The organism is Paraburkholderia sp. DHOC27 (genome assembly GCF_003429005.1).
Classification (GTDB): Bacteria; Pseudomonadota; Gammaproteobacteria; order Burkholderiales; family Burkholderiaceae; genus Paraburkholderia.
The window spans coordinates 572,548-624,255 of record NZ_QVQV01000002.1; the positions used below are offsets into that span (position 1 = coordinate 572,548).

Below are 51,708 nucleotides of genomic sequence, written 5' to 3' on the forward strand. Positions count from 1 at the left end.
CCGCTGCCGGCTTCTTCGCTGCCGGACGTGCCGCTGCTGCGCCTTCCGGACGTGCCGGCTTGTGCAGCGTGCCCTTGGCTTCGGCTGCCTTCGCCGGTTCAGCCGGCTTGGCCGGTGCCGGTTCCGGCGCCTTGACCTGGGCCTTGCGCGGCGTGTTCATCATCTCGCGAATCGCGCGTGCTTCAGCCTCGGCGGCTGCACGGCGCTTGCTGACTTCTTCCTGCTCGGCACGCGTTTTCTCAGCGGCCTGACGCGCTGCGTCTTCCGCCTTCTTCGCTGCTTCGCGTTGCGCGGCCCGTTCGGCTGCCGCGCGTTCGTCGTCCTGCTCGGTCGTCGCTGCTGCCGGCGCTTCAGCCTGCACCGCTGCTTCGGCCTTCTTCTGCGCCGCCGCTTCAGCCGCAACCGCAGCGCGCTTCTTCGCCGCTTCTTCTTCAGCGCGACGACGCTCGGCTTCGGCCGCCTGTTCGCGTGCCTGACGCTCGGCTTCTTCGCGCTCCAGCTGCTCCTGACGCGCCTTCAGTTCCTGCGCCTGCTTTTCGAGCAACTCGGCTTCGTGACGCGCTTCTTCCTCGCGACGCTGAAGTTCGAGATCGTCCGTCTCGTTCTCGGCCTCGGCCACATGATTCGATGCATCGCCGCCTTCGCCACCGGTCTCATCACGGCGGACGAACGTGCGCTTCTTGCGCACCTCGACCTGAATGGTACGAGCCTTACCCGTCGCGTCGGACTGCTTGATTTCCGACGTATGCCGTTTCGTCAGCGTGATCTTGCGCTTGTCCGCATCAGTCGAGCCGTGAGACTTGCGCAAGTGGTCGAGCAGACGCGCCTTGTCCGTTTCGGACAAGGTGTCGTCTTCGCTCGCTTTGGTGACGCCTGCCGCCTGCAGCTGCTCAAGCAGCACGCCTGCAGGCATTTTCAGTTCCGCGGCAAATTGGGCTACGTTGTTACTCGCCATTCATTCCTCTTAATGCAAGGACCGATTCCTTGCGGTTAGCATCGGGTCATGCGGCCTGACGGCCGCTTCAATTTAGTGCGCCATGGTCATTTCTCACTGGAACCAATGTTCACGTGCTTTCATGATCAACGCCTTAGCGGCATCCTCTTCCATTCCGGTCATCTCGACCAATTCGTCTACCGCCAGCTCGGCCAGTTCGTCACGCGTGTGAATCTGGTGTTCTGCCAGCTTTGCGAGCAGGTCGGCGTCGATGCCGTCCAGGCTCTTCAGGTCGAGCGCTACGTTCTCGACCTTTTCTTCATTCGCGATGGCCATCGTCAACAACGCATCGCGTGAGCGATTGCGCAGTTCGTGAACGGTGTCTTCGTCGAACGCTTCGATTTCAAGCATCTCGTTGAGCGGCACATAAGCGATCTCTTCGAGGCTGGTGAAGCCTTCGTCGATCAGGATGTCGGCGACTTCTTCGTCGACATCGAGACGCGCCATGAACAGGTCACGCAGTACACCGCGTTCCTGATTCTGCTTTTGCGCAGATTCGTCCGGCGTCATGATATTGATCTGCCAGCCGGTGAGTTCGCTGGCAAGACGCACGTTCTGGCCGCTACGGCCGATTGCGACCGCCAGTTCGTTCTCGTCGACGACAACGTCCATCGAATGCTTTTCTTCATCGACGACGATTGACTGCACGGCTGCCGGCGCGAGCGCGCCGATCACAAACTGGGCGGGGTCTTCCGACCATAGCACGATGTCGACGTTTTCGCCACCGAGCTCATTACGCACCGCCTGCACGCGCGAACCGCGAATGCCGACGCAGGTACCGATCGGATCGATGCGCTTGTCGTAAGCCACCACGCCGATCTTGGCGCGCACGCCCGGATCACGCGCCGCAGCCTTGATTTCGAGCAGACCCTGCTCGATTTCCGGCACTTCCATCTCGAACAGCTTCATCAGGAACTCGGGCGCCGTACGCGACAGTTCGATCTGCGGACCGCGAGCGGTGCGATCGACCTTGGCGATGTAGGCACGCACGCGGTCGCCCACGCGCAGGTTTTCCTTCGGAATCAACTGGTCACGGCGCAGCAGCGCTTCGACACGGCCCGATTCGACGATGAAATTGCCCTTGTCGAGGCGCTTGACCGTACCGGTCATGATGTTTTCGCCGCGCTCGAGGAAATCGTTGAGGATCTGCTCGCGCTCTGCGTCGCGCACCTTCTGCAGGATCACCTGCTTGGCGGCCTGCGCGCCGATACGGCCAAATTCGATGGACGGCACCGGCTCTTCGATGAACTCGTCGAGCTGGATCTCGGGCTTTTGCTCGCGTGCTTCGAACAGCAGGATTTCCTGATCCGGTTCTTGCAGACCGGCTTCGTCCGGCACGACTTTCCAACGGCGAAACGTTTCGTGCTCGCCGCTTTCACGGTCGATCTGGACGCGGATGTCCGCGTCTTCTTCGAAGAGTTTCTTGGAGGCCGAAGCGAGCGCCGCTTCGAGCGCGGCAAATACCACGTCTTTGTCGACGTTCTTCTCGCGTGCCAGCGCATCCACCAGCATCAACACTTCGCGACTCATTGTTTGCGGCTCCTAAAGTCAACTTTCGGAACGAGGCGTGCTTTATCCATGTCCGCGAGCGTGAAATCGAGCATCGCAGCGCCTTCCTTCCCTTCAAATTCCAGACCGATCGTTTCGCCTTGCGGAGCATGCAGGATGCCCCGGTACGATTTCCGTCCGTCCAATGGCTTTTTCAATGTGATCACCACTTCGCTGCCCGCGAAGCGTTCAAAATCCGCCAGTTTCTTCAGCGGGCGGTCGAGACCGGGCGACGACACTTCGAGCCGCTCGTAATCGATATTTTCGACCGTAAGAACGTGCTGGAGCTGACGTGTGACTTTCTCGCAATCTTCGATCGCAATGCCGGCCGGCTGGTCGATGTAGATGCACAACATGCCGCGCCCGGTGCGCTCGAGATCGACGAGCTCGTAGCCGAGTCCCACGACCGTGGTTTCAATCAGTTCCGTCAGTTGCACAGTGCCCTCTTAGATGTTCGCGCAGCGAGCCTGCCGCCTGTTTTGCAAACAACCAATGCGGGCCGCGCGCCAAGCTGGCGCACGTTCGTGCTACCCGAGATGCCGAACCACAAACTAAAGCGGCAAAAAAAAATGGGCGAAACGCCCATCATTTTATTGCCGGTGGTCGCACCTGAGCCGCACATAAAAAGCCGCACGCCCAGCGACTCTGCGATTGTAGCCATTTTTCAGGACAAACGCAAACCGCCGGGGGCCGCGAGACGCGCATTTCCGCTTGATTTCACGGGAATCTTTGCGCTAGATGGGGGCGTTTGGCGCCTTAAGCAAGGTCGTGGCCGGGAAAGCCCCTGAATTCAGGGGCATGATCGCGTTCGCCATGGCCCGACGACCTGTTGCAGCGCCTGGGATTGGCTATGCGAGGCCGGGTATCGAGGCTGCGCGCCCTGCTTGTTTGCAGAAAGCGCGCATCGACGCCGACGCGATCTAGCGGCCGCGCGAACGGCCACGCGGACCCGCGCCACCGCGATTGGCACCCGGATTGGCATTGCCGCCGCCCGAGCGGTTGGCGTTGCCACCGCGATTGCCGCCCGCCGGGCCGCGGCCACCGCCGTTGCCCGGCGCGCCACCGTTCGCACCTGCGCGCTTGCCGCCGCCTGCCGCACGATTGCCGTTACCCGAAGGTGCGCGGTTGCCGTCGACATCACGACCGCCGCGCGGCATGCCCGCGCCACCGCCGCTGCTCATGGGGCCCGCGAAACCGCCACCGCTGGCGCCGCGGCCAGCACCGCGTCCGTAGCCGCCGCCAAAACCGGAGCCCGAACCTGCGCCGCCGCCAAAGCCACCGCCGGCCGCGCCGCGCCGTTGACCGCCGCCGCGTTGCGGCTGCTGATCGAAGCGGCCATGCGACATCAAGACCGGCTCGCGGTTGATGAAGCCCATCGACGTCTGCATCGGATCCGGCTGTTTGCGTTCCGGCGCCGCGCTGCGGCCGCCCTTTTCTTCGCTGGTCGCCTTCAGCCCGACCGACGCCATCAGGCTGCGCACCTGATTGTCTTCGAGCTCTTCCCAGCGGCCGCGCTTCAGCCCCTTGGGCAGCGAGATCGGACCATGACGCGTACGGATCAGGCGGCTCACCATCAGGCCGGCCGCTTCGAACATACGGCGCACTTCGCGGTTACGTCCTTCGGCGAGCGCAACGTGATACCAGTGATTGGTGCCTTCGCCGCCGCCATCACGGATGCGCAGGAAGTTGGCCGGGCCGTCTTCCAGTTCCACGCCATGCAGCAGCTTTTGACGCATGCCTTCCGCGAGTTCGCCAACCACGCGCACCGCGTATTCACGCTCGACGCTGTAGCGGGGATGCATGAAGCGGTTGGCCAGATCGCCCGAGGTGGTCAGCATCAGCAGACCTTCGGTGTTGAAGTCCAGACGCCCGACGGCGAGCCACTTGGCCGTTTTCATGGGCGGCAGCTTGTCGAACACGGAAGGACGGCCTTCCGGGTCCGCGTGACTGACGATTTCGCCGGTCGGCTTGTGATACAGCAGCACCCGTGGCGGCTTGTTCTGCAGCTTGCGCTTGACCGGCTTGCCGTTGATGCGGACCTGGTCGGTCGGCATGATGCGCTGGCCAATGTGCGCCGGCTCGCCATTCACCGACACACGGCCGGCGATAATCAGCTCTTCCATGTCGCGGCGCGAGCCCATGCCGGCTTCGGCGAGCACCTTGTGCAGCTTCGGTGCGTCGTCGTCCGGCGACAGCACGCGCTTTGGCGCGGCCGGCTTGCCACGGCGCAGCATCGGTGCGCGCACGCCGCCGGTGGTGCTGTTATCGGCGTCGAACGCGGGCGAGGTCACATAAGAAAACAGATCGTCCTGGGTGGCATCCGGCGTGGCCGCTGCCGCCGGCGCTTCGCCGCGACGATTCTGCCGGCCGCGGCCGCCTTCGCGCGGCTGACCGCCTTGCGACTGGCCATCCTGCTGGCCGCCACGCTGACCACCTTGTTTAGCACCTGCATTGCGGCGCGGACCTTGCCCCTTCGAACCCGGCTCCTTGCGCGGCATGCGCACCTGCGCGACCACCTCGCCGTCCGGCGGCGCCTCGGTCACGACCGGTTCCGGCGCGCCTTCCGCACCCTTCGCCTTGGCCCCCGCGCGACGCCGCGCGATCAGACTGCGCGGCCCGCGGCGCAGGCCGCGGCGCGGACGCTCCTCACCTTCCGCGCCCTGTGCCTCGGCCGGGCGCTCGCTGGTGCCTGCCGACGTCTGCGAAGTACGCGTGTCGTCGGCGCGCACGGCGTGCACGGCGCGCTCGGATTCGGACGAATCGGTGTCGTGGGTATCTGTCAAAACAACCTCAAAATGTCAGGTCGCGCGCGCCCATTGCGGGCGCGGCAAAAGTTCGGTTACGTCAGGCGCTGCGCGACGCGTTTTCGTCGTCGGTCAGTACGCCCGCGTCCTGTGCAGCATCGCGGCGGATTTCTTGATCGCCGTGCTCCACACGTGTCGGGTTCGGCTCGACGGCGTACTCCGTACTGCGAAGTTCGCCCGAGTCGTGCGCGGGTGTTGCCGGATCGGCCTGGGAGACCGGATCCTGATCTTTTGCAGCCTCGGCGGCGCTTTCGGCGGCTTCGGCATGCGCATGCGGTTCAGCTATTTCCGTTCCCGCCGACGCCACTACGTCTTGCTGGGCGGGCTCGGTGCGGGCAAATTCGTCCGCTTCGGGATGTTCTTGCGGCATTTCGCTGCTCGCCGGATGGTCTGCTTCCGGCTGACCAACGACGGGCTGCGCGCTTTCATGGGCGCTGTTCAATGCAGCCGCCAGCGGGTCATCGACATGCGCGGTTTCTTGCGAATCTGCCGCGTCGTCAGCGACTTCGGGCTGCGCGTCATGGGCGAGCGACTCGGCATCTGCTCCGACCTCGGCTCCGACCTCTGCCCCATCCACCGGCGACGCATCATCTTCCCCGACCGCTTCCCCGTCAGACTCGCTGCCAGTCGCGACCGCATCCGGAAACTCGATGGCATGCTGACCGAGCAGGTCCGCGTTGAGTTGCGCCGACGGGTCCGCAAGCGGCGGCAGCTCGTCCAGCGCCTTCAGTCCGAGGTCGTCGAGAAACTGCCGCGTCGTCGCGTACAACGCGGGACGGCCCGGCACATCGCGATGACCGATGACCTCGATCCAGCCGCGGTCTTCGAGTTGCTTCACGACCTGGGTATTCACGGTCACGCCGCGAATCTCTTCGATATCGCCCCGTGTGACCGGTTGCCGGTACGCAATAATCGCCAGCGTCTCGAGAACGGCGCGCGAATATTTTGGCGGCTTCTCGGGATGCAGCCGATCCAGATACGAACGCATCGCGGGCTTGCTTTGAAAGCGCCAGCCCGACGCCAGCCCGACCAGCTCGACGCCACGCCCGGACCAATCCTGCTTCAGGTCTTCGAGCAACGTGCGAACCGTATCTGCCGACACGCCGTCGGCAAAGAGCTTACGCAGCTCTCCGAGCTTCAATGGCTCCTGCGCACAGATCAAGGCAGTCTCGAGGACGATCTTCGCCTCTTGGGTATTCATGCAGCTAGGTCAGACCCTGTGGTCAAAGAACCGGATCAAACAGACGATGTGGAACTGAAGACGCGCTCGCCCGATTCTGATCGGTCATATTGATGGGAGCACGCACCGGGGGGAGGCGAAACAGGCAATCGAGCCAAACCCAGCCGGACGGAGCAGCGATATTCCTGAAAGGAATCGCGTGACTGAACGCCATATTACGCAAAAACAATCGGTGCGTAAAGACGAAATCCCCCTGATTCGGGCTTCCCGGGCATGACGATGCTAAATGCGGGCAAAACCCGCACGACGCGCACCCCGCATTGACTGTATTTGCTGCATTTGCTTTGAAAATTAATACGGCGTATTTGAAATGCGCCTAATCTGCCGCGTGGCGTTCCAGATATCCCTTGAGCCGCGCAATACCTTCGTCGAGCCGCGCGGTATCGCACGCGTAGCACCAGCGGACAAATCCTTCGCCCTCGGGACCAAACGCGCTGCCTGGCGCCAGGCCAAGTCCGACCTCACGCACCAGCGACTTGCACAACGCGAGGCTGTTGGCCGCGCCGGGCAGCGCGAAAAACAGGTACATCGCCCCTTGCGGCGCCTTGACGTCCACGCCCGGCAACGCCGACAGCGCCTGCATTAGATGATTGCGCGACGCCTTCAGATCACTCACCAGTTCGCGCGTGAACGGCTCCCCCTGCTCCACTGCCGCGATGCCCGCCTGCTGCACGAAGGCTGGCGCGCACGAGGTGTTGTATTCGACCAGCTTGCTCAGGTCGTCCATCAAGGCAGCGGGCGCGACGATCCAGCCGAGCCGCCACCCCGTCATCAGCCATGCTTTGGAAAACGAGTTCACGCAGATAACGCGCTCGTCGCGCGCAGCCAGATCCAGAAACGAAGGCGCCTGGCCGGCGGCGCCCGGCGGGGCGGCTGGGGCTGCGATTTGACCTGCGGGCTGACTCCCGATTGCGCCGTCCGGGTAATAGAGCCGCTCGTAGACCTCGTCGGCCACGATCCAGATGCCGTGACGGCGGCAATGCTCCAGCACGGTGCGCTGCTGCTCGCGCGTCATCACCCAGCCGGTCGGATTGTTCGGCGAATTGATCAGCAGCAGCCGCGTATCGGGCGTCAGCGCCGCCAGAAGCTGGTCGAGATCGAGCGTCCAGCCTTGCGTTCCATAGCCCAAAGCGACGGTTTCAACCGTCGCCCCGAGAATCTTCGGAATCTCGACCAGATTGGGCCAGAGCGGCGTCACGGCCACCACCCGGTCGCCCGCACCCACCACGAGCTGCGCGGCCAGCATCAATGCGTTGACGCCTGCACTCGTCACGGCAACATGCTCCACTGCGGTCGCGCCGTGCAGACGCGTGACGTACGCAGCGAGCGCGGCGCGCAGCGGTGCGATGCCCAGGTTATGTGTGTAGAAGGTCGCGCCGGCAGCGAGCGCACTGCTCGCCGCCGTACGGATGAACTCCGGCGTAACGCGATCAGACTCGCCGAACCAGAACGGCAGCACATTCTCGACGCCGAAACCGGCGTTGGCGACTTCGCGGATCTGCGAAGGCCGCAGGGCGCGCACGGCATCGCGCGCATTCGGCAAGAGGGGAAACGACAGATCCAGTTCGCTCATCAGGGCGTCCATGCAGGTAGTTCGAGGTTGGTTCGGCGTTGCTTGGGCGCTATTGCGCCGCTATTGCGCCAGAGATTTTGGGCAGACCGGCAGTGTAGCGCGGCGTGCCGTATGGCTGACGCGACGCGGGGTGCTCGCCGCGGTGCCCGCCTCCAGCCACCGTCAGCCGCCATCAGCGCAGATCCTCGGCCCGCGCAGGCAGCGTCTGGATCAAGCCCCACACGGCCTGCGCGGCGGGCGAGAGCGAGCGGTCGCGCCGCCGCACCAGTTCGACCGTGCGCTCGGCACGCGGCACCAGCGGCCGCGCCACCAGCGAGGTGTCCGCCGGCAACGGCAAGGCCAGCCACGGCAACACGCTGACGCCGATGCCCGCCTCCACCAGCCCGAACACTGTCGCCGAGTGCCCCAGTTCCTGCACCACGGTGGCGCTCACCCCCTGTTCCAGCATGACGGCGTCGATGATCGGCCGGCTGCCCGACGCGTGGTCGAGCATCACGAGTTGCTGCCCTTCGAGTTCGCTCCACGCCACCTGCTGACGGTCCGCCAATGGATGGTCGGCCCGTGACACGAGACAGAACGAGTCAGTCATCAAGGGCTCGCCCAGCAGATCGTCCGCGATGAACGGCCCGATGACCACGCCGAAATCGACCTCACCCGATTTGACCTTGCGCACTACGTCGCTCTGGACATCGTCGCGCAGTCCCAAGGTGATGAACGGGAACTGCTGCATGCAGGCGGCCACCACCTGCGGCATCAGCCGGCACGCCACGGTGGGGCTCGCGGCCACCACCACCCGTCCACGCCGCTGCTCGCCGATCTCGCGAATTTCGCGCAAGGCGTCGTCGAGATCGGTCAAGAGGCGCGAGACGCTCGACACCAGGTTGCCGCCCACATCCGTCAACTGCACCTCGCGCGTGGTTCGGTCGATCAGCTTCAGGCCGATCTCCGACTCCAGTTCGCGCACGCAGCGGCTTACCGCCGACTGCGTGAGGCCAATTTCGTCGCCCGCCCGGCTAAAGCTCTGCAGACGCGCGACTTCGATGAAAACCCTGAGTTGACGCAGCGTCACATTCATCCACAACCCTCATTAATCCCACATGTTCATGAGCATTCTATTGTTTCTTTTCACGCATCGCACCTCTTCCAATGTTTCGCTGCGATGCAGCAATAAGGCGCAGACGCACGCCAGGCGGGCTTGATTGCACAAGATTGGTGATTGTCCCGATTTGCGAGACCGTCATTTTGGATTCTTATACGCCCCTGACTAACGCCCGCGCTGGCCCGCAATGACGGGGCTTCGAGGTAGTTTTTTAATAGATGGCACGCTTCGTGCATTTGGATGCGCACTGGGTCGGCGTCATGGATCTGACTGGATCAGCAGAGCATGACAAGCCCGACCCCGCCTGGCACTCGCGATTGAGTGCATGCAGAGTGCGCGGCGCGGGGCAGCGCACCGGAGTTAGCTTCGCTGAGGTGAGACATGATGCTGTTCGACGATTTGAGAGACAACGAGTGGGCGCTGGTCGAGGCGTTGTTCTGTGCGGAGCCTGCACGGAGCGAACGACGCGGTCGGCCACGTGTGGAAGCGCGCGCGGTTGTCAATGCGGTTCTTTGGGTACTGTCGACGGGAGAAGGCTGGTCCAAGCTTCCCGGCCGCTACCCTTCGCCGCCGACCTGCCGCCGCCGCTTCGACGAGTGGCAAGCCGATGGTACCCTCGCCGAAATAGTTAAACGACTGGGCACGAGCGGACGCGAAATTTCTTTGCGCGGCCGGATCGGCGCCACCGCTGCCAAACCGCCGGCACCGCCGAGCCGCGACCGCCTGCGCGGCGCGTTCTGGACCAATCCGGAATCGTGGCGCGCTCCGGTCAAGATGGCCTGAGCATCCTGAGGTTTTCGCGTTGGGCGCCGGCAAGGCGCCCAACGTGTATCTGGGGTCGGCGCACTGGATTTTGCGTGGACGTCTCCAGACCCGCTCACCTGTGCACGCGAGCCGTGAAGCCGTCGCTAAAGCGCAGCGCCAATACACGGCACTGAAGCACGGCGCTAAGGGACTGCACTGAGGCACTGCACTAAAGCACTGCACTGGCACATAGACGGAAGGATCGCCCGCCGGCCCTTCCGTCGCCACCACTGCATCGAATCCCTGCGATTCATTACCTTGTAGTCATTCACCGTGCCCGACGCGGCGCGTTGAAACATCCATTTACTATTACTTACAGCGCGCTTTCGCTCCTCAGCATACCGTATGACTATGCACACGAGCCTGCCACGTCAGGTTTGAAGGGAGCCCAGCATGAAACCAATGTCACTGCTTCTGTGCGGCATTGTCGTTTCATCATTCGCCGCACCGGTCTTAGCACAACAAAAACCCCAGGGATGGAACTGGCGGCCGGACCGAGCCGCTTCCCTGGAAGCATGGCAGCAGGACGAACGCCCGCGCGACTTCACGCCGCCCGCGCCGCGGGGCGATCTGCGCGGCGATATCGCGAGCAACGTGCGCGAGCGGCCCGACCCGTCGCGTGGCGGAGGGCCGCGTCATCGCTAAGCAATCTGAGGAAATAAGCGTGATGCGAACGGGTATACCCCGGCGCCAGATTGGCCAATCGAGGGGAACCAGGCGGTCATGCGCCAGTCTCAATTCATGCCATTAGCACAGCGTGGCAGAAGTAATTCCGGTACGCCCGTATCCTCGCGATACGGGCTTTTTTTTGCCTTGAATTGTGCAGCTTAAGGTGCACGCGAAGCGCGTTCGGGTGCATTAGCCCGCGCAGAGTGGCCGATGCATGTAAGGGTGTGTTACCGAAGCAAGGTCGAAATCACGCTACGCGTGAAATCGCTCAGCGTTAACCATGCATTGAGGCTGCATTGCGGCAGCGTTGAGGCGCAATGCGCCGCTGGCGCATTCCTGCGCCAGATGACCGGAAAAACCGCGACGAACCGGACGAAGCCCTATGGGCGCACTTCCAGATCAACCGTGCGGGTTTCCGCGGCGACGGCGACGTAGTCGTTCAACTTGCGCGCGGTCCAGCTGAGCGATCGTTCATCGCGCTCGAGCCGGGTAAATTCAGCCCGGCCGCGCTCGGTGAGGACGGCGATATCGACTGGTGCGTGAAACCCCGGAGCGGGTGCAACTGTGCGTTGCCTGACCGTCTCCATCAAGCCAAGGGCGCGCAGATATTCGAATACTCCGGGACGTCTGGCCCAGGGGACCTGGCGGTATTGCGCCCGCCGCAGCGCTTCAAGAACTACTTCGTTGGAATACGTTGTCATCTCACTTCTTTCTTAAAGTGCAGCCATGACACATCTTCGTGCAGCCCGTCACCGCGCCACCAGTGACGCGCGTAGCACCCACTCGTGGCGGAAGCTTCCATCGCAATGCGCGAAGTCACCGTCTTCCGCCAGGCGCTGCCTGTCATTCCTCTATTCGGGACCCCCGATCCGAACCCATGATAGCGTTCGGTCCACGTGCCTGCGATGCAACCCGAGCGGTGCGATAGCAGCAGCGTGAATGCCCTGAAAACCATACGTTACCCCATTTAAATTGATTCTATTCATTTTATTGACGCTTTTTTTCGCAGCAATTCTGCTAATGCGCAAGGCGCGCATCGTGGTTGCGGTGACGGGTGTCATCTTCTTCTGGCTGCTGGCGGCGGGCTGGCTCGCGGCCCCGCTGCTCGACTGGGCTCAACGGCCGCCCACTCCCGCTGCGCCGACGCCGCTGACCTATGGGGCACGCACCATGATCGTCATGCTCGGCACCGGCACCGAATATGACGCGGACCACAAACTGGTGCCGAAGAAAGACGCCTTTGCCCGCATCGGCACGAGTGCGGCGATTTACGATGCCTGCAAACACAGCGGCGCCATGTGCAAAGTCATCATCGCGGGTGGCAATCCGCAGAAGCACGAAGCGTCGGAGGCCGATAATTACCTTCCCTATCTTCTCGCGAAACAGGTGCCCCGGGCGGACGTCATCCTCGAGAACCGCAGCCGCACCACCTACGAAAACGCGCGCAACGTCGCTGCGATTTTGCGCGACACGCCCTACGACGGACTGATTCTGGTCACCTCCGCCTACCAGATGCCGCGCGCGCTGCTCGATTTTCATCGCTTCGGATTGCAGCCCGAACCGCTGGTCTCGAATACGCGCCATGTACAACCGGGCGTATTGCCGCGCTTCGACAATCTGATGGCCGCAGACCTTGCGATGCATGAGTTGATCGGTATCGCCCAGTTTTATGTTTATCGCCTGCTTGGCTGGTTCTAGGCCACCGTTTCAAATTGATCAGGTATGCCAACTAATTGAGCCAACGCCACGTGTGATATCTGGCATCTGGTGTGTCACCAAAGCTTGCGTAATTTGCCAAGACGGCGAGGCGTGCGGCGCGAGCGCGGCGCATACTGTTTTTCCTGTCCTTCGTTCTGCTGACCGCACTCCGGTAATCATTACACCTTCACAGAGCCTCGCCCGACAGATCCAAGCTGACAAGCGCTTTCACAGTCGTAACTAAATGTAACTATCTGTCATATCTGTTACAAAGGGTCTGTTGGAGCGGATATTGCTGGCTAGAATGCAGTGTCCTTACGACCGGACAGACTGTCCGTGGCCACAACCACTCTACGGAGGTAAAGATGAAGAAAGTGTCCCTGGCAATCCTCGTTTCTCTTTCGGCCCTGACGGGCGCCGCTTACGCGCAGGACAACGGCGTCACGATGAGCACCGATCCGGCCAAGGCAGCCGACGTCGAGCAGCGCGCTCAGGCACTGCAAGACCAGCAGCAAAGCATGCACACCGACATGCCGATGAAACACCACAAGGCGCCCATGCACCACAAGAAGGCTGCTAGCCAATAACCGCTGCTGAGCGGTTGGCTGCCCTGCTCTTCCTCGCAGCAGCGTTGTAAATGTGAAAAAGCCGAAGCCGGCATTACCGGCTTCGGCTTTTTTGCGTCGTGGCGCCTCGCGACGGTATGCTAAAGTCGCGCACCGAACTACCCCCAACCCGTGCGCACCCTGGTGCGGAGGACAGAATGAGCAACATCCAGCTGGACATCGAATGGACCGAAGCGGCATCGCGCAAGATCGAAAAGCTGATGCCGCGCGGCGGTCAGGAAGCCTTTCTCGCGCTGCCCCCGGTTGAGTGCCTGCCTATGGAAGGCGATGTGCTGTTTCTCGGCCCCGATGGCAAGCAACAGCCGTTTATCGTCGCGGAGCGTCAGTATCATCACGACGGCGATGCGGACTGGACCATCATCCTGATTCTCGACGTCCCACAGTCGACTCATTGATGCCGCAGCGGGCGTAGGCGTAATGCAAACGTGACGCCGACGTGATGCCTGCGCCCTGGGTCGACACTCTGTCAGACGAAACGCTCTGACGAGCACGAACCGAGACGTCTGTAAAAAGTCGGGACACGATTGCCTCGTCCCGATTCTTGCAGCCGGGCCAACAAACCAGGCCAGCGCGGTGGTGCATTTCCCTATGACGCGAGCGTTGCCTTCCGGCGTGCGAGCACTGCGATTTCCGCCATTCCAGGTTGCCGCGAACCAACCCGCATCGCATTCACCGCCCTCCCAATCTGCGCGCAATAGAAGCGCTGGCTTACCTCCGGGCAAGCGCACGGCCGGCATCGGCCTACCCTTTTCGGACAAGCGGCGAACCTGGAGTTTGGCGTGTATATGCCGGGCGCCCGTGCTAGCGTATTCTTAAATTCGTGCGCGTTGGACAGTGTGTGATTCCGCGTACATTCACACCGAGTCCAACTTGCTAGACTGTTTTTCGACCACTCTGTCGGGGGCCAGCATGGCTGGTATTGATCTGCGCATCTCCAGTAAGCGTGCGGACTGCCCTGCCAGCGCCGTTGCCCCGTGCATGTTCAATGCATCGCGCAGCGGTCTCCGTCTCTCACTGTTCAACCTGCCTGGCAGCGCATCGTCATGCCTTCCGTCGAAGAACTGACACTCAGCGGCCTGCTGCCCCATCTGGTGCGCGATGAAAGCGGCTGGACCGCGACATGGCGCGCCCTCACGCTGCACAGCGTATTTCAGCCAGTGCTGTCGATCACGCATCAGCGGATCGTCGGCTACGAAGCGCTGTTGCGCGCCTTCGATCCGGTCGGTCTGCCGGTGTCGCCCGATGTCCTTTTCTCCGGCACGCGCTCCGCGAACGAAGCCCGCGAACTCGACCGCATTGCACGCTGCCTGCATGTCGCCAACTTCATGGAACAGAACGTCCCGGTTGGCTGGCTGTTCCTCAATACGCGGCCGCAGGTGTTCGAAACCGGCTGGCCGCAACGCGCGTTCATCGACGAACTATCCGCGCATTTCGGACTGCCGCAGGACCGCATCGTGATCGAGGTACTCGAACAGCCGGCCGACGACGAATCCGCGGTTGCCAGCATGTTGACCGCTTCGCAACCGCGAGACTTCCTGATCGCCATCGACGACTTCGGCACGGGCTTCTCCAATTTCGACCGCGTGTGGCGCTTTCGTCCCGACATCGTCAAGCTCGACCGTTCGCTGGTGGCGCGAGCCGGCAAGCGCCAGGGCGACGAATCGCTGATTGGGCACCTGATCGCCATGCTGCATCAATCCGGCACGCTGGTGCTCGCTGAAGGCGTCGAGACCGACGATGAACTGATGATCCTGATGCAAGCCGACGTCGACTTCGTGCAGGGTTTCTGGCTCGGTCAACCGAAGGGTTCGGTACAGGCGGCATGCGCGAAGGTGCCGGCGCTGATCGAATCCATGTGGCGCAAATTTGCCGATTACGAGCGCAAACATGCCCGTCATCAGCGCCTGGGTTTCGAGGGGTTCGCCGAAGCCGTGCTGGCGGCCGCGCGCAGCTTCGCCGGCAGTGGCGACCTCGCGCAGGCAGCCCAGGAAGTCTTTCACATTCCCGAGGCACGCCGGGTGTTCGTTACGGATGCACAAGGCGAGCAGAAGCGTCCCTCGGTCTGCGCGCCCTCTGTTCCGCCACCACCGCAGCGCCTCGCACCGCTCCTCGCGACCACCCGCAGCAACTGGTCACGGCGCGCCTATTTCAAGCACGCGCTGGCCGCGCCAGGCCGGGTCGCGATGATGGGCCCGCATTACTCGCTGATCGACGGCGAAGATTGTTATACCGCGGCCGTGACGCTCGAACGCGATGGTGAAACGGCGATTCTGTGCGTCGATTTCATACCCGGCGTGTCGGGAAAATCCCGGCGATAAACGCGCTCCGCGGCTAGTTCAATCACGTGTGTCGTCACACGCAGTTGCGCGCAGTCATGCCCGCAGTAATGCGCGCCGTTGCGGCTGCGTCTCACGCACTCAACTACGCATTCAATCGCGCCTTCAGCGACCACTCGCACGAGCGCGGACCGGCCAATCGGCTTCAGTCATCCACGCGGGCGCGTCCGGATTTGATCTCGCTGCGCTTCGCCTTGCCGTCCAGCCGACGCCGAATGGATGCGCGCGTTGGTCGCGTCGCCACGCGCGGCGTGCGGGTGATGCTGACGCTCTGGATCAGCTCGTCGAGACGCGCCAGCGCGGCGGCACGGTTCATCTCCTGAGTGCGATGTTCCTGCGATTTGATGATGACCACGCCATCGCGCGTGAGGCGGCGGTCCGACAATGCCAGCAGCCGCATCTTGAGCACCTCGGGCAGCGACGACGCGCGCACGTCGAAGCGCAGGTGAATCGCACTTGAAACCTTGTTGACGTTCTGCCCGCCCGCCCCTTGTGCGCGCACAGCAGTGAGTTCAATTTCGTCGGGCGGGATCGGATAGCGGGAAGTCATGGCCGGGTATAGAACAACGAAGCGCAAGTGTACACAGGGAAAGCGGCGCCCATCCTAAAGCAGTTGCCCGTCATCGGCGCCTCGCGGATACTGCACCCATCGCTTACAACGTCAGTCAACATGAAACTGCGTCCTGCTTTCGTGCTGGAACTCGTCGTCAATTTCCTCCTGCCGTGGCTCGCCTACAAGTTCGCCGCGCCGCGCTGGGGAGAAGCCGGTGGCCTGATCGCCTCAGCCGTGCCCCCGGTGCTATGGAGCATCGTCGAGCTGGCGCGTTTTCGCCGCGTCGACGCGCTCAGCCTGATCGTGCTGCTCGGCATCGCGCTCTCGATCGGCGCAATGGCGCTGGGCGGCAGTCCGCGCATGTTGCTGCTGCGCGAATCGCTGGTGTCCGGCGCCGTGGGCGTGGCCTTTCTGCTCTCACTGCCCATGCGCCGACCGCTGATTTTTTACCTGGCCCGCGCCACCATTGCGCGCGAAGTAGCCGGCGGGGCCGCGCGTCTGGATGCACTGTGGCACGACAGCCCCGCGTTTGCCGTATCAATGCGCCTGATGACCGCGGTCTGGGGCGTTGGCCTGACCTGCGAAACCACCGTGCGTTCGTGGATGGCCTGGACCTGGCCAATCGAGCGCTTCCTCGTGGTCTCCCCGCTGGTGGGCTACGGCATCTACGGCGTACTGCTGGCATGGACGCTGTGGTACCGCAAGACCCTGCAACGCCGCGCGAACCAGGACGGCCAACCGGACAGCATCCTCGGCTAGCGCGCCACCGTGGCGTTCATTGATCACGATTCTGTGCAGCGTTTCGCGCATCTGCAACCGAGCCGCCAACGAGCCGGTCCAATCCTGCATTGCGCGGCCCATTGAAGCGACGGCCACCAGCATAGCAACATCAATAACACAACGAAACCTGGCCGAATGGCCGAGGTCAGAAGCCCCATAAAATCAGTTAGACTCAGTCACGGTTTTGGGGCCGTCCCTACAATCCTTTTTGGCGTGGTACGAAAACCAGGCAGTCGATGCGCTATTCGGTAGAGATCAAAAAATTCCTCTATAGCCAGTACTTTTATGGCGGGCTGCGGATCGCAGTGGGCGTCTCTTTACCGCCCGTGCTTTGTCTGCTGCTGTTCCACCAGCGCGACCTCGGCTTTACCATCGCCACCGGCGCACTGGGCGCATGCGTGGTCGACATGCCGGGTCCGCTCAAGTACAAGCACAACGAAATGCTTGCGTGCAGCGTCATCGGCTTTCTGTCGGCGCTCGCTACCGGGCTCGCCACGGTCAACGCGGTGGCGCTCTGGTGCACTGTCGTACCGCTCACGTTCGTGCTGTCGTTGATCGTGGTGTACGGCAACCGCTGGCCGCAGATCAGCTTTGCCACGCTCTTCATGATGATCATGACGCTTGAAGAGCACTTCACGCCGCTGCAGGCGCTCGTCAACGCTTCGTGGATTCTCGCGGGCGGCCTCTTCTACACGTACTGGTCCACCTTCGTGAGCCGCTGGCAAATGCATCGCATCGAACAGCAGGCGCTTGCTGAAAGCGTGTTTGCGTGCGCGGATTATCTGCTCGCGCGCGCGGATTTCTACGATCTGGACAACGATCTCGACGACTGTTACCGCAACCTCGTCGCGCGGCAGATCGCGGCAGTGGAACGTCAGGACGCGGCCCGTGACATCGTGCTGCGCAATCTGCCCAAGCTGAAAATGGGCAAGCTCGAGCCACGCCGTGCCATGCTGTTCAATCTGTTCATCAACACGGTGGACCTGCACGAGCTGTTCGTGGGTGCGCATACCGATTACCCGATGGTGCGCAACACGTTCGGCGGCTCGGACATGCTGACGTTCTACCGCGACCTGATTCGCAAGGCCGCGGCCGATCTCGAGGAAATTGGCCTGGCGGTGCTGCAGAACCATCCCCCGCGCAGCCGCGTCAACGTCAAGGCTGAATTGCGCGCCATCGAGTTCGAGATCGAGCTGATGCGCAAGCAGGATCTGCCGGTGAAAAATCCGGAGGCGTATTCGGCGGTGTCGGCTACCTTCCGGCGCCTGTGGAGCGCCACGCGCCTGATCGACAAGATGCGTCAGAGTCTTTCGAGTGAGGCGCGTACCACCGAAACGGAGCTGCGTCTCGACCAGGCGTTGACGCGTTTCGTGTCGAGCCGCCGTGTGCCGTTCGGGCAGATTTTCTCGAACCTGACCATGGCGTCGCCGAGCTTTCGGCACGCGTTGCGCGTGACCATCGCGGTGGCGGTCGGCTTCTGGCTCGGGCGCCTGCTGCCGCTCACCAACGCCTACTGGATCGTGATGACCACGGTCATCATTCTGAAGCCCGGTTATTCGCTCACGAAACAGCGCAACGGGCAGCGGATCGTCGGCACGCTGATTGGCTGCGCGGCGAGCATCGCGCTCATCGTGTTCGTCAAGCAGCCCGCGGTGCTGCTCGTCGTGATGTTCGCGTGCATGGTGATGAGCTACAGCCTGCTGTTGTTCAATTACGCGGCGAGCGTGGTGTTCACCTCGTCCTACGTGCTGCTGATGTTCCATCTGCTGGCGCCGGGCAGCATGCGGATCATTGGCGAGCGCGCCATCGACACGCTGGTTGGCTGCGCCATCGCGATTGCCGCGAGCCATCTGTTCCCATACTGGGAGTACCGGCTGATGGGCAAACTCGTCAACAGCATGATTGCCGCGACGCGGCAATACCTTGAGGCGAGTTGGTGGTGGGGCGGCAAACCGGAACCGGTGGCCGCCGAGGTCGTCACCGAGTCTGGCGCACGGGTGCCAGCCGTGGCAATGGCGAACCCCAGCGTGAGTTTCGCCGCCGCCAGAAGCGGCGTGGCGCCTTCCGTGGTGGGTGTGAACGCAAAGGCGGGGGCGTCGAACGAAGGTCGGTCCATCGGCGCCGAGGCAGCGGCAATGCAAGAGATCCCGGCCGAAACGGTCGAATCAGCAGCTATGGCAATGGCGACGCTCGAACAGGACCGCGCGGTTCAGAACGTTGCGGCGATAACGAGTGCGGATGCGGGCAGCGTGCCTCTGCAAACCGCGACGGTATCGTCGCCTGCGGGCGCTTCTGCTATCGCTGCTTCTGCGGCTTCTGCTGCCGCTTCTGCTTCAAGCACGTCTACCCATCCCCAGCCTTCCGCCAATAACGCCGCCTCAGCCGCCGCGCTGGCCCTCGAACGCGACTATCGCTACCGCCTCGCGCGCAAGAATGTCCATGTGGCCTTTGCCAATCTCGGTCAGGCGTTCCAGCGCATGATGCTGGAGCCAAAAGCTGCGCAGAAGTTTGTCCCGGAACTCAATGATCTGCTGGTGCGCAGCCACGTGCTGGCATCGCAGATCACCGCAGCGGCGCCGCTCTTGCGCATCTCGGCGCAGCAACCGGAGAGCGTGTCCCTGCAACCCTTGCAACGAGTGCTGAGCGTAGTGCGCGACAACCTTACGGAGGCCGAGGCTGGCAGCGCACCGCCGCCCGATCAGGCGGAGATGACGAAGCAGCTGGCGCGGGAACTCGACACGATGGTGGTGGAGGCGGAGAAGTCGCCCGACTACTCAGCGGACGCAGTGCACGAGTTGAAGCTGCTCGCTCACCAATGCAAACAGATGCTCACCGCAGCCAACCTGATCCGCCGGGACGCGAGTGTGATCCGTTTGCCGGACGCATGACAGGACGCATGAGAGGGCGCCTGAGATGACGCCTGAGGGGCCGCATGAGCGAATGCTTGAGGGACGCCTGAGAGGACGCTCAGAGAGACGCCCAAGGCGACGCTCGAAGGTTCAGCGCGGAAGCGTTGGCCGCACCCGCTTCACTGCGATGCGCCCTTCGCTCCCACTGCCGCCGCGGCTGTCGATGCCACCGAAGGCGGGCTGACATTGTCCCGGTCGAACTCGCGCTTGCCACTGATCGCGTTGTAGAGAAGCGTCGCAATGACCAGCAGCACCGCGACCACGATAAAGATGGCGATACCGAAGGTGGGATTCTTCTTGCGCGGTTCGTTCATGGGGCAACTCGGCTCATGGGTAAAGTCCAGGAAGGGTGGCATTCTACGCCCACCTGCCTTCCACATGCCTTGCAGCCGCATATTCCAGGCCCGCTCGCGGCCCTTTCCGGCACGCCTCGACCCTCGCGCTTTGCGACACTCTCACCGCCGTCCGACTAGCGCCCTTCCGCCACCGCGGACGGCCGTACCGGCAAGGCCGTCGAGTATTTGATCTGCTCCATCGCGAAGCTCGAACTGACGTCGTAGAGCGGCACGGCGCCAATCAATTGCTTGTAGACACGGTCGTAATCGTCGATGTCGGAGACGACGACACGCAGCAGGTAATCGGTCTCGCCGCTCATCCGATACACCTCCACCACCTCGGGAATATCCCGCACGGCGCGTGTAAAAGTCGCCGCCCATTCTTCCGTGTGCTGATTCGTGCGCACCGCGACGAACACCGTCGTCCCGACCCCGAGCTTGCGCGCATCGCATAGCGCCACCTGGGCGCGAATTACGCCTGCGTCCTTGAGCCGTTGCAGGCGTTTCCAGCACGGCGTCTGCGAGAGATTCACGCGCTGCGCCAGTTCGGCCACAGGCATGGTGGCGTCTTCCTGAAGCAGTTCGAGCAGCTTTCGATCAATGATATCCATTCCCATGACGGCCCTTGTCTAGAAAATTATTCTACTTTTTCAGGATGTGAGGGAATTATATGGAAACTATTTCTCGGTGCAAACCGGTATAAATATTCCTGTCCGCTCATCACACAACAAGGCACCAGCCCATCATCCCCGCCGGCCATGAACCACGACACCTACTCTCCTCTTGCACGCTCCCGCGTTGAGGTCAGCACGAACGCCATTGGCATGGCCGGTGCGTTTTCGACCTCAGCGGTAGAGTCCGCGGCAGCGTGTTCGACGTGCGCACCGGAGCCGCTCAAGCGGCTGTGCGCGGCGCTCGATGCGGCTTTCGAGCAATCCGCCGACGCCGTGGATCCATCGCAACGTGCCGCGTTCGCATCGGGCGTGCGTGCGGCGCTGGCCGAAGCCGCCGCGGATTGCGCGTGGCTGAGTGCCGCTCAACGCGAGGGGGCCACCGACACCTACCGTCGCCACCTGCTGGCAGCCGACCCGCTCGGTCGATACGCGATTGCCGCGCTGGTCTGGGCGCCGGGGCAGGCCAGCCCGATTCATGCACATCAAACGTGGTGTGGATATGTGGTGTTGGATGGCGGATTGTCGGAGACGGTCTACAGTTGGTGCGACGCGCAGAAGTGCGCCAGTGAAACGCGCACGCATCCACGGGAGCGTGGTGCGGTCTCGTTTGTACGCGCCGGGCGCGGCGGGATTCATCGGCTCGGCAATGCAAGCGACGCACTGGCCGTCTCGTTGCATATCTACGGCGTGGAAGGTGCGCAGATCGCCACGCACGTGAACGATCTGCTCGAAGATTCGCACGCGGCGGAAAACGCGCTGGTCTAAGTGGCGGTCAGGCGGTAGTAAGGGCTAGCAGTCTTGAGCCGCTGAACTCGTGGGCCCTTGTAGGCCCTTCGCCCTTCGCACCTTCAGCCGCCTCAGCCATCGCAGCTTCTTCGGCCATTTCAGCTTCTTCGGCCCTTAAGCCTCTCCGGCCCCTCTCGCATCTCCCGCCTCACCCAGCAGCGAAACGCCGCGCTCCGCTATTCCCCCCACTAACAACGTAGCCCTTCCCACCGTCACCTGCCGTCGGAATCTGTGGCGGCGTCGGTGTAGTGTCACCCGTCGCAGGCGGCGCGGGCCTCGCCGCATTCCGCTATTCCCCACTCACAACCTAGCCCTTCCCCCCGTCACCTGCCGTCGGAATCTGCGGCGGCGTCGGTGCAGTGTCACCCGTCGCAGGCGGCGCGGGCCTCGGCTCGTGCGACACATCACGCGCCCCCGCGACTTTCAGTCCGCCGGCGCGCATCGCACCCGGCTCGACATGCGCCGCGTGGTGCGGCTCGACGTGACCCCGCTGAAGCACTTCTTCGCCGGACATCACTTGACCTTCTTCGTCCTTGGCCGAGGTGTAGATCCGCATCTGCGGCACCGGGATCTCGATGCCCGCCTCGTCCATCTTGCGCTTCAGACGCAGATTGAAGGCGCGTGCCACGCTCCATTGCTGCAACGGCCGCGTCTTGATCTGCCCTTTTACGACCATCCAGTTCGGGTCGAAGCGGTCGAGTCCCCAGACCTCGATCGGGCCCAGCATCTCACGGCGGTAACGGAAATCAGCCATCAGATCTGCCCCGACCTCACGAATCAGTTGGGTGACCTGATCGACGTTGGCGGAAAATCCCATCCGTACCTCGAAGACCGCGTAGGCATAGTCGCGCGAAAGATTCTTCACGATCTTGATCTGCGAAAACGGGATGGCGTGAATGGCGCCCTGGCCGTCGCGCAGCCGCACGGTACGGATGGACAGATGCTCCACCGTGCCCGCATGGCCACCGTCCACGTCGATCCAGTCGCCCACCGAAATGGTGTCCTCGACGAGAATGAACAGGCCGGTGATCAGATCGGTGACGAGCGACTGCGCGCCAAAGCCGATCGCGAGGCCGATTACCCCCGCACCCGCGAGCAGCGGTGTGACGTTGATGCCGAGATTCGCTGCCGTCACGATGCCGGCGATCGTCACGATGGTCACCAGCAGCGCGTTGCGGATCAGCGGCAGCATGGTCCGCGCACGTGTGCTGGCATTGCGTGACTTGTTGCGCGGACCGCCAGGACTCAATGCCTCGGTGATGGCCGTGTCGACCAGGATCCACAGCAGCCACGCAATGAACAAGGTGGCGAGAATCGCCATCACCGCGTGCGCGATGCCACGCGCCGCGACGTTTTCCTCGATCACGCTCGCGAGCGACACGCCCCACAAACGCGCCGCCAGTTCCAGAAACACTAGCCAGATAAACAGCGTCACGAGCGTTCCGACAAAGCGCAGCAGCCGTGTCAGATAAGGCGAACGACGCCGCCGCCGGGGATCATGCGGACGCGTCATGCGTAGCACGATGGCCGACAGGAAGAAGGCCAGCACCAGCAACAGGGCCGTCACAACCGAAATCTGCAGCACGTTCTCGTCTGAACCGGAACCCGCGACCGTGGCAATGATCGACGCGCTCGCGAGCAGCAGCACCGGTATGTGCCACAGCGAAGCGAGCACGTCGAAAGCATCCGTCGCGGCGCGATGATCGTGACGCGGCTCGTACGCGCGATTGCGGATCAAATGCGCGATCGGGCGCCGGAACGCCAGCGCGAAATAGCCGGTGAGCACAGCGGCCGTCATGTTGGCCACAGTGGATATCAACTCCGCGAGGTTGGTGCCGATCTCGTGCGCGACGTCGTAGTTCACGGCCGCATCGCCCAACGCTCCGCACACGCCAATCACGAACAGGAGGCGCCGCGCATGTTCGAGCAGCACACGCACCGCCACGCGCCGATGGCCCGAGCCGAACAGCGAGAACATGATCAGACAGATCGCGGAAAACACAGCGCCCGCGACGATGGCGTACGTCACCACCATGCCGAGCGTGCGGCCAAGCGCGTCCGGCATGGCGCGCGCGAACATCAGCGCGGCGAGAAACGCCACGATCCACGGGCCGACGCGGCGCAACGCGAAGATCAGCAGTTCGCGTGTGGTCGGATTGGGTTTGAGGCCGTAGACCACGTTGAAGCGTGCATACAGCCTGCGCTGCACGTAGATCAAACCCCACGCGCACGCGCCCCAGCCGGCCAGCATCGAAGCCATGTCGAGCAGGATCTTGCCGAGACTCTCGTGGCCCTGGCTGGAGACGATGGTGTACAACTCGTTGCCGGCGGCATTGAAGCGGCCCGCCCAGTAACGCAGCGGCGTAACCCCTTGATGGACCCCGGATTCGAACGTGGCGATGCCCGAGGCGATCGCGCCCAGCAAGCCGGGGCTCGGTTGCGCGGGCGCGGGCGGCGCGACCGTGCGGCTGACTTCGCGCAGCTTCTTGAGTTGGGCGACGAGCGCGGTGCGTTGGCGGTCGTTGTCGAGGGTTGCGATCACACTGTCGAGCGATTGCGCGAGTTCCGCCTGGCTCGCCGGCGATGGCGCGGACGCAGCGTCAGCCGCCGACGCCGCCGAGGCAGGTGTCGCCGTGGCGCTATTGATCAGGCTCTGCAGCGCCGGAATCACGGGGGTGCCGGCCGCTTGCGCGGCGACGGGCCCGCAAGCGAGGCAGACGAATAAAGCAAGTGCCGGAGCGAGCCGCCACGCGCTCAGTGGCGCAGCGCGCGCCACGGCACGACGCGCGCCGTAGCGCTGGGCGTCTGGGCGCGAGAACTGGCAAAACAGCTGAAAAACCAGCCGTATAAGCAGCGTGGACAGTCCAAAGAGACTAACGGCGTGAGCAGCCGGGGACCCGCCTGGGAACGGCGCAGCCCCGGATTCACGCCGCGGCGGGCATGACTTCATGGCAATTCGCACCAAAACGGGAGACGCCAAGTTTAGCCGCAGTTGCCTCAAGCGGGCATCTGCATGCGTAACCGAATGTTTCGCCCCTCCCACATGGGAACTGCCTATAATGCTTGATACCCTTGCCTAGCGCGGCTTTTAGAGGCTTTGTGGTATCCCACAGTGTTACGCGTCTGTACCACGTGGGACGGGGGCGTAAGGAAAATATGGAACACCTAACTCGCAGAGACGCACGATACTACTATCGCCGCAGGGTACCTACAGCCCTTGTAGATGTCCTTGGCGGCAAGACCGAAATAACCCGTGCGCTTGGTACCTCCGACCCCGCCGAGGCCCGCCTACGCGCCCGCAAGGTGGATGTTGAAGTTGATGAAATGTTCGCGCTTGCGCGGCGCTCCCTAAGTCAACCTCAACCGGCTACACAACCCACCATAAACGCTCCGGCAACTCGCCCATCTGCCGAAGACGAGGAGTACTTCCGCCAGCGAGATGAGTATGAGGAACAGCAACACATAGCAACGAGAGAGTTGCTACACGAGCAGGAGGCGTCCTGGCTCGAAATTGAAGCTCGCCAAGCTCGCCAAGAGCGACGTCTGGAGCGACGCCAAGAGTTTTTGAACGACACAATGACCAAGATACTGTCTAGGGTCATCGGAGCCGCTCCGGCGCGTTTCCCCCAGGCTACGCCGCTCAACGATTCCCCTGTGGTTGCTGGCTACGCGCGCACAGCGACAGCACCCGGCAAGACGCTCGTAGATGCTCTCGCCACATGGCAACGCCGCCGCAACCCCACCTTGGCATCCGTCAATATGATGGAGCGCGTTATTGAACTGGCTCGTAGGTCAGGTATGCCGCTGTCACTCACGGCTATTACCAAACAACACGTAACCACGTTCCTTGATTCCCTCAACGAGCACTCCAGATCAACCCAACGGTCCTATTTGTCTCTGCTGAAAGCCCTATTCTCAGCGTGTGTGTCGGATGACCTTCTAGCGTCCAATCCGGCTACCGCTGTAAAGCTGGACGCCACGAAGCAACGCAGCGTGAAGGCGCGCGTACCGTTTTCGGTTGATGACCTAAACGCGATCTTGCCCACCCTCAGAAAAAATGACGTCAAGCCCTCCAGATATTGGCTACCCTTAGTTTCAATATTCACGGGAATGCGCATGATGGAGATTGGCCAATTACGTGCTAACGATATAAAGACCGAGCATTACACGGACGCAACCGGCAAACGGCATAGCGTTGAAGTAATCTATGCTACTGACGAGGGAGACGAGCAAGCCCTAAAGAGTCAGTCCAGCAAGAGGCGCATTCCCGTGCACCCGGAGCTAGTAACGTTGGGCTTCGTGGAATACGCACGTAGCCTCTCGAACGACGCGCGGTTATTTCCGGAACTAAAAATGAACAAGCTTGGGCGCATTACTGCTCAATACTCACATGCGTTCAGTAAGCATTTGCGCAACGTATGCAAAATCACAGACCCGCGCAAGACATTCCACAGCTTCCGACATGGGTTCAAGAATGCCCTCCGGGAGGGAGGAGTTGTTGAGGACGTGAGCGACGCGTTGACCGGCCATAGCACAGGCAGCGTAGCGCGGAGCTATGGAGATGACTACTGGCCGCTCCGGCCGCTTGCAGAGGCTATTGAACGCGTCAGGTATCACGGATTGCAACTACCTAACTAGCTTCGAAAGAGGATGCTCCGACCAATTTACAGCCGCCTGGATACGCTCCTGTAGCACGTTCCTTGAACGGGCCGGGCTAATAACACCGCCTTTATCGTCCAAAGTGGCCGGATACTCTCCGGGAATGTAGATTGACTCCCACATATCCGAGTACGACCACGCCCATATAAAGTACCTAAGCGCCGTAATTGGTGGATCGACGTTGTGACGGCCAGCGCTTCCGACCGAATAACCATTCGGCCCCTTGAGGTTTGCGTAGACCTTTTTACCGTCAGCGCTCTTGCGGTGGAACACCTCCACACGGAACGCCTTACCCAGGAGTTGGGCCATATGCGTGAACTGTCCGCCATGCGCTTGATTCATCATCGTAAAGAGCTTGAAGAAATTGGCGCGGTCACTAAAACTCAGCGTCTCTTGTACGGTGACCCGGTGCGGAATCAACGTACCGTCATCCATCTTTCGCGGTTGGTGGTTCGGTCCCGACAGTTCAAAGATGAGATCAACCTTGTCACGGAGAACCATCTTTTGTTGCATGTTCTCCTCCTCATGCTTACCAAGCTCAAAGTACCCAACGAGGCGCGCGTAAGCTTCTCCAATCCCGGGAGGCACATACGTTGATTGACCAACATAGACCGTGACGGGTAGATGGCTGAGCTTGTGTAGACGGGGCCAATAATCCTTATCCATTGCGCTACCTCTCAGTCAAGTTACCGACTAAGTGTAAGGACCCGTTGCGTATAACTCAACAGTTTGAATCGGAGTACATACTAGGTGTCACTCGGCTCGTAAAAGTATTGACAAAGGTCATGCTTAAAAAATAGGCAACGAAGCGTACACAAACTTATACACACCCTGCAAACCCGCGCCAGGGCTTGACCATTTTTTAGGCAACGAAGCCGAACAGCCCGCAAACCCTTGTCGCGCCTAGGTCCCCTTATAGCTCCCGTAGCAGAACCATATAAACTCATAGGTAAAGACTGGTTACCCCTCGTAGACGGCTATCCATAAGACCAAGAGGCTTGCGCCAGCGGGCCGGTTTGGTCGCATGGCGGTACGCGTTAGCGGACCGATCTAATAAGGAATACTATCTTGTGAACAGCTATCAATATCCATAAGCACGTACCGAGGATCAAGACTCATCGTAGAAACGTGTTTGATTACATTACCTATGTGCCTTGCTCGCTTAGCTTTCGCTAGCTCGCTTGTCAGTAGACCACGAGCATACACATGAATACTCTCATAGAGACTGTCAGACATACCAAATGGGATACTATCTTTATCACCATCATGGCTTTCTATCTTAGAGATAATTTCTAGTTCTTTACAGGTTATCTCATTATTCTCGGCAAAGTCTATCTTGTTACTGGCGACATAACTACTACACATCTTGACCACAAGATACGGTTTAACGTCAAACTCTCGGATAGCCTGACCTAACGAGATGTTATGGAATCTTGCTCTAGCTCGAATCTGTTTATCCTTAGTTAGATCATAGTCTCCGTAACCTAGGGCTTTGCTCGCTGTCGCTCGCTGCCCTGGTCTACGTCTAGCGCGTCCGGTCATGTGACGGTACAGCGATTCTTTACAAGCCTATATGGTCTATCTCTCATTCTCGTATGTGGTCTACATTCATAAAACCAGTCCGCTATTTCCTTAGCAGATTTCCTACTAGCGAAAACCTGTGTACTGAGCATTGCACTACTGCACCGAATTTTCCATCCTGTTAGATTCGTTATTTTCATCTGTAACGTGTCTCAGTTTTACTAATAGAGTGCCTACCAACTTCCGTCCAGTGGCATACCATCTGGTCCGAACGCTCGCCTAACTTTGTGTCCCAAGTCATTTGCAGTCTTAACCTTATGACAATCGACACAGAGGTATTGCAAGTTGATCGGATCATCCGTACCACCGTTATCAATCGCTTTGATGTGGTCTACCTGACCTGAGGTTGTGGCGATGCCGCACTTGGCACAACAATAGCAAGCCGCTTCTTTTACCTTTAGGTTGCGCGATTGCAAGGCTCTACCAGTAAGGCGTAAATGTGCGTTGCCGCTAGTTCTACTGCGTGTAGTTCTCAATAGTTACCTCAATAGTGAACGGTTGGGGCCGCGGGAGTTCTACAGACGGCGCACCCGCGCCTTTTGGGGCGGGGTGGTGCAATTGTGGAGTTCAACAGCGTGGAATCCGACAGGTTCCCTTTGAAACAACGCTAAGTCCAAATATTTACCCGAAAACGCACCTTAGCTCTTAATCCCGGTCAGTTACGGCTAGTCCTCAGCGTTGTGGGCGCGCACGTGAGGCTAGAAGCCTCTGGGAGGCCCTCAGGCTACCTATCCATTGCCTCAGGTCCGCCAACGGCTCCTTGGTACAAACCGAGTGGCAAATTGAACGCACTGGTAACCCATAAACCCCGCCGGTTCTTCACCATACCGGCCCGTGTCATCTCATCAGGGGTCTTGCAACGCCTGTTGGCGGGTTCATAGGTCCCGTCGTCCCTGCGCTCACCAAAGCTCCCCGTGCGGTGCACCTCAAACCCCCGTGAGGAGCGGAAACGCTCCCCACAGGACGGACACACATTGTTATCGTTAGATTGTCGCAACGTTATTGCCCTGGTCAGTAACCGCGAATACCTTTAGCTGGTTCAGCAAACCCTCAATAGCCTCAAGCTCTAACTCTCGGGCCGTTACAGGGTCCATCTTGGCTAGCTTCTGGATAGACCTATTAACATCATATGCAGCAATACTAGCCTTACGCATAGCTTCGCCCAACTCAAACAACTTACTCGCTTTTTTCATAGTAGTCCTATTTTATTTGTCGATATTTTTACTGATAAACCTAGCCAATCAAACGCTTAAATTACGGAGCCGCTTGCACAGTAGCGACCGCTGATTGGTACGCGGCAAGCGCCGTAGCTAGCTCCGTCTCCGCTGCGGCAAGTTGGGTTTGCAGAGTTGGAATGTACGCGGTCGCAGCCGCCGCGATAGCGGCGCTAAAACGTTGCGCAGGGCCTTGAAGCTCACCAATCTGATACTGCAGGGTCTGAAATTCGCTCTGAGCCGCTTGCAAAATGGCAAGAGCCGCAAGCACGGAAGCATTCTGGCCGGTTGGATTGGGGCCGCTGTACCACTGCATAGGTGTCGTAGTGTTGCTCATAGTGTTCCTTAGATATTGAATGAGTAAGTTAAATGACTAAATCTGTCCGTAGCGCTGTTGATAGGCGTAGCCGCCCTGACCGCGCATTTTTTGATCCATGCGTTTATCAACAAGAGCCTGGAACACGGGGAGCAACTCCTTAGCGTCCTGTGCGTTTAGGCCACTACGCCCGCTACCGTCTAAGTGAAAGTGCAGGTCACCACCGGACCCCGCGCTACCTCCAGCGGAGCTATCTGCCGTACCAACGTAGCCGCCGGTTGCGAAGTGGGCCGCTTGTCCCGTGTTGATGCTTTCCAGCAAACCGCGAAACTTAGACGTAGACGCAGCATTGACAACAAACTCACCGTTTGAGAGCATGGCCGGGATACTGTCACTCGTAGCGGAACCAGCACCCATAACGTGGCCACCGTCCGCAAAGTGCATTGCGCCGGTACCTACACCACCTAGAGAGCCGGAGAGGCTCGTCCCTAGTGCGCTAAAAATTTGCGTCATAGCCATACGCTCAGCAATTTGCGCAAGGTTCATCAAGATACTTGACGTGAACTGAGCAAAGTTGAACTTACCCGTTTCAACGAATCGAGCCAGGGCGGAGTTAGCCGTGTCATAGACAGAGGTAAACGCCTCACCTACCGCTTGCGCGCCGGTCTTTTGTTGCGCTGAGATAGTGTTGGTTGCAAGTTGCACCTGTGCGCTATAGCTGTTGCGCAACTCTTGTTCGCGCTGTAGGTGTTGCTCCAACAGTTCCTCTTGCTGGTTGTAACTTTGTGACAGAACTTGCAACCGCTCTTGATAGCTATCTTGGTCTAGCTTTCCGCCAGCGAACTCCTTCTTTAGAGAATCCATCTGTCGTAGATACGCCTCGTATTGCTTGAGGCGCTCGCCGTAGTCACTCTGTTGCTGGTGGGGCATCAAACTGACAAGGTCTTGGTCCCGGTAAGATTGCATTTGTTGCCGGGTTGCCTCCGTCTGCTGCTCCAAGTATTCCCGGTTGGCCTCAGTCCGCTTTTGCCACTCTTTACCCAGGTCGTCACTAAACTTGGTCTCAGCCTGGAGACGCTCCGAATTGAGGCGGTCAAGCTCTTGTTGCGCCGTCTGTTGTGCAGCTAGGTTTTTCTTTTGCTTGGCAAGCTCAAGACGTTTCTCTTGTACTGCAACCTCTTTGTTGTAGTAGTCCTCCGTGGCTGCGATTGATTGGACGTAGTAATTCTTATAGTCAATCAATCCTTTATCAAGGTCGGACTTGAGGCCGTCAAGGGTCTCCTTGCGGGACTCATCCAAGCTCTTGATTTGGGTGTTAAGCTCAGCAATCTGGCTATTAAGCCCGCTCTCGTCCGCCTTGGGAGCTTTCTCACTCTTGGCGTAATGGATTTGCTTGTTACCCGTTGGGCCAATTTGCGGAGTAGGGACGCTATTTAGGTCTGACCATAGCTTTTTAGTGAACTCAACGTAGCCGTTGCCCTCCGCTTTTAGCCGGTCGTAGCCCGCCTTTGCGTCCGTTGCCATGTCGCCAAACTTGGCGTCCCAAAAGTCCTTAGCCTCAGCACCTAGCGTACCGATAACCGTAGCCATTTGCTCAATGCCAACCACCACGGTAGACGCCGCTGTAGCAACCACACGAAACGTTCCGAGGACGCCCGCGTAAAAGTCGTCAACAATCGGACCCATAGCCGCGTTATCGGAGAACGCACCCGTTACCGCCTCAATAGCGGGGATGAGTTGCGCCTTAGCATGCATGGTCATCTCATCCCAACGAGCGGACGCGGCCTGTGTATTGTCTTTGAGTGCCGCAAGCTGTTTAATCGTACCGTCCGAGAGCACGCCACCGAGGCGGTTAGCCTCCTCAGCGTATCCGAAGATACCGGAGCGCCCCTTATCGAGCAAGGGGATTAGTTTCTCTCCGGCTGCACCGAACAATTCTTGAGCAACCGCAGCCTTAGCCGCGCTATCCTGGGACTGTTGGAACGCGTCAGCCACCTCAAGGAGCATGTCATGGGGAGACTGAGACTTAACCTGTTGTAGGCTGATGCCGAGAGCCTGGAACGCATTAATCGCGCTCTTGTTGCCCTCTGAGGCTTTGTTCTGAGCCTCACCAAGGGCCACGATAGCTTGCGTCGCCTCCTTACTATCCGCACCCACGGACATAGCCGCGTAAGACCATTCCTGAATCTCTTTTGTGGATTCGCCTGTGCGCTGTGATAGTTGCTGTACGTTCTCAGCGTAGTTCTCAAGCTCTACAGCCGCCTTGTGCACTGCCTCAACGGAGATACCCGCCACAGCAGCCACAGCACCGATACCGAGCACCAACGGATTGAACAACATACCCATTGCGCCGGAGCGATTAGCCAGCACCGTAAGCGAACCAAAGAAACGCTTAAAGTTGCCCTGTGACAACTCGTGACCGAGGACGAGCAACTCTCGTTGCGCGCCAGCGTTAGCCAGTGAAAAACTATGCGTACTCTTTGTGGCGTCCTCAATGTCCTTTACGTAGGACTTCATTGAGTTAGAGATACCGAGGCTCTCCGCGCGCAGCCCTGCTAGCTCCGCTTGGGTTTTACCCGCAGTAGCCGCCATGCGGTCCATTTGCATAACCGCTTTTGCAATCTGCGCAACTTGCCTTGCCGTACTAGCGCCGGACTCCTCTAGCGCCTCTTGGAAGTTGTCCAGGACCGCTTTAGCGCGCCCCGTACTGGCTGCGTATGCGGAGATGCGCTGACTAGCGCTGTCTACCGCAGCAGTAAAGCCGGAGGAGTCGGCTGTAAACTTGGTGTTGACTTCGTTATTGCTTGCCAATTACGGGCGTCTCCTTATGCTGGTCAATATGCGCCGTAGAACAAGATACCTTCTACGTAAGTGTTAAATGTGGTCCCGTTTTGAGCCGGGTATGTCCAACTAAGTACGTCACCGTTGACGCTAAACACAGGATCAATGACCCCATGATTCAGATAGCCCTCTCCCGCGCTCTTGTCTCCCTGGAAACAAACAAAGCAACCTTGAGATAGGCGCGAGTCCGTAACACTTCCTGGGCTTCCTCCGAACACCTGAGCGGACCCGATAATCCGGAGGACACGGTACGTTGCGTCCAAAATGGTGTTGCCGTTTTGGTCAAATATTTGGAGACCCCCGCTCATTGAACCTCCATCGGGTAGTAACTCAACACCATCTCACCAATGGCTTGCTTTGGAATTCCGTAGCGGGCCGCTGTAATCACAAGTCCCGCGTACAACTCGGGTGGCATCTCCACGGACAGAACACAGATCATGTCGTCACCGGCCACCTCAAAACAAGGTTTGCGCTCGCGCGTTAGGAGGGACGCAAGGCGCTTGAACTCGTTATATTGTGTCTCGCCTGTCTCGTCACGGAGTTGGCGCAATCTCAGTTTCGCGGAGAGACTAGTACTAAACCGGTATTTCACAGAGGACCACCCTCGGTCAGGGATCGCATGAGTTGATTAAGCTCAGTCTGGGCAGCGTCAGCAGCCTCTACACGCTGCAATTCAATTTGCAAGCGGCGGCGCTCTGCGTTGTGTGTGCTATGGCGACTCCGGGTCAACTCTGCAGTAGAAAGATCACTACGGGCGACCGCGTTTGTGTAAGCCTGGTATGACTCGTTCTGCGCCACCGTAATTGCAGCAATGGATTTCCGGAGCTTGTCTTTAGCGGATAGCCCTCTACCCGTTTCAATGATTGCGTTGAGTCGTACTTTTTCTTGGTCAATTGCTGCGAGAGCATCAGCGAGCGCTGGGAGTGCTTTGGGCTGACGATGCCGGTCACTAGCAAAATAGACCTGGATTTTCGCCCCCGTGGGGAGCGGCTCAGGGGTACGTGGTTTAAAGATTTTCACTTTGGATTCCTTACTATAGATAGGATATTGAGGCCGATTTCGCGTAACCGCTTAACCGAGTGTCACGAGTTGAGTTTGATGCAACGGCAATACATCCGCATATTTGGTGATACGCATAGCAATTTGCCCGGTTTGGAATGTAAATACAGGAGGTGTCGCGCTACCGTTCGGCTCGGTATCAGGTACAACCGTGGCCTCATCGGCCCGCATAACTTCCTCAAATCCATCATAGACGGCTGTGCGTTGGGTATCCACCAACAGCAACTTACCTTGGGGCACTGCAAGTGACGCCAGGGCGGGCAACTTCATAAATTCACCTCCGCGCGTGCCAACGTCTTGCTCAGCGGCGGAGCGCAAACTAGCAAGCGTCGCAGGTGCACCAATCCATACAGCCGTTCGCGGATCGGCCTCAAACGCGTTAAGCGCAGCTTGGGCGGTCGTAGCCGCCGCAGCGTTAGCGGTGAGCGTCGCGTAAGCGTAAGCATCCGTAGCAAGGTTGGTCGCAAACTCAAGCTGTTGTTGCATGTACGAAACCACGTTCTCACTATCACCTTGCATAGCCAGCATTTCTCGGCTGAACAGCAGGATCAAACCGAACTTACGATTGTCCGTCAGGCTAAACTCAATGTTGGGTGCCGCCGCCGGGTAGCCCGAACCCTCTGTAATTTCGCTCGCTTGCAAGAGTTGCGATTGAGTGAGAATGCGGATGTTAGGCTTGGGCTGCATTGCACCAAATTGAGTCAACGCGGTTACAAGAGGCGTGGTAGCGGGAGGCAACACAATGCCAGCTTGTTGAACAGGATAGTAGAGTGAGCCTGTATTCGCACTTGTCAATGTGCTAGGCAAGACCGCTGTCTTGTTCGTGATGCCAAGCCCCTTAAGCCGCTCGGTTTCGGCGCTTTTCACTTGCTCACGGCCCATCTCAGCAATGCGAGCGACCTGCTCCGGCTTCATTGTAGTTGCGCTGCGCTGCGCCATGTTTTTGATCGTCACGAAGCTACCACCGAATTTCTCAGTTACCTTATCTTCGGACATATCCATAGCCAATGCAAGGCGAATCTGATCCGTAACACTCAGATTCTTCAGAATGTGCTCGCTAGTTTTTTGTTCGTCGAAGTAATGCATAGTTATCCTTATTGAATGTTATAAAGTTGACCGATTATCTATCGGCTAGGCCAGTGGTCAGCGTCGGCCCGCCTACGTCTTATGATTCAATCCCGCTTTATATCGGTAAGGAACTGGATATGTTCACTGTCCATCGGGTGCGGCTTGGGGCACTCCTTGAAGCGAAACGCGTACGTAAGCCCGTCAATCTCCACGTGGTAGATATCAGGCTTCTCCGTGGGTCGCCGCTTACGTCGCAGCCATTTGTAAAGGCGCTTCATCGTACGAGCTTACTCGTGGTTTTCGCCGCCGTGAGGTGTTCGGCGTATTCGCGGAGAATGGATGAGACTGTACAACCCTGCTCTACCGCCAAAAAACGCATGGCTTTATACGTGGGTTCGTCTACGGCAACCGAGATTGTTTTGACGGCTTGGAGGCCGCTCGCTGTCTCAATCGGACGCATGGTTTCCTTTATCGAAGTTATCTGTTGAAAAACTAGCACCGCTCTATGGCATGGCGGCGGTGTGGTTGGGTTCGCTTCTTTCTACGTATGCTGACCAACATGTGGAGGGTGGTCAGGAGCGCATCCTCTCTCTACGTATATGCACCAACATTTTGAGAGTGGGGTTTTCGCCTTATCTCTAGGTATGCTGACCAACAATTTCCGGCGGCAACAGACGAGAAAAAGCCCGTGGGTCTTTCGACCAACACGGGCGTCTTGTGGGCTGTGTCGGATTATTGGAACAGGTTGCCTACCCCAACCCCTACCCTCGTCCCCATCGGCAACACACGAGCGATAAGCTTGGCCGCTTGCTCGTGATCGTCAGCACAGTGACGGGCCAACACCTTGACTTGCGCCACGTTCCGGCTTTGCTTCGTGGACACGCGGGTTACTCGGAATCCATAGTGAGTCAAGGCTCCGATTACTTGCCGGTGTGCTGTGTGGCTGTTGGTGCCGGGAATGTCGATGTATAGCGTTTTGTACATTTGGTCCGCCTCGTTGCGATATCTCAATGTAGCCGTGTGCGGCCAGTGACCGTCCCCCGATCACGCCAGCGTTTGGGCATCTGTTCGCGAACTCGTGTGCTCCGCGAGTAGTCACATATTAAACGTAACCTTGACTATGTTTATTAGCGAAGTCAGACAGAAAAGTTATGAATTTATTCATCGTCATAACTATGAAAATTAGCGATCAAACGCTACAATCCCGCCAGCACTACAACGGAGGGAGGTAACTATGCCGAGAGGTAGGCCGGAGAAAGCCCCTGCTAGGTCGCTCAACGTTCGGGTTGAGGTATCGGACCTGGACAAGCTAGCGCTCCTACAGACGATCACAGGAACGTCTACGGCGGAGGTAGTACGCTCCGCTCTCAAGGAGTACATCAAAACGAATGAGGGTAGGCTACGAGAGGCCGGGGAAAAGCTAGCGAAGGGTGAATTTTGGACGGGCGATACACCCCGAACGTAGTCCGTGGGAGGAACGTGTGGTACAGTCACTTGTACGGACCACACGCCCGTAAGTGTTTGATTTTATTGATAGTTACCTAACCGAATGTTAGGACACTTGCGCGTCTTCCCGGATGATGCCGCCCGCGTGCGGCGATGTTTTCCTTGCGATCCGCTTCTACGCCCTCCGCTTCTCTATCCTCGCTTCTCTATCCTCAATAGGCCGCCGTGGCGATCTTGCGGATAAAGCGGCCCTGCTCCAGTTCGTCGACGAACGCGATGGCGTAATCTTCCGCGGAAATGCGGCTGTTGCCTTGCGCGTCGGCGATCAGCGTATCCGCGCCGGTACGGAAGCTGCCCGTGCGCTCGCCCGGCGCGATCATGGCTGCGGGCGCGAAAAAGGTCCAGTCGAGATCGTCGACGGTGCGGTAGAAGGCAAAGGTATCGCGCGCTGCCAGTGCAATCGCCTTGTAGATCTCGGGAAAGCCTTCGGCGTCCACGAGCTGTTTGCCAGGCGCGACTTCCAGCGAGCCCGCGCCGCCCACCACCACCAGCCGCTTCACGCCCGCCGCGCGAACCCCTTCCACCAGCGCGCGATTCGCTTGCACAATGACGCCGGCGTCGTCACGGGGCGGCGCATACGCACTCGCCACCACGTCGTGCCCGCGTGCGGCCCCGGCGACACTGGCTGGGTCAAGCATATCCGCCTGTGCAGCCCGCAGATTTGCGACGCCGCCCGGCACGCGCGCCGGATCGCGTGCGAGCGCCGTCACCTGATGGCCACGGCGCGTCGCTTCGGCGGCAATCCGCGAACCGATCATGCCGGTCGCGCCAAAAAGTGCAATCTTCAATGCTTTGCTCATTCGATGCTCCTGTAGTTGGCTTATATGTAATCATTGTAGTTACATATACTGCCGAAAAAAGAGGGGCAAGCCCCCGGTGTGATACTCATGTACTACGTCTTGATCAGGCTACGAAGCCTCGTTTTTCCAACAGCGAACACGCCGCGCGTTGCTGTTTCGTCCTGCGGCCCATCCCTGCACGCTATGCCGTGGAGCGTCGCTTACGCTCACGCGCCCGCTCGGCCTTGACGACATCCGCGCTCGCGTCAGCCAGCGTACGCGCCGCCAGCGACGCCTCCATCGCCTGCTGCGCTTCATCAATGATGCCGCGCAACACCACCTGAATATTGCGGCCCACCATGCACGCCGGGTTCGGCTCTTCGCGATGCATGGCGAAGAGCTGCGCATCGTCGACCGCGCGATAAATTTCAAGCAGCGTGATTTCCTGCGCCGGACGGGCCAGCAACGCGCCACCACCCGCGCCGAGCTGCGAGCTGGTGAGCCCCGCCTCGGCGAGCATGCTCAGGAGGCGCCGGATCAGCGCCGGATTCGTGTTGACGCTGCCCGCAATCATCTCCGAGGAGAGCGGCACCCCCTGCTGCAACGACAGCAGCGCGAGCACATGCACCGCAAAGGCAAAACGGCTACTCGTATTCACAACGTATCTGCCCCGCCACAATATGTAACCACTGTAATTACATTTAGACGCTGTGTCAAACCCTGTGTCAAACCCTGTGTCAAACCCGGTATCAAACCGCGCGTGACGTCTGGTTGATACCGGCTGCACGCACAGCACGCCATCCGGTGCGTGAGCGCACTCACTTGTCCATCTGCTTTTGCGCGTCGCTGCTGTCGCTATCGCTGGATGCAGCCGTAGCGGAAGCCGCCGTGGTGTCGTTCGACCACTGCTGCAGTTTGCGCCCGGCGTTCTCCAGACCGGCGCCGGTCATCGAGGCCGCTTTGGCAAGCCCGGCGTCGGTCGCGCTGGCGGCGCCTTGCAGATTGGCCTGCGCGGTCGAGGCGAGCGCGGAGGGATCGATGGTGATGGTGGGCGCGGAGCCGGCCGATTCGATGTTCTGCTTGGCCGTATCGACCTGCTGTCCGACGTAGCTCGCCGCCTGATCGAGCGACTGCGCCGCCTGTTGTGTCGCGCTATCCACCTTGCCGGCAATCTGCCCGGCGGACGCGTCGTTTTTCTGGCACGCCGCGAGCGCGCCCAGCATGGCAACCGCAAAGGCCGCACGGCGGACCACGGGGTGACGGGTGAAACGGTGAGTCGATGATTTCATTGTGTTCTGTGCGCCGCAGCATGCGGCTTCTTCATACGAGACGCGCTAATGATACGCCCTGGCGCGTGGCGCTCACGTGATGCGCCTCGTGCTTTCTTCTTTGCGCCTGCATGTCGACGCTTCGCCACTTCGACGCGTGCGTCGCGTTACTGTCAAACACGTTGGAGTAGACTCCCCGAGGATTCCCTGTGTTCCACCATTCGACTGGAGGCATGCAATGGCAGCAAAGAAGATCCTCTTCCTCACCGGCGATTTCGCCGAGGATTACGAAACAATGGTGCCGTTCCAGGCACTGCAGGCCGTGGGCCACGAAGTCGATGCCGTGTGTCCGGGCAAGTCGGCCGGCGAGCGCATCAAGACCGCCATCCACGATTTCGAAGGCGACCAGACCTATACCGAGAAACCTGGCCATCAGTTCACGCTGAACGCCTCCTTCGACGACGCCGTGCCCACTCATTACGACGCACTGGCCATCGCGGGCGGCCGTGCGCCTGAATATCTGCGGCTCAATCCGAAGGTGATCGAGATCGTTCGTCAGTTCGCGGAACAGCACAAGCCGATCGCTGCGATCTGCCACGCAGCGCAACTGCTCGCGGCCGCCGACGTGATCCGCGGCAAGCGCATCTCGGCCTATCCGGCCTGCGCCCCGGAAGTGAAGCTCGCCGGCGGCGAATTCGCCGACATCCCGGTCGATGCCGCCATCACTGACGCAAACTTCGTCACCGCACCTGCATGGCCGGCACATCCGGAATGGCTGCGGCAGTTCCTGGTGCTGCTCGGCACACGTATCGAACTCTGACGGCAGGCAATGCGTCGCGGCTTGGCCAACGCAAACCGCGGTTGAAGAAAACACAGCACGCGCAGACGGTCTTAAGCGGCCATCTGCGCGTGTTGTCATTTGGCGCCGTCCACGCATAGCACGCATAGCGCACCGCTCGCCTTCACCGTTTGGCAATGTATTTGAGACTCGTCTGATGGGCCGAAGAGAGAGGCTTTCCTATAGTCGCAGGTTGACTTGGGAGCCTTTTTCGATGGAACTGACAGACTGGATCGTCATTCTTGCAATCGTCCTCATGGCGATCGCCTTCTTTTGCAGCCGCACGCCGGCTGGCTGGTCGCTGGAAAATCGCGCGCGCCGCTTCACGGGTGCACGTCTGCTGGTGCAGGCGGCCCTCGCGCTGTGGGGTGCGGTGCTGATGCTGGTGCGCGGACTGTTCGTGCTGGATGGTCTGCTCGGCATGCGCCTCGCGCCGCACACCATCCTGCTCGGGGTCGCGGTGCTGACCGTATGCGGCTTCTATTGGTCGATTCGCGGCAGCAAGCTGCTGAAACCCCGCCGCCTCTTCACCGCGTACTGACTGCGCGCTCCAACTACCGCGTAGTGACGCCGGGCAACGCCGGCGCGCCGGCGATCCGCGCGCCGGCTTCGCGACGTGGCGTGCGCGAATCTGCTTCGGGCAACGAAACATAAAACGTCGTGCCCGCGCCCTCCTCCGATTCCGCCCAGACGCGGCCACCATGCCGCTCCACCACCCGCCGCACCAGCGCGAGGCCAATGCCCTCGCCGGCAACCACGTTGCCGTGCAGGCGCTGAAACGCGCTGAACAGGCGCGGCAAGGCGATCGCCGGAATCCCCAGGCCGTTGTCCTTCACGTAGAAGATGCGCAGCGACTGCACGCCGGGTGGCGCAGGTGTCGTGCCGATTTCGATGCGCCCTTCGCGCTGCGGGTCGAGATAGTTGACCGCATTGCCGATCAGATTGGCGAACACCTGCTCGAGTGCGGTCGGGTCGCCCCACACCGACGGCAGATCGCGCACCACGACGCGCGCATGGCGTTCGCGGATCGACGCCTGCATCGCGTCGATCACCCGCTGCACGATATCGCGCACCTGGACCTGCTGACGCCGATATTCGACGTGTCCCACACGCGAGAGCCGCAACAGCGCGTCGATGATATGCGACGCCCGCAGCACGGCCGTCTGCAGGTAATGCAGCGCCTCGCCGATATCTTCGTCCACCACCCGCTCGATATGCTGACGCCCCGCCGGTGCCAGCGACGACTCGCGCACCGCCAGCCGCAGGTCGTCGCACGCGTGAATCAGCTCCTTCGAGAAACCTTGCAGATTGACGAGCGGCGCGCGCAGATCGTGCGACACGCTGTAAACGAACATTTCGTTTTCCTGAGTCTGCTGCCGCAAGGTCTCGTTGATGCGCGCAAGCTCGTCGGCGCGGCGCGCGAGGTCCGCATGAAAACGCGCCTGAATGCGCTCGGCTTCCAGCAGACGCCGGCTGGTTTCGTGCAAGGTCGAATCGAGCTGGGCGATTTCGTCGGAACCGGAATGAATGGGCGCGAGCGGTTCGTTGCTGGCGAGCCGCCGGGCATTGTCGGACAGCACCGCAAGGCGCCCGCGCACGCCGCGCGTAAAGAGCCACACGGCCAGTGCGACGAACACCAGTGAGCCAAGCAGCGCGGCGACCGTCAACATCTGCTGCTGATCGCGCGCGGCCTCGGCGGCGCTCGAACGCTGCGCGTCGAGACTGCGCTCCTCGGCCTGAAATGCAGCCACCTCGGCGCGGAAGTGATCGAGCACGTCAGCGCCCGCCAGTTCATTGAAGCGCGCGACGACGTCGCGCCGCCGCCCTGCCCGAAGCAAGTCCTGCACACGGTCCGACCACTGCCGGTAAGCCTGCACGGACTCGCGAATCTGCGCGGCGTGTTCGACCTGGGACGGGTTGTCCGCGACGAGTTCGGCCAGTTCGTCGATGCGCCGATCGACGTCCATCCACAGCGACACGGGCGTGGTGACACTGCTGTGGGCGTTGAGCACGGCGCCGCGCAGGCGCACTGAGTCCAGCAGAACCGGCTCGAGAATGGCCGTGCTAAGACGCAGCACGTCCTCGCTGTGCACCGCCCAGCGTTCAGCCTGCTCCGTATCCACCTGCGCCTTCACGAGCGCCGACAGAAGCGCCAGTTCGAACACCGCCGGAATCGCAATCAGCAACAGCCCTTTGGTCGTGAGTCTCATGTAGGCGTAGGAGTTCGGGAGCCGCGTTGGCGGGCGGGGACCGCCGCGCTGGGACGGCACATTATGTCGACCTTTAGCGTGGATGACAAAGCCGAGGATGCGCGCGCACCGTAGCACTCTGGCGTTGCGCCCTTGTTCTGCGTGCTGGCCGTGCCTCGTTCTGGCTGTCCCCAATCAGCGCACCGATGATAGACTTTCGCGCTGCAAAAGGCATTCACCCTGACCGCCCTCATAGCCGATGGGCCGATGATGCCTGCATCGCTCGGATGGGCATGGAACGCAGCGCGCCAGCCCCGTCCGGTTTGTCGAACGTGCGACCTTCTCAGGCACCTTTCATGTATCTGTCTATTCTGGCCGTGGGCATTGGCGGAGCTTTGGGCTCGCTGTTCCGCTGGTTCCTCGGGATCCGCCTGAACGGGCTGTTTCCGGCTCTGCCGCTCGGCACCCTCGCCGCCAATGTGATCGCGGGATACGTGATCGGTGTGGCCGTGGCGTTTTTCGCACGCCTGCCCGAACTGGCGCCCGAATGGCGACTGTTCGTGATTACCGGATTGATGGGCGGCCTGTCCACCTTTTCGACGTTCTCCGCCGAGGTGGTGCAGCGTCTGCAGGAAGGACGTTTTGGCTGGGCCGCGGGCGAGATCGCCATTCACGTGGCGGCCTCGGTGGTGATGACGATTCTGGGGATCGCGACGGTATCGCTCGTGGCGCGCTGAGTGCGGATGACACGCCGGCCACTTATCGGGAAGATGGAACGCACTTCCCCGATTTGACGCTGGTCGTCTATCGTTAGAGATAGTGCGCAAAAAAAAGGCGCCACGTTGCCGTGGCGCCTTAAAAAGTTCTAGCCATTCCGAGGGCCGTGCTAGAACCTGAGAGAGGGGATTCGAAAGCTGCGCCGCAACATCGCGACTGGGCAACCTCGGGCTGGCAGTAATGCCGGACCGGGCCTTGAAGCGTGCCGGGCGTGGCTGAGACTATGGTGCTTACACTGCACCGCAGCCTACCTTTCGAAATGAGATTCCATTTTTTATGGTTATGCTGACTAAGTCAAGAAAAATCTCTAGGCGTTCTAAGACAGGGTCAACGTCTTATATATCAAGGAATTGTCTTACAAAAGCGATGGTCGAGCCCCATCATGGTGCAGGTTCGGTAGTGCCGCGCCGGGTTCGGTCTGACGGACCAATCTGACAAATTGAAACGACGTTTCACAAAAACGATATGACCCAGCCTTCGACGTCTTCCCGTGGACCCGAATCCACCAAGGAAAAGGACGCTTCCGGTGACGAAGTCACGGCGCTCGCGCGTGGCCTGACCGTGCTCCGCTCCATCGCCGCCGCCGACGCTCCGCTCAGCAACCGCGAGCTCACCGAGCTTACCGGCATTCCCAAACCGACGGTGTCGCGCATCACAGCGACCCTGGTTGGCGCGGGGTTTTTGTTCCGCTTGCCGGACAGCGAACGCTTCGTGCTGACCTCCGCCGTGCTGGAACTCAGCAACGGCTTTCTGCGCAATTTCGATATCCGCGCGCGCTCGCGGCCGTTCCTGATCGAACTCGCCGAGCGCACCTCGTTGTCAGTCCACCTTGCCGTGCGCGACCGGCTCGACATGGTGGTCATCGACGCCATCAAGCCGCGCTCCGCCATTCTGGTGTCGCGTCTCGACGTCGGCTCGCGCATGAACCTGAGCCGTACGGCCGTGGGCCGCGCCTATCTGGCCGTGCTCGCGCCAGGCGAACGCGAGTCGCTGATGCTGGGTTTGCAGGCCGCCGAGGGTGACGACTGGGGCTATATCAGCGCCCGGCTCGAAAATGCGCTGCACGAAATTTCCGCGCAGGGCTTCGCCATCGCTACCGGCGAGTGGTACGACGGCCTGAATGCCATCGCCGCGGGCTTCATCGGACCATCCGGCGAGCGCTACGCCGTGAACTGCGGCGGTTCCAATAACCAGTGTCCACGTGAATGGTTGATTACGCGGGCCGCGCCGCTGTTGCTCGAATGCATCTCCAAGATCATCGTCGAGATCGGCGGAGCGCCGGGGCGGCGGCTCGACGACTAGCCTTGTCACGAACGCAACTCACACGACGTGTAACGGTCGTAACCAACCGAAAAATACCGCGCTGGACTGCGACGAAGGGTGGGACGTAGCATCATGCTTTCGCGCGGCTTGCGGTGAGCTTGCAGCCTGACTTTTGCCTGCATTGCTACGCGGCTTCGGGGTGCCGCCAGGGGACACCAAGGGACGCTACGGGACGCCATGACCAGACGTCGCTACCAGACGTCGCTCGCAACGCCTGTCGCCCGAAGCGGACCTCGCGCAGCTTCCTGTGCAACCCATCGCAAACCCGGCGCGGCGCGAGCGCACTCGCGCCGCTTCGCGCATGCCTGCCTAACTTCAAGCCAGCCACCTGATCGAATCGATGGACGAACAACAAAAGCAGTCAGAAGCTTCACGCACACCCGCTCAGGTCAACCCGCCCTCTGCCGGGACGACGCAGATCGCCGGGGGCGGCAACGGCGGTGGCAACCTTGACGGCAAAAAACATCGGGGCCGCACAATCGGGTTGATCATTGCCGCGTTGATCGTCGCGGGCATCGCGGTGTGGCGCTGGCATCCGTGGGGCGCTCCGGCAGGCAACGGCAATCCGCAAGGCAACGCCGGCGGCGGGCGGCATGGCCGCGGCGGTCCGGGCGCCTTCGGCAATCAGCCGCAACCGGTCCACGTCGCCACCGCCACCTCGGGCGACATGCCCGTCGTGTTGACGGCGCTCGGCACCGTCACACCGCTCGCCACGGTCACGGTGCAGACGCAGTTGAGCGGTATCCTCGAGACGGTCGCCTTCCAGGAAGGGCAGATGGTGAAAAAGGGCGACCTGCTCGCGCAGATCGATCCGCGGCCCTATCAGATCTCGCTCGAAAACGCCCAGGGCGCGCTGGTGCGCGACCAGGCCTTGTTGGCCACGGCGCGCCTCGATCTGAAGCGCTATCAAACGCTTCTCTCGCAGGACTCGATCGCCAGCCAGCAGGTCGACACCCAGGCGTCGCTCGTGCGGCAGTACGAAGGCACCGTCAAGTCGGACCAGGCCAATATCGACACCTACAAGCTCGACCTCGTCTATGCGCGCATCACGGCGCCGGTGTCGGGACGCGTGGGTCTGCGCCAGGTGGACGCGGGCAATTACGTCACGCCGAGCCTCGCCAACGGCATTGTCGTGATCACGCAATTGCAGCCTATCAGCGTGATCTTCACGACCTCCGAAGACAATCTGCCGCAAATCATGAAGCAGGTGCAAACCGGCGCGAAGCTGTCGGTCACCGCGTATGACCGCAGCAACAGCACCTCGCTGGAAGGCGGCGTGCTCGAAACGCTGGATAACCAGATCGACACCACGACCGGCACGCTGAAACTGCGCGCCACCTTCCAGAACGAAAACAACCTGCTGTTCCCGAATCAGTTCGTCAACGCGCGCCTGCTGGTGGACACCATCCACGACGCCGTGATCGTGCCCACCTCCGCGGTGCTGAACGGCTCGATGGGGCCGTTCGTGTACGTCGTGCAAGCCGACAACACCGTCACCGTGCGCCCGGTCAAGTTGGGCCCGGTAGACGGCGAGCGCACCAGCATCGCGTCCGGCCTGCAGACGGGCGAGCGCGTCGTGATCGACGGTTCGGACCGGCTCAAGGAAGGCGCGAAGATCACCATTCCGGCGGACCATCCGCGCGGCGCCTCGGGCGCGCGCGGGGCATCCGGTGCACATGGCGCCTCGGCGCCGTGGGGCGCGTCGGGCGCGCACGGGCATCACCACAAACACGCGGCGCAAGCTTCGGAATAAAGGCTGACTGAACCCGCATGAATCCATCCCGCGCCTTTATCCTGCGCCCGGTCGGCACCGCCCTGCTGATGGCGGCGATCATGCTGGTCGGGCTCGTCGCGCTGCGCTTCCTGCCGCTCTCGGCACTGCCCGAGGTCGACTATCCGACCATCCAGGTGCAAACCTTTTATCCGGGCGCGAGCCCGGACGTGATGACCTCGTCGGTCACTGCGCCGCTCGAACGGCAGTTCGGGCAAATGCCGTCGTTGAACCAGATGTCGTCGCAAAGTTCGGCGGGATCATCCGTGATCACGCTTCAGTTCAGCCTCGATCTGCCGCTCGATATCGCCGAACAGGAAGTCCAGGCCGCCATCAACGCGGCGGGCAACCTGCTGCCGTCCGACCTGCCGGCGCCGCCGATCTACGCCAAGGTCAACCCGGCCGACGCGCCCATCATCACGCTCGCGCTCACGTCGAACACCATGCCGCTCACCGACGTGCAGGACATCGCCGACACGCGGCTCGCGCAGAAGATTTCCCAGGTGGCAGGCGTGGGTCTGGTCAGCCTGTCGGGCGGCCAGCGTCCGGCGGTGCGGATTCAGGCCAATCCACGCGCGCTGGCCGCGTACGGGCTGAATCTGGACGACCTGCGCACCACCATCTCGAATCTGAACGTCAACACACCGAAGGGCAACTTCGACGGCCCCACGCGCGCCTACACGATCAACGCGAATGACCAGTTGACCGACGCCAATGCCTACAAGACCGCGGTGATCGCCTACAAGAACGGCCGCCCGGTGATGCTCACCGACGTCGCCACCATCCAGCAAGGCGCGGAGAACACCAAGCTCGGCGCGTGGGTGGATTCGACGCCCGCCATCATCCTGAACGTGCAGCGCCAGCCGGGCGCCAACGTGATCCAGGTGGTAGACAGCGTCAAGGCGTTGCTGCCGCAGTTGCAGCAGTCGCTGCCGGCTTCGCTCGACGTGCGCATCGTCACCGACCGCACCACCACGATCCGCGCCTCGGTGCGCGACGTGCAGTTCGAGCTGCTCATGTCCGTGGTGCTGGTGGTGCTGGTGATGTATCTGTTCCTCGCCAATTTCTACGCCACCATCATTCCGAGCCTGTCGGTGCCGCTCTCGCTGATCGGCACCCTCGCCGTGATGTACCTGTGCGGTTTCTCGCTGGACAACCTGTCGCTGATGGCGCTGACCATCGCCACCGGTTTCGTGGTCGACGACGCCATCGTGATGATCGAGAACATTGCGCGCTACGTCGAAGAGGGCGACAGCGGTCTCGAAGCCGCGCTGAAGGGCTCGAAGCAGATCGGCTTCACCATCATTTCGCTGACGGTCTCGCTAATCGCCGTGCTGATCCCGTTGCTGTTCATGGGCGACGTCGTCGGGCGGCTGTTCCACGAATTCGCCATTACGCTTGCCGTCACCATCGTGATTTCGGCCATCGTCTCGCTCACACTCGTGCCAATGATGTGCGCGAAACTGCTGCGCCCCATGCCGCCGCACGAGAGCCATCGCTTCGAAGCCAAGGCGCACGCCGTGATCGACTACGTCATCGCCCGCTATGCGGTGGCCTTGACGTGGGTGCTGAACCGCCAGGGCGCCACGCTGGTGGTCGCCGTGCTTACGCTGGTGCTCACCGGCGTGCTGTATGTGTTCATTCCAAAGGGCTTCTTCCCGGTGCAGGACACCGGCGTGATCCAGGCCATCACGCAGGCGCCGCAGTCGGTGTCGTATCAGTCAATGGCCGAGCGTCAGCAGGAACTCGCCGCGCAGATCCTGAAGAATCCGGATGTGGAAAGCCTGACGTCGTTTATCGGCGTGGACGGCAACAACATCACGCTGAACAGCGGCCGGATGCTGATCAACCTGAAGCCGCGCGACGATCGCAGCAACACGGCGAGCGACGTGATCCGCCAGTTGCAGCGTGACGTCGCGCACATTCCGGGCGCGGCGCTGTTCATGCAGCCGGTGCAGGATCTGACCATCGACGCCACGGTGAGCCCCACGCAATATCAGTTCATGCTGACCGATCCGAACATCAGCGAGTTCGCGACCTGGGTGCCAAAGCTGATGGAGCGCCTGAAGCAGGCACCGGAACTCGCCGACGTCGCCACGGACCTGCAGGAGAACGGTCAATCCGTGTTCGTGCAGATCGACCGCGCCACGGCCTCGCGTTACGGCATTACGCCGGCCACCGTGGACAACGCGCTGTACGACGCGTTCGGCCAGCGCATCGTCTCGACCATCTTCACGCAGTCGAACCAGTACCGCGTGATTCTCGAAGCCACGCCGGATGTGCAGCACTACACCGAGTCGCTGAACGGCATCTACCTGCCCTCCTCCACCTCCACCGGCGGGCAGGTGCCGCTGTCGTCCATCGCGAAGTTCATCGAGCAGCCGGCGCCGTTGCTGGTCACGCACCTGAGCCAGTTCCCGGCCACCACCGTGTCGTTCAACCTGGCGCCCGGCGCCTCGCTCGGCGCGGCGGTGAAGGCGATCAATCAGGCCGAGCAGGACATCGGTTTGCCGGCGTCGTTCCAGACGCGCTTCCAGGGCGCGGCGCTGGCCTTCCAGGCGTCGCTTGCCAATGAGCTGTTCCTGATCCTCGCCGCCATCGTCACCATGTACATCGTGCTCGGCGTGCTGTACGAGAGCTTCATCCACCCCATCACGATTCTTTCGACGCTGCCTTCGGCGGGCGTCGGCGCGCTGCTGGCACTGCTGGTCACGGGGCACGATCTCGACATCATCGGCATCATCGGCATCGTGCTGCTGATCGGTATCGTGAAGAAGAACGCCATCATGATGATCGACTTCGCGCTCGAAGCGGAGCGCGAACAGGGCAAGGCGCCGCGCGAGGCCATTTACCAGGCCTGTCTGCTGCGTTTCCGTCCCATTCTGATGACCACCTTGGCCGCCCTGCTCGGTGCACTACCGTTGATGCTCGGCACGGGCGCCGGTTCCGAATTGCGGCGCCCGCTCGGCATTGCGATTGCGGGCGGCTTGATCGTGAGCCAGCTATTGACGCTGTTCACCACGCCGGTGATCTATCTGGCCTTCGATTCGCTGGCGCGGCGCGTGCGCGAACGCTTTCATCGCGGCGACGCAGGCCACGGCACGCCGCCCCCGGCCACCGACGCGGGGAACTGAGCGATGAATCTGTCGCGCCCGTTTATTGCCCGGCCCGTGGCGACCACGCTGCTGGCCATCGGCATTGCGCTGTCGGGCGTGTTCGCCTTCACGAAGCTGCCGGTGGCGCCGTTGCCGCAGGTGGACTTCCCGACCATCTCCGTGCAGGCCAGCTTGCCCGGTGCCAGCCCGGACACGGTGGCCACCAGCGTGGCGAGTCCGCTCGAACGGCACCTGGGCTCGATTGCGGACGTCACCGAAATGACCTCGCAAAGCTCGGTGGGCTCTGCGCGCATCACGCTGCAATTCGGCCTGAACCGCGACATCGACGGCGCCGCGCGCGACGTGCAGGCCGCCATCAACGCCGCGCGCGCCGACCTGCCCGCCAGTCTGCGCAGCAACCCGACCTATCACAAGGTCAATCCGGCGGACGCGCCGATCCTGATTCTTGCGCTCACCTCCGACACGCTCACCGCCGGCCAGTTATACGACTCCGCCGCCACGGTGCTGCAACAGTCGCTCTCGCAGGTGGACGGCGTGGGCGAAGTGGACGTGAGCGGCTCGGCCAACCCGGCCGTGCGCGTCGAACTCGAACCGCAGATGCTGTTTCACTACGGCATCGGGCTCGAAGACGTGCGCGCTGCGCTTGCCGCCGCGAATGCGAACAGCCCGAAGGGCTCGATCGAGTTCGGCGCCAATCATGTGCAGATTTACACCAACGATCAGGCGAGCAAGGCCTCGCAGTATCGCGATCTGATCATCGCCTACCGCAACGGCGCGGCGGTGCATCTGTCGGACGTCGCGGAGATCGTCGATTCCGTGGAGGACCTGCGCAACCTCGGTCTCGCCAACGGCAAGCGTTCGGTGCTCGTGCTGCTGTACCGCCAGCCCGGTGCGAACATCATCGACACCGTCGACCGCGTCGTGGCCATGCTGCCGCAACTGAAAGCGTCGCTGCCGGCGGACGTCGAAGTGATGCCCACCGTAGACCGCTCCACCACCATTCGCGCTTCGCTGAAGGACACCGAGCACACCTTGATCATTGCGGTGGCGCTGGTCGTGATGGTGGTGTTCCTGTTCCTGCGCAACTGGCGCGCCACGCTGATTCCGAGCGTGGCGGTGCCGATTTCCATCATCGGCACGTTCGGCGCAATGTATCTGATGGGCTTTTCGATCGACAACCTCTCGCTAATGGCGTTGACGATTGCCACCGGCTTCGTCGTCGACGACGCAATCGTGGTGCTGGAAAACATCTCGCGGCATATCGAGGCCGGCGTGCCGCGCATGCAGGCCGCCTACCTCGGCGCGCGCGAAGTCGGCTTCACGGTGGTCTCGATCAGCATCTCGCTGGTGGCGGTGTTCCTGCCCATTCTGCTGATGGGCGGCATCATCGGACGGCTGTTCCGTGAATTCGCGCTGACGCTCTCGCTCGCCATTGGCGTGTCGCTGCTGGTGTCGCTCACGCTCACGCCCATGATGTGTTCGCGCCTGCTGAACGAGCCGCATCAACGGAAAGAAGAAGGACGCTTTTCGCGCTGGCTGGAGCGCGGCTTTCAGTGGATGCAACGCGGCTACGAACACACGCTGGGCTGGTCGCTGCGCCGTCCCCTGCTGATCCTGCTGGTGCTGATCGCCACGATTGGCCTGAACGTGTGGCTCTACGTGATCATCCCGAAGGGCTTCTTTCCGCAACAGGATACCGGGCGTCTGGTGGGCGGCATCCAGGCCGACCAGTCCACCTCGTTCCAGGCCATGAAGGGCAAGTTCACGGAGATGATGAAGATCGTCGGCCAGAACCCGGGCGTGGATAGCGTGGTCGGTTTCACGGGCGGCCGGGCGACCAATTCCGGCTTCATGTTCGTGCAACTGAAATCGAAGCCGGGACGCAAGCTGTCAGCAGACCAGATCATCGCCCAACTGCGCGTGCCGCTCGCAGACGTGGCCGGCGCGCGAACGTTTCTGCAGGCCGTGCAGGACATCCGCGTGGGCGGCCGCCAATCCAATGCGCAATACCAGTTCACGCTGCTGGCCGATTCCACGACTGACCTGTACAAATGGGGGCCGCTGCTGACCGAAGCGTTGCAGGCGCGGCCCGAACTGGCCGACGTCAATTCCGACCAGCAACAGGGCGGCCTTGAATCGATGGTGACGATCGACCGGGCGAGCGCGGCGCGCCTGAACATCGAGCCGGCGCAGATCGACAACACGCTGTACGACGCGTTCGGACAGCGCCAGGTATCGACGATCTACAACCCGCTCAACCAGTACCACGTCGTGATGGAAGTCGCGCCGAAATACTGGCAGAGCCCGGACATGCTGAAGCAGATCTACGTCAGCACGTCGGGCGGCAGTGCGAGCGGCGCGCAAACCACCAATGCAACCGCGGGCACCGTGACGCCGCCGGTGTCCAACACCAGCAGCACCAGCACCAGCACGAGCGCCGCGACCGGCGGCACGGCCGGCACCACGGCGACGAGCGCAGCGGCGATTGCCGACGATTCGGCGCGCAACCTCGCGATCAACTCGATTGCGGCGAGCGGCAAGTCGAGCGCGTCGTCGGGGGCGGCGGTTTCGACGTCTCGGGAGACGATGATTCCGTTGTCGGCGATTGCGAGCTTTGGGCCGGGCAACACGCCGTTGTCGGTGAATCACCAGAGCCAGTTCGTGGCGTCGACGATCTCGTTCAATCTGCCGCCGGGCAAGTCCTTGTCGGATGCCACCAAAGCCATCTACGACACGATGGCCGAGCTTGGCATGCCAGGCACGATCCACGGCAGCTTCCAGGGCACGGCGCAGGCGTTCCAGCAATCGCTATCGGACATGCCGCTGCTGATCCTGGCGGCGCTGGCGGCGGTGTATATCGTGCTGGGTGTGTTGTACGAGAGCTATATCCACCCGTTGACGATTCTCTCGACGCTGCCATCGGCGGGTGTGGGGGCGTTGCTGGCGCTGCTGCTGTTTCAGACCGAGTTCAGCATCATCGCGTTGATCGCGGTGATTTTGCTGATCGGGATTGTGAAGAAGAACGCGATCATGATGATCGATTTCGCGATCGAGGCATCGCGGCAGGGCATGTCTTCTTATGATGCGATTCATCAGGCGTGTTTGCTGCGGTTTCGGCCGATCATGATGACTACGTTTGCCGCGCTGCTGGGGGCGTTGCCGTTGGCGTTCGGGAATGGCGATGGGGCCGAATTGCGGGCGCCGTTGGGGATTGCAATTGTGGGTGGGTTGATTGTTAGTCAGATGTTGACGCTCTATACCACGCCGGTTGTTTATCTTTATATGGATCGGATTCGGATATGGAATGTGAATAGGCCCCGCAGGGGGCGGGTTGTTGAGGGTTAATGGTCGGCCGTTCCTGGTTTTTTGGCCTTTCCTGGTTTTTTGGCCTTTCCTTGTTTTCTTATTGGTTTGCTTGCGTCGCCCCTGTGCGGGGCAGCAGTCACTTTTCTTTGCCGGCCGCAAAGAAAAGTAACCAAAAGAAAGCGGGCTCACACCGCTAGCCAGTAGGTGTCCACCTCGCCGCTCTCGCGGCATTGGTCCGAGACAAGACGGTCTCTCGCGCCACCCACGTTCGTGACACAGCACTCATCCATCCCACTCCGCACTTCGTGCGTCGCGGCGGGGTATGCGACGGAATGCGGCGCGGCGATTTGCAGGTGCCTTGGTTGATTTTCGATCATATAGTTAGTATGCCGAATAATCATGGTCGGGCTTTCGCGGGTTTGGAACGTCACCACGACGCGAGTATCGAGAGCTGCACAGCTGAGGTTATGCCCGACGACGGAGCGCGCAGCGCGACGCGGAGCGGATGACTGCCTGGTCACGGGGGGTAGCGATGCGAGAGACCGTCTCGTCTCGGACCACTCCCGAATCACAGCCAGTGGTGGACACCTACAAGCTGGCGGTGTGAGCCCGCTTTCTTTGCTTACTTTCTTTGCGGCGGCAAAGAAAGTGAGTGCCGCCCCGCACAGG

At 61.0% G+C, this 51,708-nt stretch carries 38 protein-coding genes and 1 pseudogene (1 of these 39 only partly in view); 17 read left to right on the forward strand and 22 right to left on the reverse strand.

Translation table 11 applies throughout. The annotated features are described in order from the left end of the window. The 7 genes from infB to D0B32_RS10825 form a co-directional block, all read right to left on the reverse strand. Nucleotides 1–955, reverse strand: the 5' end (the start) of a protein-coding gene (gene infB, locus D0B32_RS10790) for a translation initiation factor IF-2 (RefSeq protein ID WP_117333931.1). 1,967 nt of this gene lie to the left of the window's left edge; 955 of the gene's 2,922 nt are visible here — the first part of the coding sequence; it begins with the start codon at nt 953–955; its stop codon lies off the left edge, out of view. A 93-nt stretch (nt 956–1,048) separates the two neighbouring features. Further along, nucleotides 1,049–2,524, reverse strand: a complete 1,476-nt coding sequence (gene nusA / locus D0B32_RS10795) for a transcription termination factor NusA (RefSeq protein WP_117333932.1) — start codon at nt 2,522–2,524, stop codon at nt 1,049–1,051. Beyond that, nucleotides 2,521–2,979, reverse strand: a complete 459-nt coding sequence (rimP, locus tag D0B32_RS10800) for a ribosome maturation factor RimP (RefSeq protein WP_007182297.1) — start codon at nt 2,977–2,979, stop codon at nt 2,521–2,523. Before rimP ends, nusA begins: the two co-directional genes overlap by 4 nt. Before the next feature lie 483 nt (nt 2,980–3,462). After that, entirely contained in the window at nt 3,463–5,325 is a 1,863-nt protein-coding gene (gene rluB, locus D0B32_RS10810; RefSeq protein ID WP_117333934.1) for a 23S rRNA pseudouridine(2605) synthase RluB, read from the reverse strand. A gap of 61 nt (nt 5,326–5,386) precedes the next feature. After that, nucleotides 5,387–6,547, reverse strand: coding sequence for an SMC-Scp complex subunit ScpB (gene scpB / locus D0B32_RS10815; protein ID WP_117333935.1), 1,161 nt, complete (start codon nt 6,545–6,547; stop codon nt 5,387–5,389). A 355-nt stretch (nt 6,548–6,902) separates the two neighbouring features. Beyond that, nucleotides 6,903–8,159, reverse strand: a complete 1,257-nt coding sequence (locus D0B32_RS10820; protein WP_117334173.1) for a pyridoxal phosphate-dependent aminotransferase — start codon at nt 8,157–8,159, stop codon at nt 6,903–6,905. Nucleotides 8,160–8,331: 172 nt separating this feature from the next. Further along, entirely contained in the window at nt 8,332–9,234 is a 903-nt protein-coding gene (locus D0B32_RS10825) for a LysR family transcriptional regulator (RefSeq protein ID WP_117333936.1), read from the reverse strand. Between the two features lie 408 nt (nt 9,235–9,642). On the opposite strand from D0B32_RS10825, the pseudogene D0B32_RS10830 reads away from it, so the two are divergent. Both D0B32_RS10830 and D0B32_RS10835 read left to right on the forward strand, forming a co-directional pair. Further along, nucleotides 9,643–10,038, forward strand: a pseudogene (locus D0B32_RS10830) (transposase); the annotation flags it as partial. Between the two features lie 417 nt (nt 10,039–10,455). Further along, nucleotides 10,456–10,707 (forward strand): hypothetical protein, encoded by a 252-nt coding sequence (locus tag D0B32_RS10835; protein ID WP_117333937.1) that lies wholly within the window; start codon nt 10,456–10,458, stop codon nt 10,705–10,707. A 404-nt stretch (nt 10,708–11,111) separates the two neighbouring features. Here the strand turns inward: D0B32_RS10835 and D0B32_RS10840 are convergent, their stop codons facing one another. Continuing rightward, nucleotides 11,112–11,432, reverse strand: a complete 321-nt coding sequence (locus tag D0B32_RS10840; protein ID WP_117333938.1) for a hypothetical protein — start codon at nt 11,430–11,432, stop codon at nt 11,112–11,114. Between the two features lie 319 nt (nt 11,433–11,751). Here D0B32_RS10840 and D0B32_RS10845 point away from each other — a divergent pair, with 319 nt between their 5' ends. From D0B32_RS10845 to D0B32_RS10860, 4 genes are all read left to right on the forward strand, one after another. Beyond that, on the forward strand, nt 11,752–12,429 hold the full coding sequence (locus D0B32_RS10845; RefSeq protein ID WP_181969777.1) for a YdcF family protein: 678 nt from the start codon (nt 11,752–11,754) through the stop codon (nt 12,427–12,429). Between the two features lie 365 nt (nt 12,430–12,794). Further along, nucleotides 12,795–13,016, forward strand: a complete 222-nt coding sequence (locus tag D0B32_RS10850) for a hypothetical protein (RefSeq protein WP_117333939.1) — start codon at nt 12,795–12,797, stop codon at nt 13,014–13,016. Nucleotides 13,017–13,192: 176 nt separating this feature from the next. After that, nucleotides 13,193–13,450: a DNA-binding protein gene (locus D0B32_RS10855; protein WP_117333940.1), complete on the forward strand. Its 258-nt coding sequence runs from the start codon at nt 13,193–13,195 to the stop codon at nt 13,448–13,450. Nucleotides 13,451–14,098: 648 nt separating this feature from the next. Then, the gene (locus D0B32_RS10860; RefSeq protein WP_117333941.1) at nt 14,099–15,373 is read left to right on the forward strand and encodes an EAL domain-containing protein; all 1,275 of its coding nucleotides are present in this window, start codon (nt 14,099–14,101) and stop codon (nt 15,371–15,373) included. A gap of 163 nt (nt 15,374–15,536) precedes the next feature. Here D0B32_RS10860 and arfB read toward each other — a convergent pair whose 3' ends face one another. Beyond that, nucleotides 15,537–15,941, reverse strand: coding sequence for an alternative ribosome rescue aminoacyl-tRNA hydrolase ArfB (arfB, locus tag D0B32_RS10865; RefSeq protein ID WP_117333942.1), 405 nt, complete (start codon nt 15,939–15,941; stop codon nt 15,537–15,539). Nucleotides 15,942–16,061: 120 nt separating this feature from the next. On the opposite strand from arfB, the gene D0B32_RS10870 reads away from it, so the two are divergent. Both D0B32_RS10870 and D0B32_RS10875 read left to right on the forward strand, forming a co-directional pair. Then, nucleotides 16,062–16,703 (forward strand): VC0807 family protein, encoded by a 642-nt coding sequence (locus D0B32_RS10870; protein ID WP_117333943.1) that lies wholly within the window; start codon nt 16,062–16,064, stop codon nt 16,701–16,703. A 257-nt stretch (nt 16,704–16,960) separates the two neighbouring features. Next, nucleotides 16,961–19,612: an FUSC family protein gene (locus tag D0B32_RS10875; RefSeq protein ID WP_117333944.1), complete on the forward strand. Its 2,652-nt coding sequence runs from the start codon at nt 16,961–16,963 to the stop codon at nt 19,610–19,612. A 140-nt stretch (nt 19,613–19,752) separates the two neighbouring features. Here the strand turns inward: D0B32_RS10875 and D0B32_RS10880 are convergent, their stop codons facing one another. Together D0B32_RS10880 and D0B32_RS10885 are read right to left on the reverse strand one after the other, a co-directional pair. Continuing rightward, a complete protein-coding gene (locus D0B32_RS10880) occupies nt 19,753–19,947 on the reverse strand; it encodes a hypothetical protein (protein WP_117333945.1) in 195 nt (64 codons plus the stop codon). Between the two features lie 155 nt (nt 19,948–20,102). Further along, nucleotides 20,103–20,585, reverse strand: a complete 483-nt coding sequence (locus D0B32_RS10885) for an Lrp/AsnC family transcriptional regulator (protein ID WP_117333946.1) — start codon at nt 20,583–20,585, stop codon at nt 20,103–20,105. 141 nt (nt 20,586–20,726) lie between these two features. Here D0B32_RS10885 and D0B32_RS10890 point away from each other — a divergent pair, with 141 nt between their 5' ends. Continuing rightward, nucleotides 20,727–21,407 carry a cysteine dioxygenase family protein gene (locus D0B32_RS10890; RefSeq protein ID WP_259294954.1) on the forward strand — a complete coding sequence of 227 codons (681 nt, stop codon included), beginning with the start codon at nt 20,727–20,729 and terminating at the stop codon, nt 21,405–21,407. Between the two features lie 328 nt (nt 21,408–21,735). Here the strand turns inward: D0B32_RS10890 and D0B32_RS10895 are convergent, their stop codons facing one another. Then, nucleotides 21,736–24,378: a mechanosensitive ion channel family protein gene (locus tag D0B32_RS10895; protein ID WP_117333948.1), complete on the reverse strand. Its 2,643-nt coding sequence runs from the start codon at nt 24,376–24,378 to the stop codon at nt 21,736–21,738. 206 nt (nt 24,379–24,584) lie between these two features. Here D0B32_RS10895 and D0B32_RS10900 point away from each other — a divergent pair, with 206 nt between their 5' ends. After that, the gene (locus D0B32_RS10900) at nt 24,585–26,066 is read left to right on the forward strand and encodes a site-specific integrase (protein WP_117333949.1); all 1,482 of its coding nucleotides are present in this window, start codon (nt 24,585–24,587) and stop codon (nt 26,064–26,066) included. Here the strand turns inward: D0B32_RS10900 and D0B32_RS10905 are convergent. The 9 genes from D0B32_RS10905 to D0B32_RS10975 all read right to left on the reverse strand — a co-directional run bounded on the left by D0B32_RS10905 (nt 26,055) and on the right by D0B32_RS10975 (nt 37,740). Next, complete coding sequence (locus tag D0B32_RS10905) at nt 26,055–26,753, reverse strand: hypothetical protein (RefSeq protein WP_117333950.1); 699 nt, start codon at nt 26,751–26,753, stop codon at nt 26,055–26,057. The genes D0B32_RS10900 and D0B32_RS10905 overlap by 12 nt on opposite strands. Nucleotides 26,754–27,841: 1,088 nt before the next feature. After that, nucleotides 27,842–28,144 (reverse strand): HNH endonuclease, encoded by a 303-nt coding sequence (locus tag D0B32_RS10910; RefSeq protein WP_117333951.1) that lies wholly within the window; start codon nt 28,142–28,144, stop codon nt 27,842–27,844. A gap of 778 nt (nt 28,145–28,922) precedes the next feature. Continuing rightward, a complete protein-coding gene (locus D0B32_RS10920) occupies nt 28,923–29,219 on the reverse strand; it encodes a hypothetical protein (RefSeq protein WP_147329514.1) in 297 nt (98 codons plus the stop codon). 36 nt (nt 29,220–29,255) lie between these two features. Then, entirely contained in the window at nt 29,256–32,009 is a 2,754-nt protein-coding gene (locus D0B32_RS10925) for a phage tail tape measure C-terminal domain-containing protein (protein WP_117333954.1), read from the reverse strand. Between the two features lie 618 nt (nt 32,010–32,627). Then, the gene (locus D0B32_RS10940) at nt 32,628–33,059 is read right to left on the reverse strand and encodes a hypothetical protein (protein WP_117333957.1); all 432 of its coding nucleotides are present in this window, start codon (nt 33,057–33,059) and stop codon (nt 32,628–32,630) included. Between the two features lie 51 nt (nt 33,060–33,110). Beyond that, nucleotides 33,111–34,184, reverse strand: coding sequence for a hypothetical protein (locus tag D0B32_RS10945; RefSeq protein WP_117333958.1), 1,074 nt, complete (start codon nt 34,182–34,184; stop codon nt 33,111–33,113). A gap of 1,640 nt (nt 34,185–35,824) precedes the next feature. Continuing rightward, nucleotides 35,825–36,472, reverse strand: a complete 648-nt coding sequence (locus tag D0B32_RS10965; RefSeq protein WP_117333962.1) for an NAD(P)-dependent oxidoreductase — start codon at nt 36,470–36,472, stop codon at nt 35,825–35,827. Between the two features lie 181 nt (nt 36,473–36,653). Next, complete coding sequence (locus D0B32_RS10970; RefSeq protein WP_117333963.1) at nt 36,654–37,109, reverse strand: Rrf2 family transcriptional regulator; 456 nt, start codon at nt 37,107–37,109, stop codon at nt 36,654–36,656. A 160-nt stretch (nt 37,110–37,269) separates the two neighbouring features. Next, nucleotides 37,270–37,740 carry a hypothetical protein gene (locus tag D0B32_RS10975; protein WP_117333964.1) on the reverse strand — a complete coding sequence of 157 codons (471 nt, stop codon included), beginning with the start codon at nt 37,738–37,740 and terminating at the stop codon, nt 37,270–37,272. A 217-nt stretch (nt 37,741–37,957) separates the two neighbouring features. Here D0B32_RS10975 and D0B32_RS10980 point away from each other — a divergent pair, with 217 nt between their 5' ends. Together D0B32_RS10980 and D0B32_RS10985 are read left to right on the forward strand one after the other, a co-directional pair. Further along, nucleotides 37,958–38,539 (forward strand): DJ-1/PfpI family protein, encoded by a 582-nt coding sequence (locus tag D0B32_RS10980; RefSeq protein WP_117333965.1) that lies wholly within the window; start codon nt 37,958–37,960, stop codon nt 38,537–38,539. A gap of 232 nt (nt 38,540–38,771) precedes the next feature. Further along, nucleotides 38,772–39,098 (forward strand): hypothetical protein, encoded by a 327-nt coding sequence (locus D0B32_RS10985; RefSeq protein ID WP_117333966.1) that lies wholly within the window; start codon nt 38,772–38,774, stop codon nt 39,096–39,098. Nucleotides 39,099–39,111: 13 nt separating this feature from the next. Here the strand turns inward: D0B32_RS10985 and D0B32_RS10990 are convergent, their stop codons facing one another. Then, nucleotides 39,112–40,767: an ATP-binding protein gene (locus tag D0B32_RS10990; RefSeq protein ID WP_117333967.1), complete on the reverse strand. Its 1,656-nt coding sequence runs from the start codon at nt 40,765–40,767 to the stop codon at nt 39,112–39,114. A gap of 335 nt (nt 40,768–41,102) precedes the next feature. Between D0B32_RS10990 and crcB the strand changes: the two genes are divergently transcribed. From crcB to D0B32_RS11015, 5 genes are all read left to right on the forward strand, one after another. Further along, nucleotides 41,103–41,483, forward strand: coding sequence for a fluoride efflux transporter CrcB (gene crcB / locus D0B32_RS10995; RefSeq protein WP_117333968.1), 381 nt, complete (start codon nt 41,103–41,105; stop codon nt 41,481–41,483). Nucleotides 41,484–41,988: 505 nt separating this feature from the next. Beyond that, entirely contained in the window at nt 41,989–42,825 is an 837-nt protein-coding gene (locus D0B32_RS11000) for an IclR family transcriptional regulator (protein ID WP_117333969.1), read from the forward strand. Nucleotides 42,826–43,186: 361 nt separating this feature from the next. Then, on the forward strand, nt 43,187–44,599 hold the full coding sequence (locus tag D0B32_RS11005) for an MdtA/MuxA family multidrug efflux RND transporter periplasmic adaptor subunit (protein WP_117333970.1): 1,413 nt from the start codon (nt 43,187–43,189) through the stop codon (nt 44,597–44,599). Between the two features lie 17 nt (nt 44,600–44,616). Beyond that, nucleotides 44,617–47,751 carry an MdtB/MuxB family multidrug efflux RND transporter permease subunit gene (locus D0B32_RS11010; RefSeq protein ID WP_117333971.1) on the forward strand — a complete coding sequence of 1,045 codons (3,135 nt, stop codon included), beginning with the start codon at nt 44,617–44,619 and terminating at the stop codon, nt 47,749–47,751. Between the two features lie 3 nt (nt 47,752–47,754). Then, nucleotides 47,755–51,078: an efflux RND transporter permease subunit gene (locus D0B32_RS11015; protein WP_117333972.1), complete on the forward strand. Its 3,324-nt coding sequence runs from the start codon at nt 47,755–47,757 to the stop codon at nt 51,076–51,078. The last annotated feature ends 630 nt before the right edge of the window (nt 51,079–51,708 follow it).

Bases quoted from the DNA above. Each gene is read 5' to 3' on its own strand.
- D0B32_RS10855 (WP_117333940.1), top strand. From the start codon at position 13,193: ATGAGCAACATCCAGCTGGACATCGAATGGACCGAAGCGGCATCGCGC.
- D0B32_RS11015 (WP_117333972.1), top strand. From the start codon at position 47,755: ATGAATCTGTCGCGCCCGTTTATTGCCCGGCCCGTGGCGACCACGCTG.
- D0B32_RS10890 (WP_259294954.1), top strand. From the start codon at position 20,727: ATGAACCACGACACCTACTCTCCTCTTGCACGCTCCCGCGTTGAGGTC.
- D0B32_RS10840 (WP_117333938.1), bottom strand. From the start codon at position 11,432: ATGACAACGTATTCCAACGAAGTAGTTCTTGAAGCGCTGCGGCGGGCG.
- D0B32_RS10850 (WP_117333939.1), top strand. From the start codon at position 12,795: ATGAAGAAAGTGTCCCTGGCAATCCTCGTTTCTCTTTCGGCCCTGACG.
- D0B32_RS10825 (WP_117333936.1), bottom strand. From the start codon at position 9,234: ATGAATGTGACGCTGCGTCAACTCAGGGTTTTCATCGAAGTCGCGCGT.
- D0B32_RS10885 (WP_117333946.1), bottom strand. From the start codon at position 20,585: ATGGGAATGGATATCATTGATCGAAAGCTGCTCGAACTGCTTCAGGAA.
- D0B32_RS11010 (WP_117333971.1), top strand. From the start codon at position 44,617: ATGAATCCATCCCGCGCCTTTATCCTGCGCCCGGTCGGCACCGCCCTG.
- D0B32_RS10975 (WP_117333964.1), bottom strand. From the start codon at position 37,740: ATGAAATCATCGACTCACCGTTTCACCCGTCACCCCGTGGTCCGCCGT.
- D0B32_RS10980 (WP_117333965.1), top strand. From the start codon at position 37,958: ATGGCAGCAAAGAAGATCCTCTTCCTCACCGGCGATTTCGCCGAGGAT.
- D0B32_RS10835 (WP_117333937.1), top strand. From the start codon at position 10,456: ATGAAACCAATGTCACTGCTTCTGTGCGGCATTGTCGTTTCATCATTC.
- scpB (WP_117333935.1), bottom strand. From the start codon at position 6,547: ATGAATACCCAAGAGGCGAAGATCGTCCTCGAGACTGCCTTGATCTGT.
- D0B32_RS10820 (WP_117334173.1), bottom strand. From the start codon at position 8,159: ATGAGCGAACTGGATCTGTCGTTTCCCCTCTTGCCGAATGCGCGCGAT.
- D0B32_RS10875 (WP_117333944.1), top strand. From the start codon at position 16,961: ATGCGCTATTCGGTAGAGATCAAAAAATTCCTCTATAGCCAGTACTTT.
- D0B32_RS10895 (WP_117333948.1), bottom strand. From the start codon at position 24,378: ATGAAGTCATGCCCGCCGCGGCGTGAATCCGGGGCTGCGCCGTTCCCA.
- D0B32_RS11000 (WP_117333969.1), top strand. From the start codon at position 41,989: ATGACCCAGCCTTCGACGTCTTCCCGTGGACCCGAATCCACCAAGGAA.
- D0B32_RS10845 (WP_181969777.1), top strand. From the start codon at position 11,752: ATGCGCAAGGCGCGCATCGTGGTTGCGGTGACGGGTGTCATCTTCTTC.
- D0B32_RS10945 (WP_117333958.1), bottom strand. From the start codon at position 34,184: ATGCATTACTTCGACGAACAAAAAACTAGCGAGCACATTCTGAAGAAT.
- D0B32_RS10905 (WP_117333950.1), bottom strand. From the start codon at position 26,753: ATGGATAAGGATTATTGGCCCCGTCTACACAAGCTCAGCCATCTACCC.
- arfB (WP_117333942.1), bottom strand. From the start codon at position 15,941: ATGACTTCCCGCTATCCGATCCCGCCCGACGAAATTGAACTCACTGCT.
- D0B32_RS10870 (WP_117333943.1), top strand. From the start codon at position 16,062: ATGAAACTGCGTCCTGCTTTCGTGCTGGAACTCGTCGTCAATTTCCTC.
- D0B32_RS11005 (WP_117333970.1), top strand. From the start codon at position 43,187: ATGGACGAACAACAAAAGCAGTCAGAAGCTTCACGCACACCCGCTCAG.
- D0B32_RS10900 (WP_117333949.1), top strand. From the start codon at position 24,585: ATGGAACACCTAACTCGCAGAGACGCACGATACTACTATCGCCGCAGG.
- D0B32_RS10880 (WP_117333945.1), bottom strand. From the start codon at position 19,947: ATGAACGAACCGCGCAAGAAGAATCCCACCTTCGGTATCGCCATCTTT.
- D0B32_RS10920 (WP_147329514.1), bottom strand. From the start codon at position 29,219: ATGAGCAACACTACGACACCTATGCAGTGGTACAGCGGCCCCAATCCA.
- D0B32_RS10860 (WP_117333941.1), top strand. From the start codon at position 14,099: ATGCCTTCCGTCGAAGAACTGACACTCAGCGGCCTGCTGCCCCATCTG.
- crcB (WP_117333968.1), top strand. From the start codon at position 41,103: ATGTATCTGTCTATTCTGGCCGTGGGCATTGGCGGAGCTTTGGGCTCG.
- nusA (WP_117333932.1), bottom strand. From the start codon at position 2,524: ATGAGTCGCGAAGTGTTGATGCTGGTGGATGCGCTGGCACGCGAGAAG.
- D0B32_RS10965 (WP_117333962.1), bottom strand. From the start codon at position 36,472: ATGAGCAAAGCATTGAAGATTGCACTTTTTGGCGCGACCGGCATGATC.
- D0B32_RS10985 (WP_117333966.1), top strand. From the start codon at position 38,772: ATGGAACTGACAGACTGGATCGTCATTCTTGCAATCGTCCTCATGGCG.
- D0B32_RS10990 (WP_117333967.1), bottom strand. From the start codon at position 40,767: ATGAGACTCACGACCAAAGGGCTGTTGCTGATTGCGATTCCGGCGGTG.